This is a genomic window from Clostridium sp. Cult2 (genome assembly GCF_021655075.1).
Classification (GTDB): domain Bacteria; phylum Bacillota; class Clostridia; order Tissierellales; family Tepidimicrobiaceae; genus Schnuerera.
On the sequence record NZ_PPXX01000102.1, the window covers coordinates 1 to 54,181 of the forward strand.

Sequence of the window (54,181 nt, forward strand, 5' to 3'; positions counted from 1 at the left end):
TCATAACCTTTCAAAAGGCTTATTAAAGTTACTCTTTTTTAGTCCAACCGGTATATCAAATATTTTCAAGTTTCTTATTGACAATTCTTAGCTGGACTATTTAAAACCAAGTACCAAAGATTTGACTATTAAATTCCATCCATCAACTAAAACAAATAATAATATTTTAAAAGGTAAAGAAATAATTACTGGTGGTAACATCATCATTCCCATAGACATTAAAGTACTAGCTACAACCATATCTATTACTAAAAATGGAATAAATATTACAAACCCAATTTGAAAAGCGGTTTTTAATTCACTAATAATAAAAGCTGGCATCAATACATGATTAGGAATATCTTCAAGGGAGTTGACCTCGTCTAATTTTTTCATGTTTAAAAATAGTCCTAAATCCTTGTCCCTAGTCTGCCTAAACATAAACTCTCTTATAGGGTTTAGTGCCTTTTCCAAAGCTAAGTCTTGGTTTATTTCTTCTTTTAGATAGGGTTGGATGGCTTCTTCATTTATTTGTGCTCCTATTGGTGCCATAATAAAGAACGTTAAAAACAAAGCCAACCCAATAATAACTTGATTTGGAGGTGTTTGCTGAAGCCCTAATGCGTTTCTAATAAATGAGAGTACAATGATTAACCTTGTAAAACTTGTCATCATTATTAATATAGATGGAGCTAAAGTAAGTAGAGTTAATATAAATAAAATTTGTAATGAAAATACATGATTTTGTGGTTCATCACCTACAATCCTATCCATCAAAGACAAGTTTGGCTGAGCATAGGAAACTTCTGTTATTAAAATAGTCATTAAAATTACCAATAATAATACTTTAGTTGTCTTTTTCATTGTATTCGTCTTCCTTATCGATACCTTTATTTGGTTTCATCAATATTTCTTTAATATTCCATTGTATTTTATTTAGAAATTCATTATCCTTAAAATAGCTATTACTGTATTTATTCAAATGTTCTTGGAAGTTCAAGTTTTTATCGAAATCATCCTTTGATATCCTATCAATAACTTCTATATTGTTGTTAGTAACAGCTAATATATATATTTTATTATTAATCTCTATCATTAATATTTTGAAGTTAACACCTAAATTTAAACTATCTATAATTCGGATGTATTTGCTACTAATAAACCTTTTTGAACTCTTTGCAATAAACCTTGTACCATAAATAGCAATTATCAATACTATAAAAATTATTATTATATAAAAAACAAACTTTAATAGGGCTTTACCCAAACTATATTCTTCTAGGCCCACAGCATAACTGGTAGTATTAATTAGTAACAAAAAAACAAAAATGTAAATAAAAATATTTCTACAGGTTTTCATATCTAACTCAATGCCTTTTTTACAGCTTCGATTACCCTCTCATGCTGAAAGGGCTTAACGATAAAATCTTTAGCCCCAGCTTGTATAGCCTCTATAACCATGGCTTGTTGTCCCATGGCAGAACACATTATTATTTTTGAATTTGGGTCAATGCTTTTAATCTCTTTTACTGCTTGAATGCCATCCATTTCTGGCATGGTAATATCCATTATAACGAGTTCAGGACGAAGTTCTTTATATTTTTCAACAGCATTTATCCCATTTTCAGCTTCTCCTACCACTTCGAAACCATTTTTTGTTAGTATGTCTTTTATCATCATCCTCATAAACGAGGCATCGTCAACAATTAATATTCCCTTTGCCATGTTAATTCCTCCCTTATAATTTCAAAGTAAATCAATCCCCATAACTGTTGCTAACATCAGTTATTCTTATCCCAAAATTATCATCTATTACTACAACTTCACCTTTTGCTATGAATTTCCCATTTGCATAGATATCTAGTGGTTCACCAACTAATTTATCCAATTCTATAACAGTTCCTGGTCCATATTCTAGAATTTCACTAATCTTTTTAATAGTTCTTCCCAGTTCAGCAGTTAACTCCACAGGTATATCCCCAACTAAATCAATAGATTCATTATAGCTAACATCATCAACTGTGTCAAAAGTTTCAAATTCTGGTTTCTTGATGATTACATGCTCTTTTTCCTCTTTTTCGTAATGTTTTTCAGCTTTTGGAGTTTCTTTAACTGTCTTACTTTGAAGGTCTATATCTAATTCTCCCATGGTACTAGAATCAACCTCTGTTATCTCATCATCTGCATCAAAAATAGGGCTAGAATTACCTAATAGGCTCTCTACCATTTCTTGTCCAAAGTCCAAAGGGATTAATTGCATAATCTCGCTATCTATTAAATCCTCTACCACCATTTTAAAGGACACCTTTATTATAGGTGCAGAGGCCCTTAAAATATCTAGTTTTTCACTACCCTCACTGAAAGTTATCTCATAGGATTTTGGTGGTTCTATATCAATTCTTTTTAAAAATATTTCTGATAAGGAGGTGGCTGATGAACCCATCATTTGATTCATTACTTCTGAAATAGCACTTAAATCCATGTCGCTTAACTCTCTACCCTTATCTATTTCTTCATTCCCCATCATAATATCAGTAATTATTTTAACATCATCTGACTTAATCATTAAAACATTAGAACCTTCAAATCCTGACTTATACTTAACATCTACTGCAACAAAAGGAATTGGGTATTCATGGGATAATTCCCCTGCTGTAGTTACTTCCACCTTAGGAGTAGTTATTGTAACTTTCTTATTTAATAAAGTTGACAACGTAGTTGCTGCAGTTCCCATACTAATATTTCCTATTTCCCCTAGTGTGTCTTTTTCGATTTCATTAATTGCCTCATCCATTATATCCCTTTTTTCTAAATTTTCTGTTCCTTTTAGAAGAAGATCTATCTCTTCTTGAGAAAGCATATCATTATTCATATTAATCATCACCATCCTTTGCCACATTTATTATTTTAACTGCCATTTTTTTCTTAGTCTTGCCTACATTTCCATAATATTTTACGTTTGAACCAATTCTAACCTTTGCCTTTTCATCAATGCCTGTATCTAATCTTATAACATCACCTTCTTGTAAGGTTAGAATATCTTTTATTCTAACAACTGTTGAACCTAATTCTACCCTCACAGGTACTTTTGTATCTAGCATTCTATTTTTTATAGTCAATAATTCCTTTTCTGACAATTCTTTTTGTGTAGTTGAAAACCAGAATCTAGTGCTTAACTTATCCAATATTGGCTCTATGACTAAATAAGGTATACATATATTTAACATTCCTTCTTTTGAACCAATCTCTAAATTAAAAGTAATGAGGGCTATAGTTTCATTATGTGGCACAATTTGAGCAAACTGGGGATTCACTTCAATTTTATCCAGCTTAGGTTTTAAATCAATAACATTGCTCCAAGCTTCCTTAATTAATGACATTGCTTTATCCATCATTCCTTCTAACAAGGTTAGTTCTATTTCAGTAAAAACTCTTAGATCTTGATCTTTACTTCCATCTCCTCCCAAAAGTCTATCTATCATTGAATAGGCAACATTTGTCGATATATCTATAAGTATCTGGCCGTTTAGAGGCTTAAAATCAATAATGCTTATAAATGCAGGATTAGAAATAGCGTTACTAAATTCACTATATGCAAACTGATCCACTGTCAATATAGATATCTTTACAGGAGCTCTTAAATATCCTGATAGAAAGGTTTGAAATAATCTTCCTAAATTTTCATGAATAATCTCTAATGTCCTCAATTGATCCTTTGCAATCTTTTGTGGGTTTTTAAAATCATATTTCTTAACTTTTTTTGAACTTTCTACTTCCTTTATTTCCTGAAAATCAACCTCTCCAGAACTAAGTGCATGAAGTAGGGCGTCAATTTCATTTTGAGATAATACTTCTGCCAATTGCCTCTACCTCCCTCATTACTGAATAATTAGATCATTGAAGTAAACGTTTGTTATAGTACTATCGTTGAAAAGCTTCACTAAGCTTTCTTTTATTTCTTTTTGTAACGCAGTTTGTCCTTCTTCACCTTGTATTTTGTCTTCCGTTTTATTTCTTATAATCTTATTAATATCATCCCTAATTAAAAATTGTTTTTCACTCAATAATTCTAAAGTCTTTTTATCGCTGGTTTCAATGGTAATCTTCACCTTCATTATTTTTTTACTATCCTTTATATTGCAATACATATCGTCTAAAGTTAAATTGTATGTTTCTAATTGTTTTCTAGTAGAATTATTGGCATTATTGTTCCTGTAATAAGTAATGCCTAGAACAACTCCTAAAATTGCAAATATGATTACTAAAATTAAAATGATTATCAATACTATATTTCTATTATTCATAGTTTCACTCATTCCCTTCTACTTTGGTTCCATCACTTCATAGGAAGTCTTTAAAATCACTATATCTACCCTTCTATTCTTCTGTTTATTTTCATTAGTATCATTTGGAGCAATTGACCTATAGAAACTATAGCCTGATGAAGAAATCCTGCCCCCATCGATTCCCTTTTTTTCAACAAGATACCTTAAAACATTAGTTGCCCTCGCAGATGACAACTCCCAATTAGTAGGAAACTCGGCTGAGTTTCCAGTTGGGACCGTATCCGTATGACCTTCTACTTTTATTAATCTACTGCTAAATTCGTCCATATTCAATATTTCTGCAATAGAGCTTAATATCTCAATGGACTCCGGTCTTAAATCTGCTTTTCCAGAATCAAATAATACTTTATCCATAAATCTAATTACCAAACCTCTTTCTTCTATAGAAAGCACAATCTCAGGTCCAAGTCCAATACTCTCCGCATACTCTTCTAATAAATCTTTTAAACTCTCCAAATCACTCTCTAGTGTATCTTCCAAAGGCTCTAAATTTTCGTCTAATTCTAGGGTAGTACTCCCATTCAATACTCCTGCTCCACCTTGAAAACTACTCATTATACTTCTAAATTTTTGAGCATCAATCTCAGAAAAGGAAAATAAAAGTACAAAGAAAGCCAACAATAAGGTAACCATATCACTGTAAGTTGTAAGCCAACTATCCGTATTGTTTTGATTTGTCCTTCTTTCTCTCCGCATTATATACCCTCTCTCTCCAGTTGATCTCTGTAATTCTTCCTCATTTCTGGTGGAATAAAGGTTTTTAATTTTTCTTCAATTATTCTAGGATTCTCTCCTGCTTGAATTGATAACAATCCTTCAACAATGAGCTCTTTCACTAACACTTCAGATTTACTCCTTATCTTTAGCTTTCGTGCTAGAGGCAAAAATACCACATTAGCTAAAATCGAACCATAAAAGGTTGTAACTAATGCAATAGACATATTAGGGCCAATAGTCTTAGGGTCATCTAAGTGTTTCAACATATTTATTAACCCTATTAAAGTACCTATCATACCAAAAGCAGGAGCATATGCACCCATAGTTTCAAAGATACTCTGTCCATCAGTATGTCTTTCTTCTAAAAAGATTAATTCCGTTTCTAAAATATTTCTTACCAACTCCGGATCCGTACCATCAACTATTAGCATTATTCCCTTATGTAAAAATTCATCATGTAATTCTTCAGCATATTCCTCTAGAGCGAGAAGTCCTTCTTTTCTAGCTATATTTGCTAAGTTTATTATCTCTCCAATCACCTGATCAGGTGAAGTTTCCTTATGTAAAAAAGCCTTTTTAAAAACTTTTGAAGTGTTTAAAAAATTTTTTAGAGGAAAACTAGCTAAAGTAGAAGCGATAGTTCCACCCAATACAATAACTATAGAAGGAATATCAATATAGGAATCTAATTGTCCAGATTTATAAATACCTCCCATTATAAAAATAATCCCAAGAAGGAGACCCAGTACCGTTGATATATCCAATTGCTACACCTCTTTCTCTTCAGCTCTTCTTTGATACTCAATTAATTTTGCCTTATAAGAAATTACTTTATCAATTATTTGATCTACAGATTCAACTACCACCACTTTTTGACCAGTGGTTAATGTTATTACTGTATCTGGGGTTTCCTCAACAAATTGAATCAAATCACTATTTACTACAAATTCCTTTCCATTTAATCGCTTTACCTTGATCATATAATCCCACCTTTAATATAGGGTATAGGAGAGGGATATCCTCCCCTACTCCTATAACCTTAAAATATTATCTTTTCATGTTTACAAGTTCTTGTAGCATTTCATCTGATGTAGTTATTATCCTTGAATTCGCTTGAAAACCCCTTTGAGTAGTAATCATCTCAGTAAATTCCATAGATAAATCTACATTGGACATTTCCAAAGTTCCAGGCGCTATTGGCCCATAGCCACTAGTTCCAGCTGTACCATATTGAGGTTCCCCAGAGTTTCTAGTGTCAACAAAGAAATTACCTCCAGTTTTTTGCAAACCCATAGGATTGTCAAACTTAGCTAGCATCAGCTGGCCTAAAGCCTTTTTCTCGCCATTGGTGAAGATACCTACTACTACACCACCAGCATCTATTGCATAACCTTCCAATTTCCCTGAGGAGTTACCGTCTATTGCATAGGGTTTTGCGTCCATATCGTTGGCATATTGGGTTAGTTTAGAGAAATCTATTTTTAGCGAATTTTCTTCATGTTGTCCATCTTCACCTAAATATCCTCCAAATTTGACACCATCTTTTTCTATAGTTAAAGTTGCCACCTTTGTGGATTCGTCAGTTAATTTCCCATATTCATCAAATATTAGTTCAACATCATTCCAATCATTTGAATGCTCAATTGGTTCCTCGCTTGCTTGATTTGCAATTTTTTCCACAATTACAGCCCATCTTTTTTCCTCATTTTTTTCAAATCTAAAAGTGACTGTATAAGAATTTCCTAAGCTATCTTTAATAATGGTGTCAGTCTTGTGTACGCCTTTTTCTGAATCATCTTCAACTTTTGGTATTCTTGAATCTAAATTTCCTTTAAATTCAATTTCTTTTGTAGTGGTAGGAGCCACAGTCTCGGATCTATTCACCTGTATCCCACCCACTGTAGAAATAATCTCCCCATTTTCATCTGCCTGATACCCTAAAACCTTATATCCATCAGCTGTTACCAAATTCCCATCCCTATCCAAAGTAAAGTTTCCAGCTCTTGTATAAAATCTATTTTCAAAATTGGTATCATCAGATACTACAAAGAACCCTTCTCCATCTATCATCAAATCTTCAGGATTGTCTGTCCTTTGGGCGGGGCCTTTGGTATGGATAGTGTTTATAGCTCCAATATTTACCCCTAATCCTATTTGTTGAGGGTTTGTCCCCCCTCGTCCATCTTGAGGTGCACTAGCCCCTCTTATTACTTGACTAAATACCTCTTGAAAGCTCATAGTTCCTTTTTTATAGCCAACAGTATTTACATTGGCTATATTATTACCTATAACGTCCATTTTATTTTGATGTACTCTCAATCCTGATACACCTGAGTACATTGATCGCATCATACTTATTACCTCCCATTATTTGGGCAGATGTATATCCTCTGTCAGTCAGATATACATAACCTCCTATGAAGGTCCGGTTATACGATAACTGCCCCATCAATATTAGTAAATACATTATCTTTTAATTGTTCTTTATTCACCGATGTAATTATGGTTTTGTTTTTAATACTAGCTATAAAGGCTTTATCTCCTATAAGGATTAAAGCATCCTTTACACCTTTTGCTTCTGCTTTATTGAAACCAGACTTTAATCTTTCTAATTCTTCACTACTTAAGGTCATATCTCTAGTGTCCATTCTATTAATAGCATGTTTGGAGAATCTAATTTCATCATCTCTATTTTGAATTTGCTGTAGCACCGTGTCAAAATTTTTGTTAGATAAATTTTGATTTTTAGCACTTATTTTAGATGAGTTAATGAGTTGATTTTCCAACCTTTTTATTTGTATATTATTCATATTATCATCCTTATCCTTAGAAGATTTTAATCTCCTTCTGGTTCTATTCCCTTCAATCCTTCTATAGCTGCTATTAGTTCCTTATATGCATTTTCTATTTCTGCATTGGTTGCATTTTCATTTTCTGCTACTATTTTTGCAGTTGTAATGGTTGCTTGAAGTGTTGCCCAAGTATCTTTTGTATAATAATCTTCCTTTAGCCTTTCAACTAATTCTAGTTTTGCTTTTAATTCTACCTTATCCACTGGTTGTGGCTCTATACCTAAATAGCTTTCCATAGCTTTTCTAATATTTATTACTTCCTTAAGTATATGAACATTGGCTTGTATCTGATTTAAGTTCAAATTTTCCATTGAATCCAATACATCTTTCCCCGTGGTTTCTAGATTTTTATTTAAGTTCTGCATCTGCTCTAATGATGTAAACTGAGCTAGTTGAGCAATAAATTCTCTGTCTTCTATTGGATTTAATGGATCCTGGTTTGCTAATTGAGTGGTTAGAAGCCTTAAAAAAGCATTTTTATCCAAATCATTATTCCTTTTATCTACAACTTTTTCATCTTCTTTCTTATCATCAAATTTATAGATATATTCTAAATCATCATAATTATTTACCTTCACTAATCCACCTCCCTAAGCAAATAAGTCTAATTGGCCTTCATGGTAAACTTCCTGAATACTCCTTGTTGGAGCTTCATCATAGATATTAATATCCTTTATCCCATTGTTTTTAATCTTCAATTTTGAAGATCTTTTGTTTAAATAAAATTCTTGTCTATTATCCCTTTGAAAATCCTCATTAGTTCCAACAAACACCTCAAAGGTTTTAATCTCATAGCCATTTTCTTTCATATCCTCTTTAAACTGATATAGATTGGCCTCTAGTAATTCCTTAGTTCTGTAATTATCCACCAAAGCTTTTGCTACAAGGGCTCCCTTATGAACTTCCATTTTTAATATTAGTTCTCCTAATATTTCAGGCTTTAGTCTTATTCTTATCTCCTGTTTGTTATCCTCTAGTATTAATTTTGCTTTCTCTACTACCTGTTCAAATATTAATTTTTTGTCTATTTGTTGAAACTCTTTTTCTTGAATTTCTGGATTCAGTTTAAAACCAGTATCCCTTTCTATTTGAAATATTGGAGTATTATATTCCATTTGTTCTGTGTTAAATTCTTCTCCTGTTTCAACTATGTTTTCTATACTAGGTTCATCTTTAATAGGTAACTCTTTATTCATATAAATAGATTCTTCAATTTCAGTTTTATTTACATCTATTGAATTATTTATTTCTTCGAAATTATATTTGTTTTTATTTATATACTGCCATTCATGGTAAATTAATGGTTTCCTACTGTAAAACATTTCTTTCAATTCATCCAATTTATCATCAAACTCAAAATATCTTTCATCAATCCATCCTTTAACTACATCTAATTTATCTTGCATCAATTTATCTTCCATTGATGGCATTAATTGGTCAATCCTTTTAAATATTTCTAATATTTTTTCATAATCTTCATAGGTAAAAGATGGATTATCCTTGGCTATTAGTTCCCCTAAGATGTTAGATAGTTGTTCTATTTCAATGTTTAGAAACTCCATATTTCCTTCATCAAATTCTTCTACAAATAAATTTAAGCTTGATAGCAAATTATGGAGGAAGCTATAAATAGGAGCTATATCATCCGTTGGCTCATGGTATTCTTCGTCCAGAATATCTATTTCTTTTTCCTGTGTTTTTTGTTCCTTGCAAATTCTTTTACTATCATTATCATCTGTTATTATATTCCTTTGCCTTTCTCTTTCCCCTTTAAGTATTTGGGAAAAATCTTTCTCAGGATCTTTACTAGTAGTCTTGTTATTAGAAATTTTGTTATTTACTCCTTGAGGGCTCTTTGCTAGAATAATTAATCCAGACAATTTTTCACCTCCTCCTTTAAATAATAAAATAATTTATGGTCTAGCTAACAGTTGAGTTAGCTTAGAGGCATTTTCAGTACTAATATAGTCCATAATACTAGATAAAGTCTTATTTCTCATCTTAGAAAGCACATCCACTATAATAGATGCATCGGAAATTTCAAATACTGGTTCTGAATTTATTTCAAGAGCAGTTACTGTAGTATTATTCCCCATCATCTTTTCTACAATTTTAGCTACTTTATCTGGACTCATCTTATTGTAAATGTTTACCAAATCCTCAATCTTTCTGTTGTATTCAGTTATAAATTGAATGGATTTGCTAATTTCATTGGTAATGAAGGCTTCTTCACCAATTAATTCCTCTTCTCTCCTAATAGAGTTAAATAACTCCTCAATAAAAGTATCATCCTCTATATTTGACAATATTTCAGCAGATTTCAAAATCGATAGATTTTTATAGATTAATCCTAATTCTTCCATAGAATATTTATTTGTATTCCCTATCTCATCCAAAACCTCTTCAACAGGTTTTACTTGATATAGACCTGATAAATCGTATAGTTTAGTTTGTTGAATTTTTTTATCAGATAATTTGCTTTCTAATTTTGTTCTTTTAGCATCCGATAGTGAATATAGTATATCCTCTTTAATATCCTCAGCTATATAGTAAAGTATATCTGTAGCCCTATCTTCATTAATAAATGTAAAAACATCTGATAAATTTTGTTTAAATTGATTGTCCTCCTCAACTCTATTTTCTATCTCTTTTATAGTCACTAGAAGGTCTTGGCTTTCTAATCTGCTTATTTCATCTAAAAATTGATTTTTCTTCTCCTGTTGAATTTCATCATGAATTGAAAACAATAAATCTTTTCTAAGTTCAATATTTCTAACTAATTTAATAATTTCGCTTGCCTTTGATGTAGATGTGGAATTCATCAGTCTAATGATTTCACTATACAATTTTTCATCATCTTTTTTTATTATGTATAATTTATCTGCAGCTATTGCTGAATCTAACGATAGATAATGGTTTGCTAAATACTCCTTTTTGTCATCCCTCTCTGCTTCTGTGGGAGAGTATTTAAAATATTCTCCAGCAGCACCTGGTAATTTAGCTAATAATTTATTAACTTTCAACTTAAAAGTCATATTATTAATATAGATTAGGCTTAACACTACCATGGGAATAACAATGAAGGTTATTATTAAAAATAATTTTAACCTACTTGATTTGTTTTTTTTAGAAACTTCTACATTCTCCATTATTTTCCCCCCACTATTGGGTACTAATCTTATAGTTCACTACTGTATCAATTTGCTTTTCTTCCTGTTTTTTCATATCAAATAAATGTTTTTTATATTGATTTTCCTTCAGTTTTTCAAAAATCTTTTTCTCTTGCACCGCTACAATCATTTCTTTTTTACTTTCCTCTAGCTCCTTTTCCACTTTATTAACTACTTCTTCTTGTTTTTTAATCCTTGTATTTACATCATTAATGTAATTACTATACATCGCTAAATTTCCTGCATTAGTCTTTATTGATGATAAATTTTTTTCATTTAATAAATTCTTTTTATATATATTGAAATCATCTAGTTTACTTTCTTCCTTACTAAGCCTTTTCTGAACTATGCCATATTGATTTTTTTTCAAATCTTCAATAGACTTTTTGTAATTGAGGACCTTTTCCAACTTAAAATTAAAATTCATCACTACTTACCCCCATCACATCTCGTTGATTTTACTTTCTATCTCTTTCATAATTGAAATAGTTTTTTCAAAAGGATATATATCTAGAGTCTCTTGAGTTAGTAATTTATCTATAGAATCCTTTAACTCTATTGCTTTATCTATCTTTTTATTTGAACCCCTTTTATAGGCACCAATATTTATTAAATCTTCAGATTCCTTATAAGTTGCAATTATATTTTTTATAGAATTAGCCCACTCCAAATGTTCCTGTTCAACTATATTGGGCATAACCCTGCTTACACTTGCAAGAACATCTATAGCTGGATAATGGTTCTGATTGGCTAATTTCCGAGAAAGTATTATATGACCATCTAAGATGCTCCTTACGGCATCGGTAATTGGCTCACTTAAATCATCACCATCAACTAAAACCGTATATAATCCTGTAATGGTACCCTTTGAAGATGTTCCTGCTCTTTCTAGCACTTTAGGCATTATTGCGAAAACAGAAGGAGTGAAACCTCTAGTGACTGGGGGTTCTCCTATAGCCAACCCAATTTCTCTTTGGGCCATTGCAAATCTAGTTATTGAATCCATTAACAACATTACATTATTTCCTCTGTCCCTAAAATACTCTGCAATTGCAGTAGTTACTAATGCACCTTTAACCCTTATTAATGCAGGTTGGTCTGATGTGACTACTACTACCACAGATTTTTTTAACCCTTCTTCTTTTAAATCATTTTCTAAAAACTCTCTAACTTCCCTGCCTCTTTCTCCAATTAGACCTATTACATTAATATCTGCAGAGCTACTTCTAGAAACCATACCCATAAGAGTACTTTTCCCTACTCCACTTCCAGCAAAGACTCCAATTCTTTGACCTTTACCACATGTGAGAAATCCATCAATTGCTTTTATTCCTAAAGGCAGCGGTTCTTTTATTAACCTTCTATCCAGGGGGTTAGGGGGAGAATTTGATACGGCATAGGTCTTCTGAGTTTTAATTGGTCCTTTCCCGTCTATAGGATTACCTAAACCATCTAATATCCTGCCTATTAACTCTTCGCCTACATTTACCCTTAAAGTCTTTCCACTTGCTATTACCTTGCTACCAGAGGCGATGCCCTCCATGTTCCCTAAAGGCATTAATAGTATTTTATCATCTTTAAAACCAACTACTTCAGCTATTATAGGTTCATCTTTATGGTAAGGATATATGTAGCACAGTTCTCCAATTGTAGCTATAGGTCCATTGGATTCTATAGTTAAACCAGTAACTTTAGTTATCTTGCCTGTATATTTAATAAATCTTTTTTCATTTACCATTTTAATGTATTTCTTAACATTAACACTATCTACCATATCTATCACTCATTACTTAAAATTGATATTAATAAATCCTTTACTTCATCTAATTGATTATTCATACTAACATCTACACTTCCTTTAGAGGTTTCCAGTATGCAATCTCCTTTTACCATGCTACTATTTATTCTAATGTCTAATTCATCTATTAAACTAGCCTTTGCCAATATTATATCTTTAGATTTTTCTACCATGCCATAATCCTCTTTAGACACAATAATAGTTAGCTTTTCCGATATTTCCAAATTATCTATTCCATTCAAAACTAAAGAAACTATAAGTTCTTCATCTTCTTCTACTCTTTGGTACAATACTTTTTCATATATGGCTATAACCAGTTGGATAATGTCTTCTTCTAAATCTTTCAACATACTATTTCTTTTTTGTATATAGCCATCTTTAATATCTAGAGCTTCTTTTATCAGCCTTTCTGATTCTCTTTTCCCTTCTCCGTACCCTATTTCATAGCCTTTACTATATCCTACTTCTTCCCCTGATTTAAAACCCTTATCATAGCCTTCCTTTTCAGATTTATTAAATATCTCCTTTGCCCTTTCATAAGCTAAATTTAATTTCTCTTCATATGCTTCATGGGCAGAATCAATTATTTCCCTGGCTTCATATTCAGCTTTTAATATTATCTCTTCATATTCTTCTTTAGCTTCCTCTAGTAGTTCTTCTTTTATAGCTATATTTTCTACATCAACATCTTCACTAGAAACAATACTTCTTTCTATAACTCTAGATGATTTAATGATATTAGACAATAATTTCATCTCCTCCTCTAGGAGTGATAATTTCTCCATCCTCTTCAAGTTTTCTAATTATATTGACAATACCTTGTTGTGCTTCCTCTATATCCCTAATGCGAACTGGACCCATGAACTCAATATCCTCTTTTACCATCTCTACTAGTCTCTTACTCATATTAGTAAATATAACTTCTTTTACTTCTTCACTAGCACCCTTTAAGGCAACTGCCCATTGTGCATTGTCAATTTCTCTAATAACCCTTTGAATACTCCTATTATCTAAGGATACAATATCTTCAAAAACAAACATCCTCTTTCTGATTTCTTCGCTTAACTCTGCATCCATCATATCCAACTCTTCCATAATGAATTTCTCTGTACCCCTATCTGCTGAATTTAATATATCAACAACTGATTGAATACCTCCAGTAGATGTAAAATCTTGTGATAGCATCCCAGAAAATTTTGTTTCCAATACCTTTTCGATTTCCTTAATTACCTCTGGAGATGTTCTATCCATGGTTGCAATCCTCATTGTCACTTCACCTTGCTTTTCTGGTGTCAAACTAGCAAGTATCTGAGCAGATTGATGAGGCTGTAAGTACGATAGAATTAGAGCTATAGTCTGAGGATGTTCGTTTTGTATATAATTTAATAATTGATTAGGATCAGCTTTTCTAATAAATTCAAATGGTCTAACATGGAGTGAAGATGTCAATTTATTTATGATATCAACAGCTTTGTCAGAACCTAAAGCCCTTTCAAGAACTTCTTTCGCATAATTTATTCCACCTTCTGATATATATTCCTGAGCTAATGCGATTTGATAGAAATCATCCAAAACCTGTTGTTTCTCTTCAGAAGAAACCATACGCATATTGGCTATTTGTAAAGTTAACTCTTCGATTTCATCTTCATTTAAATGCTTAAAAATTTCAGCGGATTTTTCTGGTCCTAATGATATCAATAATATTGCTGCCTTTTCTTTTCCATTAAACTGTCTCTTAATCATATCAATTCGCTCCTATTCATTTAACCAAGTTCTTAATAGCTGAGCTACTGCATCAGGATTTCTATCCACAAATTTCTCTATCTGTGTTTTTATCTTTGATTTTTCAGTTTCAAAATCTAAATCCTCTACTTCATCTCTTATGGATTTTACATCTTCAATCTGGCTTTCTAATTCTTCTAGCTCTTCTAATTCTCTTGATTTTCTTCTTCTATATACAATATAACCTGCCACAGAAGAAGCAGCTATTAGGGCTAATATAATAGTTAACCAGTTAAAGGTCTTAACATCTTCTACACTATCAGCTAATTCATGGGTTCTAAAGCTTTCAGCCTTTACTGCAACTTGTCTAGTATCTAATCCTGTTGCTGCATATATTAAATCAGAAATTTCTCTTTCCTTTTCTTGTGAAAAATCCCCGTCTATTAAAACATCCTTATTTATTAGGACAGCTACAGTAATATCCTCAACTTGACCTGGAGCTTTTCTAATCTCTTTATTTATTTCGTCCAATTCATAATTAATAGTACTACTCCTTTTATCATATCTTTCACTTTCATCATCTTCCATTGTATAATCAGGTGGGTTTTCTTCTACTCCTGGAACTCCTCCTGTTCCTCCTCCTACCATATGTTCTTCTATTTCCTCCATACTCCTAATTAAGCCTTCTTCGTTTCCCTCTATAGGAGGGTTAAATTCTACTATGGTAGTCCTTTCACTGTCAAAGTTAATTTTCACGCTAGATCTTACGTCCACATTCTCAGCACCAAAAATATTTTCTAAAAAATTTCTTATACTATCATTTATTCTCAGTTCTAAATTATTCTTTATATTAAATTGGTCTGTCATTAAAATTTCTGACTCATCTTGTTCTCCCGTTAACAACCTTCCCTCACTATCTACGATTTGAACTTTTTCAGGATTCATATTTATTGAACCAGCTACAAGGTTTTGAATAGCAGTAACAGTCTCTCCTTTTAGAGGCCTATTATCACTTTTCTCAATAAATACTGAAGCGGTAGTCTCCTTTTTGTTTTCTTCTAAAACAAAACCAGAGTCTTCTTTTTCGTTTATGTACACAGTAGCACTTTCAATTCCATCAATATCAGAAATAGTTGAAGATAATTCACTTTGTAAAGCCAGTTTCCACCTTTCTTTTTTATCATAATCTGTCATTGTCCAGTTAGTATCGTTAAATGCATCCATGAAGCCATAACCTTCTTTAGGTAGACCATAGGCAGCAAGTTCAATTTTTATCTTATTCTTCATTTCTGATGGTACCAATATAGTTGTAGTATCATCACCGGGAGTTTTCCATTTTACACCCATCTCATCTAACTTTTTTGTTATCTGAGCAGTGTCCTTTAAAGATAAATCTTGATAAAGAACTTCATATTTAGTCCTAGTAAAAACTATTGAAAGTATTATTATTGATAATATTGCAATAATGCCAATTATGATTAGCTTTATCCTTTTATTCTTGTCCAGGTTTTGCCAGTACTCATTTAATTGATTTCTCATTTGGTGTATTGTTTCCCCCACCTTAACACCTCATTTCTTACAGCTTATTCTTCTATATCTGCATTCTCATTATTTCTCTATAGGCTTCAACTACTTTATTCCTTATACTTAATGTTAATTGTAACGAAACGTTGGCCTTTTCTTGGGCAATAGTCACATCATGAAGGTTGTCCACATCTCCAGTAATCAATAGCCTTTTATATTCGTCATTCTCAAGTTGCAAATCATTTACTCTATCTAATACTTTATTCAAAAATAGACTAAATTGATTATTAACATTAGATTTAATGTCTTCATTTAGTCCCTCTTTCTCAATTATTTTATTATTCCATCCAATAGTCCTTATTTCCATTTAATTACCTCCTACCTATTTCCAATGCTTTCATCAACATGGACTTTGTCCCATTTAAAGCAGTAATGTTTGCCTCATAAGCTCTTTGAGCATCTATCATATCTACCATCTCACTTACCATTTCCACATTTGGCAACATGACATAACCATTCTCATCTGCATCAGGATGTCCAGGTTCATATTTTAATTTGTAAGGAGTACTATCTTCTACAATTTCACTAATAGCTACACCATTACCAGTAAATTTATTTGTATATTTGTCCATATAAGCTGAAAATGGTGTTTTCTTGTTTTCCTCAAATACTACCATCTGTCTTCTATAGGGCATTCCTCCTGTTGCCCTAGTAGTATTAACATTTGCCATATTCTTGCTAATTATATCAATTCTAGTCTTCTCTGCTGTTAAGGCAGAAGCACTAATGTTAATTGAATCAAAAATACCCATACCTACTTGCTCCCTTCGTTAATTACATTTTTAATCTTATCAAACTCATCAATAACTTGATTTATTAGGGCATTATACATTATTGTATTCTTCGCTAAATCCGCCATTTCCGTATCAATATTTACATTGTTATTATCAAACCTGTAGGAATATTTTTTATCCACACTAATACTAGGTTCTATTTCATCTATCCTCTTTGTATATGGTAAATGATTGCTGTGGGTTCTATTTAGATTTGTCTTTTGATTTTTTAAGGCCTCTTTTAATTGGTCTTCAAAATTCACCGTAAGCCTTTTATAATTTGGAGTATTGGCATTTGATATGTTGTTATTAATGGCTTTGTCCCTTAGCCAGAAACCATCTAATGCTTTATTAAATATATTAATATTACTATATAAACGGTTAAACATTGTTATCACCTCATACTTTTAATATTAATACAAAATTCTTTAAATTTCAAGACAATAAGCCCACATTTTACCTTATTTGCCAATTGTCCATAGATTTATACAATAGAAAGGTAATATTCTTTACTATTTTATATAATACATCATAATTCTACATTTTTATAGTGATATTTCAAGTATTACTATAAATGCGTCTTTAGACCCAATTTTAATAAAAAAAGTAGTGGATTATCCACTACTTTTTTTATTAAATTTAATTTTTTAATCTTTAATTTTTTCCAATTCTTCCAATAGTTTGTCATTCAAAATTTTAATATGGGTTCCCTTCATCCCTAAGGATCTAGATTCAATAACCCCAGCTGATTCAAACTTTCGTAAGGCATTAACTATTACAGATCTGGTAATGCCTACCCTATCTGCAACCTTACTGGCTACTAGAAGCCCTTCTTCTCCATCTAATTCTTCAAAAATATGCTCCATTGCTTCTAACTCTGAATAGGATAGAGTACCTATGGCCATTTGCACCATAGCTCTTTTTCTTGATTCTTCCTCTACCTCTTCTGCTTTAGATCTAAGTATTTCCATTCCAACTATAGTTGCACTGTATTCGGATAATACTAAATCATCTTCTGTAAACAATCGACCAAATCTAGCTAATACCAAAGTTCCTAGCCTTTCTCCTCCACTATTGATAGGTATTATGGTAGTAATTTTATCTGGATAATCACAATTTGATACTTGGTCAAATACACATTCAGTTATTTCTTCTACATTTTCTTTGGTCTCTGAAACCTTTAACAGTTCATCATTATATTTTTTAGGAAATCTTTTTTCTTTTACAATTTCAGTTTGAATAATATCACAATCGAAACCAGTGGATAATTCATATCCTAAAACTCGTCCCTTTTTACTAGCAATATATACATTTGCATCTAATATTTCACTAAGTATTTTGCTAAGGTCCTGAAATGAAACAGGTTTTGACCCAGAGCTTTGTAATGTTTTATTTAGTCTTCTTGTTTTTTGTAATAGACTTTCAGTCATCTATATCCTCCTTCTATAATATATATTTTGATATATCCTTTTCATGTATATAAGCCATCAATTTTTTGTTCACATACGCTTCATCTATAATTATTTCATAGGTATCTAAATCAGGTGCTTCAAAAGAAATATCTTCAAGTAATTTTTCCATAACGGTTTGCAACCTTCTAGCACCAATATTTTCTGATTGCTCATTTGAAACAAATGCCATTTTGGCAATAGCACCTATAGCTTCTTCAGTGAACTCCAAATTTATGCCCTCAGTTTTAATTAAATATTCATATTGCTTAGTTATTGCATTTTTAGGCTTAGTCAAAATTTCTTTAAAATTCTCCTCTGTTAAATTTTCCAATTCAACTCTAATAGGAAATCTACCTTGTATCTCTGGTATTAAATCTCCTACCTTTGAAACATGGAATGCTCCCGCTGCAATAAACAATATATGGTCTGTTTTAACTGGTCCATACTTGGTAACAACAGTTGTTCCCTCAATTATAGGCAATATATCCCTTTGAACACCTTCTCTAGAAACATCTGGACCACCGCCATAATCCTTCCCTGCAATTTTGTCAATTTCATCAATAAAAATCATTCCATTTTGTTCAGCCTTTTTAATCGCCAAATCCATTACTTCATCCATATCAATTAACTTTTGTGCTTCTTGATTATTAATAATTTTTCTAGCTTCTCTGATTGTAACTCTTTTTTTCTTGGTTTTTTTAGGCAATAAATCTCCAAATATATCTCCCATATTTATATTGTATTCTTCCATACCTAGACCACTAAACAACTCTACAGTAGAATTATAACTGTCTTCTACATCAATTTCAATGGTTTTATCATCTAATTCACCTTTTATTAATTTTTCTTTCAATTCTTTACGCCTATTTATTATAATTTCCCTCTCACTGTCAATTGTATCATCTTCATTATTTTTTTCCTCAACAGTTCCAAATATCATCTCTAATGGATTGATACCTTTTTTCTTTGAAGGAAAAGGCATTAGAAGTTCAATTAGCTTATCATCTGCTAATTTCTTACTTTTTTCATATACTTCCTCTATCTTCTTTGTCTTTACCATTCTAATAGATTCTTCAACTAAATCTCTAACCATAGAATCTACATCTCTTCCTACATATCCTACCTCGGTAAATTTTGTAGCCTCTACTTTAATAAAAGGTAAATCCACTAATTTTGACAACCGTCTAGCGATTTCTGTTTTCCCAACCCCAGTAGGGCCAATCATAAGAATGTTCTTAGGCTTGACTTCATCCTTAAAACCTTCAGGAAGTAAACTCCTTCTATATCTATTTCGTAATGCAATAGCTACAGCTTTTTTTGCCTCCTTTTGACCTATTATATACTTATCCAATTCCTCAACTATTTGTTTAGGGGTCAATTCTTTCATCATATCATCCTCCTTAAATCACTTCAACGGTTATTTTATCATTAGTATAAACACAAATAGAAGAAGCTATTAATATGGACTCTTTTGCTATTTCTTCAGCAGTTAAATTAGAATACTTAAGTAGAGCTTTGCCAGAAGCTAAAGCGAAGTTTCCACCAGAACCAATAGCAATTACTCCCCCTTCTGGTTCTATTACTTCACCGTTTCCTGACACAAGGAGTACATTCTCTTTATCTGCTGCAATTAGTAAAGCCTCTAACCGCCTTAAAACCTTATCCCTTCTCCAATCTTTTGCTAGTTCAACAGCAGACCTCTTTAAATTTCCACTATATTGTTCTAATTTTTCTTCCAATATTTCTGCTAAAGTCAAAGCATCTGCTACAGAACCTGCAAAACCAATTATAACATTATCATCATATATTTTTCTAACCTTTTTTGCAGTATTTTTCATAATTGTTGCATTTCCAAAAGTTATTTGACCATCACCGGCAATTGCTATCTGATCATCCTTTTTAACAGCTACAATAGTTGTACCATTCATCATAATCAACACCCCACTAAAATTTCAGAACATATCAAACACTATTTTCAGAATATTTAATCATCTATATTATAGATTACTATATTATTAACAAAATGTACAGAAAAATTTATTCCTTATCAACTCTACTATAATTACAATTCTTATCCATACATTTTTTTAATATCCCTTTTTTTGTCTTTCTCTTTACCATAGGTCCACCACAATCAGGACATTTTTCTTTTATAGGTTCATCCCAAGAAACAAAAGTACAGTCCGGGAAATTACTACACCCATAAAACATTCTGCCTTTTTTAGACCTTCTTCTTACAATATTTCCACCACATTCAGGACATGGAACATCTAATTCATCTAATATAGGTTTTGTATTCTTACACTCTGGATATCCAGGACAAGCTAAGAATTTCCCATATCTACCATATTTTATTACCATGTTCCTGCCACATTTTTCACAAACTTCATCGGTAACTTCATCTTCAATTTTTATTTTATCTATTTCTTCCTCTGCTATTTTTAACACCTTAGCAAATTCCTTATAGAATTCTTCCACTACTAATTTCCAAGAATATTTGCCCTCAGCTATTTCATCCAATTTTTCTTCTAACTCAGCTGTAAATTTTTCATCTACAATATCTTTAAAATATTCTTCCAATAAATCATTTACTAATATACCTAATTCTGTTGGTAGAAAAGATTTATTATTTAGATTTACATATTCTCTGTTTAATATAGTTGAAATAGTTGGTGAATAGGTACTTGGTCTACCTATCCCTAATTCTTCTAAAGTTTTTATTAATGAAGCTTCAGTATATCTGGCAGGTGGCTGAGTAAAATGTTGATTAGGGTCAATTTTATTTACCTTTACTATTTCCCCTTCTTCCAAAATTGGCATCTCCTCAGAGTCCTCTTTATTTTCTTCAATCTTATATACCTTTAAAAATCCTTCAAACTTTAGCTTTGAACCTGAAGCTCTGAATATATTGTCATTAGAAAATATTTTAACAGAAATAGTATCATATCTAGCTGGAGTCATTTGTGAACTCACAAACCTATTCCATATCAATTGATATAAGATAAATTGATCTTTTGTTAAAGAGCTCTTTACATCTTCAGGCCTTCTTAGAACAGAGGTTGGTCTTATACCTTCATGAGCATCTTGAGCTTCTTTCTTACTCTTATTTATATAAGTTTTACCTCCATTACTATAGGCTTTTCCAAAATTATCAATAATATATGATTTAGTCAATTTTACTGCTTCCTCTGAAACCCTAGTTGAGTCAGTTCTCATATAGGTAATTAATCCAACTGTACCCTCTTTTTTAATATCAATTCCCTCATAAAGTTGCTGTGCCAACATCATGGTTTTTCTAGTAGAAAAACCCAATTTCTTAGAAGCATCTTGCTGTAAAGTACTAGTAATATAAGGTGCGTAGGGATTTCTCTTTTTAGTTCCTTTTTTAACTTCTTTTACAACAAAATTATCCTTATCGATAGTTTTTAATATCTCATCAACTTCTTCTTTATTAGAAAGTTCAATTTTCTTTTCTTTACCATCTTTAAATATTCCATAGAAATTAGCTTCAAAAGGAATATCATCTTTTTCCAATAAAGCTTTGATACTCCAATATTCTTTAGGTACAAAATTTTCAATTTCCTTTTCCCTATCACATATCAATTTAACAGTAACAGATTGAACTCTACCTGCACTTAATCCTTTTTTTATCTTTCTCCAAAGTAATGGACTTATTTTATAACCTACCAACCTATCTAATATTCTTCTTGCTTGTTGCGCATCTACTAAGTTTTTATCTATAGGTCTAGGTTTCTTCATAGCATTTAATATAGCATCCTTCGTAATTTCATTAAACTCAACTCTTACATATTCATCCTCTTTAATACCTAAAATATGGGCCAAATGCCATGATATAGCTTCACCTTCTCTATCTGGGTCTGTTGCCAAATAAATTTTATCAGATTTTTTTGCCTCGTTTTTCAACTCTTGTACCACGGGTCCTTTACCCCTTATGGTTATATATTTTGGTTGAAAATTTTTCTCTATATCAATACCCAAACTGCTTTTAGGCAAATCTCTTACATGGCCTACAGAAGCTTTTACATTGTAATTTTTACCTAAAAACTTTCTAATTGTTTTTGCTTTTGCAGGCGATTCAACTATAACTAAATTCTTTTGCAATGATTGCACCTCCGATTAACCATATAAATTAAGATAAGGTAAATATTCTACCCGTCATCTCATTAATAGTCCCTTTTAGTTCTAAAATAGTTAGAATGCTATTGACAGTGGATATATCTAATCCCGTATTCAATGCTATACTATCAGAATGTATAGGACCTTCTTTTATAACTTCTAAGACCTTTATCTCCAGAGGACTAAATTGAGAATAATCTATACCTTCTTCTTTCTTTATTTTTACTTTTGCTTGAAGCTCATATACTTCTTCGATTATATCATCAATATCCATTATTAATTTAGCCCCGTCTTTTATTAGCTTATTTGTTCCTCTACTAAAAATACTATTGATATTACCAGGTAGAGCAAACACTTCTTTCCCTTGTTCTAAGGCATGATGGGCAGTTATTAATGAACCGCTTTTTTCCTTAGCCTCTACAACAATTACCCCCAAAGATAAACCACTAATAATTCGATTCCTTTGAGGAAAATTATAGGCTAAAGGCGGTACTCCTAAAAAGTATTCAGAGATTAAAGCGCCTTTCTTAGAAATTACTTCATATATATCCTTATTCTTTTTGGGATAAACTATGTCCAATCCATTCCCTAGTACTCCAATAGTTCTGCCATTTTCCTCTAAAGCTTTTTTATGTGCTATGCTATCTATACCTAAAGCTAAGCCGCTAACTATAGTAACATCTAGCTTTACCAATTCTTCAACAAATTTTTCTGTAGCCCATTTCCCATAGGAAGTAGCTTTTCTAGAACCTACTATAGCAATAGAAAGATTATCTTCTTCAATAATATTTCCTTTTATATATAAGACCTTAGGATTATCGTATATATAGTGTAATCTCTTAGGATAATCTTTATCAAAAATAGTTATTACATCTATATTTTGTTTTTCAATAAGATTGAATAATCTATTTAAATAATCCTTACTACGGTTAGATATTATCTTTTCTTTAATTTCAGCTTTAATATTTCTCAATCCCTGTATATTATGAGAAGATGATTCCCATAAATCTACTAATTGAGGGACTTGCTCCATTATTTTTTCAATAGTTTTATTGCCAATATTTAAGCTATTTAACCATATTAAAACATCTCTATTGGAGATTTCTCTCATACTAAGTTACCCCCAGTACTTATTATCTAAACTTCTATATCTTACAGCTTCCAATATATGCTTTTCAAGTATAGAATCCTCTCCATCTAAATCAGCTATAGTTCTACTCACCTTTAACACTTTATTATATGTTCTTGCACTAAATCTATACTTTTTAAAAGCTTCCCTTAATATTTTTTCTGCTCCCTTATTTAGTTTACAGTATTTCTTTATATCTTTCGGACTTAACTGAGAATTACTATATATATTGCTCTTTTTATACCTTTCTAGTTGAAATTCTCTAGATTTATTGACTCTGGCTCTAATATCTTCTGATGTTTCTAATATTATTTCATCCTTTAAATCCTTATAATCCACTGGTAACACTTCAATATGGATATCTATCCTATCCAACAAAGGATTGCTCAATTTGGCTAGGTATCTATCTATATTGTTTTGAGAGCAAGTACACTCATGATAAGGGTCTCCATAATAACCACACGGGCATGGGTTCATTAGCAAAAAGCAAAACCTTAACTATAGAGTGTCCTATATATAATGTAGAAACTCTTCCAGAAAACACTCTGGGGGAGCGTGTCCATAAACTTAGAGTCTCAAACAATATAACTATAAAGGATTTAGCCAAATTATGCAACCTGTCTTCAGAAACGATTAGTAATATTGAAAAAAGTCGAACAACTCCTAATGTTACTACTCTGAACAAAATATGTCAAGCTTTAGAAACCACAAATGCATACTTGCTTGGTACTGACTCGTGGCCTGAAAGTAGTCCTGCAGAAATAATATATAAATATAGGATGAACTCTGGATTATCCCAAAGGCAGCTAGCTAAAAAGTGTGGACTCCATCAAAGCACCATCAAGGATTATGAAAGCAATAAAATTTCAAATCCTGATACATTAAAAATTATCTATAACAAAATAGGCTACGATAAAAAATAACTATATATAATAGGAAGAAACTTTTTTACAATTCTCCATACTTATTGAGTATGGGGATAATTTTTCTTTTAAAGTCACTCCTTCCACAATAGATATAATACCACTTTCTCAAAGAATATTCAAAATATTTATGCAATTATAAGTAAATTTGGTTATAGCCTATTAGCGGCCTGCTATCTGCTTTTATAAGTTTTATATACCTATTGCATTAATCAAGCTTTTAAAATCCCTTAAAAACGGTTTTAGAAGGTCGTTTTTTCTACTCAATCACGTAAAAACCAGGCTCCGTCGGATGGTCTATAAATCTTTCAGTATTTGGATACTTTAGCACTAAATAAGCCATATAATAATCACCGGCTCCAGATGAAACTACGAAAGATGATACTAAGCTCCAGTAAATGTTACTTGTAAAAAATATAATTGCAATTGTAATAATTGTTAGAATTATATTTGGTAATAGCATAGAACTTATATACCCGAATTTTGTATTTTCAAAATTGCTACAGTGGCAGTAAGGCATGAAATATTTTTTATGTAATCCAAATTTTATATTGACCTTTGGAGCCTTAGATAATAACATAAATCCTATCGCATGTAGTCCTTCATGTGCTGGTATAACTAAAATTATATATACTAATGCTATCCAGCTTGGTTTAAAATAATACTCAGTATGCAGTGATATTTGAAAAATAGCTAACAATGCAAATGAAGTGAAAAATAAAATTATACATATTATATTTACTTTTTTTATATTAATGATAACCTCTTTTTTCATATGCGCCTCCTAAATTTATTATCGCCTATAATTCTATACTATTTAGTGAAATAAAAAAAGACCAGGAACTTAATCCTGGCTTATGATGTGCTAAAACAATTGTCGGAATTTACTACTAATTTAACTATTATATATGGTATAATATCCCTATACCCATGGGGCACGTAGTCAGAAAGGAAAATGCCAATGACAAGTCATGAAGTAATTAGTGTCATATTCCTAGCATTGACATTTGCTATATACCTAGCAATGTTAGTGTTAAAAATAATAGAAGTAGCAGGGTAATATAAAGCCAAAGCACTAGTAGTTTAACCACAAAAGCAACAATATATACAATTTGAGAAATAATTGGTGCCATGTTACAAATAACCTGATCAAGTTATTCCAATATAAAGTCCTGCGTGCTTGTAACAGGTGGATAATTATTATTAGTTGGAGTGTTGTTCGCTTGCGTGGTTAAGCTATTGGTAAAATATTGTTCGCATTTCTTGACTTTAGCACGACTAAATGTTAATATTTAATTACTAGGAACGCACTATTATAAAGACTTGTCTAGTCAATGTTTCCTTTCTAAATCATAGGTAAGCTGATCACTTACTATAATTTAGAAAAAGGGGGAATTAAACTGTGGTAAAAAACAAATTCGTGAAAATTTCTAAGTATGATCGGAGAATATCATTGTAGCCGGTATTTAAACCCCAGGAAAAGAGCATCTATTTAAGATGCTCTTTTTTCTTTTTACAAAAAGGGTAGCTTTAACTCTGGTCTAAACGATAAAGCCACCCAAGTCACTCCAAAGCCTTCTGTGCTAAATTCAATTCTTTTACTGCAGCTTCAATCAATACATCTAATTCCTGTATAGTTATGTTTATTCCCTTAGATACTAGAAAATCTACTACATATTCTTTTTTAAGCTTTCCTTGTCCTTTTTCTTTATAAATCATTTCCGCTGCTGATACTGCTACTTTTACCCAGAAATAAATATTTTCTCTTTGCTGTTTTGTGGTTTTCTGCAAAACTAAAGGCACTATTAAATAAGTTAAAATAGCACCTAATAACGGAATAATAACCTTTATAAATATATCAATATTCATCATCTTCCTCCTTTATTTCTTTTTTCCTTATGCTAGATAGCATCCATAGTTCTCCAGTAGTAAAAGCAAACCATGCTGCTATTAATGTTGTTGGTTCGCTACCTACTCTAAGAAATACATATAAGGTTCCTACTGTAAATACTACATTTAAAATTATCACTAACAGGACTATCCACTTAGAAAATTTCATTATTTCACTTCCTTAAATTAATTAAGACTTCTTTTTTAGTGTTATCCCAATCCACTTTATATCCTAGAGCTTCTGCTACCTGTCTAATTGCTACATAGTTTGTATTATCTTGTTTAACCCCATCAAAATGATATAACTTACCTTTTATTCTTACTTTTACTTTATTTTTATCATATGCTATACCTAAATATTTCAATATTCCTTTAGATATAGATTCAGCTATTTTGTCCTGCTCTGTCTTTAGCATCTGTGCATCTATTTTGTTTATAATAAACCCTATTTCAATTAAACAAGCTGGTGCTTTAGTTTTTGCAATTACAGTAAAGTTTCTCTCCTTATCTAAATCTCCATCACTATAATCTGTCCTAAATGGCACATGAGGGAAGTCTTCCATTAGTTGTTTGCCTATCGCTGTTGCTATTATATCACCTTGCGTTTGACCTACAGTAGTCCATATTTCAAAACCTCTAGCATTTACGTTTGTGGCACTATTAATGTGGAAGGAAACAAATATATCTACATTGTTTCGATTGGATATATTAGCCCTTTCTGTCAAACTTAAATACTTATCATTACTCCTAGTTTCAACTACTTTTACCCCATGTTTTTCTACTATTGCTTTAACTTTCTTACCTATAGCCAATGTTAGATCCTTTTCTCTTAATCCATTGCCGACCGCTCCTGGATCTTTGCCACCATGGCCATAATCAAAACAAGCCTTACTCATCCTCTCACCTCCCAATATTTTGAATATACCAAATGAAAAATCCAGCAAATGTGCCTAAGATAGCAATTACAAGGGCTTTTATCCACCCCGTTAATTCATCAATTTTTGAACACAGATTTTTGATATGAACACGGAACTCAGCACCATCTTGCTCTATTTTGTCAAGCCTTTTCCCATGTTCTTTGAGAAGATCGTCGTGTTCTTTTACTTTTACTTTTATTACTTCATCATTCATTCCGCACCTCCATATATTGAAGGAGGGCATAAAAAATACACCCTCCTAGGTGTTAGTTAGTTGCACAATATATCCCTACTGCGTCTTAAACTCCTTCGGTATTCAATAATATATAATCCTCTATTGCTTGTCTATATTCTGTATTTGTTACATCATCTAGTTTATAGATTTCTCCAGTCTTAGGATTAATTCCTCCATTCATAATTCTTTCTGAAGCAATTTTCACTACTACTTGATTTACCATCATAAAATTCCTCCTCCTAACTTCTCATCTTCTAATAGAAGTATCTGATTTTCTAATTCTTGTATATATTCTTCTTGCGTTTTTTCTCTGATTACTTCCTCTAATATGGGTTGCCTTGTTTCTGTGTCAATAGCAATTATTCTATGCTTTGAATAATCAATTTGTTCATATTCCAAGTCTATATAATCTAACTTTGTAATTTCTTTTCTAGGCAGAACATTGCCTTCCATTTCACCAAGCTGGTAAATTATTTTCCCATCTTGGTCGAATATAATTCTATTCCCTATTTGCATATAAATACCTCCTTTTATTTATTCATAAGCTGTCCATATTACATCCATAGGGTCAATATTCCCATATTTCGAGAAAGGTATATAAAACACCCCAGAATCATAAATAGGATATGAAGTATTTTCACTTACTAAATTGTATACAAGTTTAGTATCGATAGCAATTACCTGAATCGCCTTGACAATCGTTGCATTATATTCAAGAAACCCATCCATCATATAAAATGTTATTTTATTATTGTCTATTGTTGTGCAAATTATTATAGTTGGGGCAAAACTCAAATCAGAAATTGCAACATATTCGTAAATAGTAATCCCGCCAGTTGATGAAACAAAACTACGTTTATCAGATGACACTGTGGAAGAACCACTTGCCCATTTCTTGCCTCGTACTAGCGTTCCAGTAACCCCTCCAATAATATTACCTTCTAAAATTAGCGAAGCCAATGTACTACTCAATTGCGCGGTAATAGCCCCTCCAGTTGTATATCCAGCAGGAATGTTTATTGTTGGCTTTTTACTTCCAGTTATAGTTAATGTTTCAGATTGGTCTCCATTGTCAGGCATATCCCCTAATAATTTTACACCTCTAGCATAAGCGGTCTTACCTACCCTAATATCATTTGCCACTGCTGTAGCGTCTCCTGTTTTATCTGTTTCGATAGATTTAATACCTGTGTCCAGCTCATTAAATGTTGCAACTTCACCAGCCTTAGAGACCGTTCCACCTTTGGACTTGATAGAGGTCTCTAAGAGGTTTTTCCCATCAAGCCCAGATTGAAAAAGCTCATCTAATGCTCCTTCTACATCTGTTGCTACAAAATTATTGTCTACATCTTCAACTCCTATATTTTTTGCTAAATGTGCTTGTTGCGTAGTTTCTGCCTGATGTACAGCTAAATCATTTATCCATCTTCCCACTCCAACAGTAGGCTGGACCACTGCTTTATCGTCTGGAGTTAATACGCTAGCACTATCAAACCTATAAAAACCTAAAGTTTTAACTATTATCGTTATATTATCAGGCATGTTTGTAGTATCTATAGCTTTGAGATCTGTTATGTCTGTTACAGCTCCATGTGCTATATTCTTTAGATTGCCTATTTCTGTATCAATTTTCAAATTATCATCAACAAAATCCTGCCTTTTAGGATATTCATTACCCTGCCACTGGTTTAACCCAATATTAGGTGTTTTAATTTCACTAGGCATTATATCACCTCTCTATATATTTCAAATTCATCCCAAGTAAGATTTAATAGGTCCCATTCATCCCAAGACTTGTTATATGTTTCGAATTCATCCCATGTTATCCAGGTATATTCAAATTCAAAAGCAAGATGAGCTGGTTTTATTTCATCTATAGTCAATTTTAGGTCTACCATATTCGCAGGTATACCTTTTACCCCTACAAACTTAATAATAAATTTGTAGTTAGCATTATCTTCTATAACCTCAACCTCTCCATTTGAGTATGAAGCTGCAACATCTTGTATCATTTGCTTTGTTACCGTACCTATTCCTCTTATTTTAGCTCTAATTCTTTCACGCCTAAATTCATCAGATTTACTTACATCAACTTTTATCCCATAGATTTCTTCATACCTACTTAGAATAGATGTAGCAGTATTCACAAAGCATTGATCTATTGTTTCATCAAATTTATTTGCTAGAGTATTTATATCTGTGTTTAAAATACTCTGGAGTTCTTCCATTGTTAAATTGCCTTTATAATAATCAGGTAGTAAAGTTATAAGGTCCAACTATACCACCTCACTTAATTCTACTGTTCCAACAATAGGCATTTCAGCATCCCCTATTACAATATTTGCATTACTACCATTTACAAGTAAGTTTGTGTAATCTGAAATTCCTGGAGTAGATAATAGAATACTTCCTATTCTTGCATAACTTACGCTATAAGTCTCAAATACGGTTTCTTTAAGGTAAGCAGTAAATGCGGTTGTAAAAGCGGACTGAATCTCTAATAATGTTTTAGAGCCATCTAAAAATATATTAGCACTTACATCTATAGCTTTTCCTATAGGACTATCAACTGTTACAGTAGCACCTATAGGTCTTACAGTTTCAATATAGTTATATACCTTTTGCTCCAAAGTCTCATCTATTTCCATATTACTATCTACTACGAGTACCTTTACAGTACCGTTGCCATTCCATAATGGAAATACTTTCGCATCCCCAACACCAGGTACTTCCAAGGCCCATTTAATATAATTATCAGCATTTCCACTTGTACTAGGGGCTTGTATCTGAGTATAGAATCTAGCTCTAAGATTATCATCTGTTTCTTCATCAGCTCCTGGAGTGATTATATCTGTCAATGTTGCAGTTACACCACTTACATTATCGATATTTTCAAGAGTACCGCTATATTGATTTCCTGCAGTCCCCAGTTGTTCACATTTAGCACTGTAGATATTAGTTGACAGCATCTCAGTGATAATATATGTTGTATCGTTCAATCCCCATCTAGTGCCTATATTCATAGGTCCTGTAGTTTCTACTTGCCTTATTGCATAGGTGGAAGGTTTTCTAGTAATCCCATAATCTGCAACCACTCTATCTAGGTATTCTCCTACTGCAGTATCTCCAGATACTAAATCAATAAAATGATTTAGCATAAAATAAGTTTCAGCTAATTTATATGCAGCTGGAGCTAGTGCATCATAGATTATAGATCCTTCTCTCTTATCTATGTCACTTGTTACTCTGCTTAACATATCAGATAGTATATTTTCATATGTCATATTTTCAAACACTATAAATTCACCTCCTGAGAGATGCTTAACTGTCCATAGATGCTAGTTACATCAAAAGTACATAGCATTTCATCCCCAGTAATATCAAAATTAAAATTATCTACACTTGTAATTCTTTCATCTTGTAGTAAGCATTCCTGGATTCTTCTTTTTAATTCAATTCTTACATAGATTGGGCCCTTGCCTACAAGACTCTCCAATTCAATCCCATAAGAAAAGCTATATATCGGGTACTCATACTTTTCAGTGTTTAGCACCTTATATATAGCTTGTTTTAATGCATCTAATTCATCTGTAAAACCTTGTATTTTGTTCTCTAATAGTTTGTATGTCTTGCTTGTTTCTATGTCCTCTGTAACCTCTAAATCAACATCTATTTCGCTATTAGGTATCATTTAATCACATCCTCTACTTTATAGGATCTAGTGACTCCATCTATAGACAATTTGATTGTACTTCCTTTAGCGACAAATTCTTTACCTATTATTTCAACAATATAATACTCTTGTCCACCATGATTTCTAATTAACCTTACTTTATCTCCAGTTGAGATATGTTTTTTCATATTTCCTTTTATTAACTCTAAAGGTACTGTCAATTTATCACTTATCTTTATTCCGTCAGCTACTACAGTCCCTAATATTAACCTTGTAAGTTTAATATTATTTAGATAGTTCCGAACTATTATTTTTATTTCATCTATCATATCATCACCTCTAAACTCATAGTATGAGTAGGTAGAAACTCATGAGTAACTGATTTAACAATAAGCCTTCTATCAAGTTCTATGTCTTCTATTTGGCCATAAAAACTGCTGCCAGCTCTTACCCTACTGTCGCCTAGACAATTAAGTGTTAGCGTTTCAACTTCTCTATTGTAAAGGCTTAATAACATATCAGTTTTATTCTTTATCTGTGATGGATTGCCATTCTTGTCTAGCACCTCAAAATACTGTAGTAATCCATATCTATTAATAGAACTGCTATCTTTAGCAATATATACATCTCTTTTTCCTGTAGTTTCATTGTCGCTTACAAGCTTTATTACATTGTAGAAGTTGTCATCAATTGATTTTTCATACTCATAGTCATAGCAGAGACTTTCATCACCTAGTACTAAATCAAGCTTTAAATCCTCTAAATCTCTAATGGCAATACTGCCGAATTCATCCCTTAAGCAGTACCATTTAGCCTTATTCATTAATGTGTCACTTATAGCATTATACATAATATCTAGCCAAGTTTTATCATCTTGCACGCTTGTAGGGAGCTTATATTGAGTATCAGTCAATTTCCCTTTTCTTAGATTGAAATAATTACACATTTTGTTTGCTAAAGTAGTTATTGTATCATTTTTTACTACTATCGTATCTTTTGCCTTACAATATCTAAGCTGATCATACGCAGTAACTGTTAACTCCTTTTTCTTGTTCTGACCATGTTTAAATACATAGCCATAGAATATCTCTTCATTATTGTATTTAAATCTTGAAACACTACCATTTCTTATTTTTACATCATCATCTATATAAGAGAATTCAAGCTTGCTACATGCATTATTCAGCTTATCAGTATATGATATGGACTTCACAAGCTCACTGATTTCACATATTTTATTATCAACTTCGACTAAAAATTCCATTATGGTATCACCAAATTTTGTCCTGGATAAATAAGGTTCGGATTCTTAATTTTATCTTTGTTTGCATTAAAGACTTTAGTATATAGTGATCCATTTCCATAATATTTTTTAGCAATGGCCCATAGGGTATCACCTTTTATTACTACATGATAACCAGTACTTTTAGGGTTTGTTTGCTGAGGTTCAACAGGTTTTGTTGTTGCAACCTTGGTGTTAGGAGTACTTGGTTTAGCTTCCTTAATTACTACAGACTTTTTACCATAAGGCCTATATTCTAATAATTTAAAACTAATGTACTTATCTCCCTCTTCCCCAGCCTTTTCAATTATGCTTAATTCCTCAATCAATATTAAGGTATTTATATCATCACCTATCCCATTACTAGCAATAAATCTAACTGGGACAAGCTTACTTCTCCACTCCTTGAATAAGTTTATATAAAAATCTGCTCCCTTAAATTGACTAGGAGTCTCAATATAATGAGTAGGGTAATGAGGAAATTCACATTCAAAACTATATTCTTTTAATTCCATATGAGTAGGGATTGCTATTTGCCCAAGCTTTAATATTTCATATTTTTCTATAGCCTGAACACTTGATTTTTCTAATTCCTCTGGATTAGTAGGGAGCTTATATGTCTTATTTTTATAATCAAAGAATATCGCGTATTTACTCATATTAATAGACCCCCTCTGCAGCAATTGCTATTTCTTCTTGGAGTATCTTCTTAATTCTGCCATGGACCTTGTCCACATCCGCTGTTTCATGAACATCCCCAAAAGTTATTTCAATGTTAGGCGCAAGAGTTGCTGTACTAAATTTATTAATATATTCTCTTTCAGCAATATCTCTTAGATACTGTAAATCTTCATTGGACATATCTACTTCTACTTTCCCACCAGATCCAATTCCTTGAATTGTTAGTGGATTAGTTTGAGTACCAAAATCTTTAAAAGGGTTAGTTAAGCTGCTAAGTTTATCTTTTCCACCATTATAAATATTCTTACCAATATTAGAACCTTTATTATACATATCTGAAAGATCTACATAATCAATCAATTCCTTATTTCCCCAGTAACTATTTAATTCACCAACAGTTCCTAAGTCTACCCCTGGAATTTTATTTAATGCTGCTATAATCTTATTAACACCTTTTAAAACAAGATTGATAGCCCCTAGAACTACCGTTTCGATTACTCCCATTATGGATATAAATGAATTCTGTATAGCTCTACCCGCATTTTCTAATGCACCTATTAACCACCCGATAGAGCCACCAATAAACCCAAATACTTGCTCTGTGGTAACACCAACTGCATTTAACGCAGCCATAACTAGCCCTATAGCCAATACCACTAAAAATATAGGGCTAGTTATCATACCCCAAAGCCCACCTTGTAGAACTAATGGAGTAATCATACCCCATAATTTAGCTATTATATTTGATAACATCCAACCACCTATAGCAGCTAGGACAGGTCCAACAAAATCCCAATATTCTGTAGTTATATCCAACATCCAGCCAATTCCAGTGGCTAATAAATTAATACCACCTAAAGTAGTATTAATAGACCGTTGCACACCTTCGGAGTTAATTAACTCATTTGACTTTTCTATAATTGGAGCAAAGGCTTTTAATGCCCCATTCTTTATTTTGTTCCATGTATCCCCAAAAGTCATTGGCATGCTTGCAAACATTTCATTGATTTCATCCCCCGCCATAAACATAGCATTCTTAATAATATCAGATGTAATTGCACCTTCGGAAGATAACTTCTTCAATTCGCCTTTAGATAGATCCATGTATTTTGCAATTGCATTATAAATCATTGGAGCATTCTCCATTATAGATACTAACTCATCACCTTGTAATCTACCACTTGCCATTGCTTGACTTAATTGCCTCATTGCCCCCATTTGCTCTGACGTGTCAGCCCCACCAACTTTAAAACTCTTTTGTACCAACTCAGTAAATGCTATCAATTCATCATTAGAAGTAAATGCGTCACTAGCCAATAACCCCATTTTGCCTACAGCACTTGCCATTTCAGAATATAGACCTCTTGACCTATCAGCTGCAGCAAAGATTCTATTCTGTAATTCTAATTGAGTTTGCAGCCCATCATTAATTAAATCTAATCTTGCTGCAGTGTTGATAAATTCATCAGCAATATTCATACCTTTAACTGCCCCGGCCAATAGAGCTGCAGCACTAATTAACTTACCTAAACCCCCACTTGCTTTATTAGCACTAGTTCCAGTTTGGTCTAATTCATTATTAAATTTATCAGTAGCTCCACTAGCTTTCAATATTTTATCGAAGGCTTCATCAGTCTTTTTATTAATTTTATCAATAGTCCTTGTGTAACCATCATAAAGTTTAAACATTGATTTTAAAGTAGTGATACATATCACCTCTTTCTATTTCTTCTCTTACGTGGAGTAAAATGTTTAATTCTAGATGTTTTTTTCTTTTCATTTTCTACTCTAGTTAAGATACTCCCATATATGAAAGCCCTTTCTTTATCATCTATTGGATCATTAATAGTGCATTCCCCTGATAGTACTTTTGGTCTTATTCTTAATTTTTGTAAGGCAAAGTGAGCCAAATTAAACTCTGGGTCACCTTGCCTTATTCGTTTTTTACTTCTTCAATATCATCATTTATATCTTCATCAAAACCACTTAGCTCCTGTATTGCTTCAACAAGCTCAGCGTATTCTCCCGCATATAACATCTTTTGTAATAAATTGGAAGCCCCTAGTACTCCATAAGCTTTTTGTAATTCGGCATTGGTTAAATCAGGAAACACAACAGCATCAGCTGTCAATTGTGCTATATACTCAGGCCTATCAAAAGATTGAACTCCTGTTTTTTTATCTTTTGTTGTAAATTTTTTTATTAACTTTTTATTCTCTTCTTGTGAAATAGGTTTAATTACAAAAGGCACTGGCTTGCCACCTTCAACAAATCTATTTGATATTACTACCTCCTTATTTTCTGCTTTTATTGGATTCAAAAATGCACTTAATGAACTCATACTTCATCTCTCCTTTTTTTACATAAAATTAAAGCACTTACTTTAGTAAGTGCTTTTAAGCCTATGCTTATTTTGTGTATTAATTACTTTGTAGAACTTTGATTAGAAATAATTTAAATTAAAGGTTACTTTTATTTCTTCTATTGAACTTTCTTCTTCATCGATGCCGATACACCAAATTTCTGCCACTTTGTCTGATACAGGGCTATATCTCAGAGCATATCCTGTATTTTCAGTTCTTTTTATTCTGTCATAATCTACTGGGATGTTTAACATATGGAAAATACTTTCTTCAGAAGAAAATTCAATTCCCTTTCCATCAAAATCGTAGTATTTTTCAGAATAAATATTCATTCTGACTACGGAGTCATCTGCAATGAAAAAGGCATAACCGTCATAGTTATAAATTTCAATTAGAAACTCTCCCCTATCTGTTAAATTATTCCAATCATCTTTTGAATTTGGTTCCCCCATTATCTCAATAAGCTCTTTAGAAGATATTCTTGAAAATTGATTAACATCGATATAAATCGAATCTTCATCAATATAATTTTTATCTTGACTTAGAACGTCTGCATCGGCACCATTATCTTGACTTTCGCACCCAATTAATAAAATGGAAAAAACTAATAATATAACTAATATAACCTTTTTCATCTTACCACCCCTCAATTAATGATTTTAATGTCATTATATCAAAGGGTGGTATCATTTACCATAATATTATAAACTATCTGGCAAGTTAAAGAAACTCAATCCCTCAATACCATCGAATGTAATATCTGTATCAAAAGTAATTGGGTCGTCTGAACTATCATCTAAATATGCAACAGGTATTGTAGTAGGAATCACATTAGTTAGCACTACCTCTTGTTTTCCAATAGTGGATGCTGGATCATCATTCATAACTTGTAATGTTAATCCTCTATATCTGCCAGTTTTTAAATAATTTAAGGTCTGCCTTAACATATCGGAATTAGCAAAGTGCATAGTCATAGAACCAGTACCCTCAGCCCCAACTACTTTGTGTTGTGTCATTCTTGTCCCCAACATCCTTTTAGCAATTGTAACTAAATTAATGCTAGCACTCAAAGCAGACAATTCAAACAGTTCTCTATTAGAACCATCTATTGTTGCATAAGCCTTTCCTTCATGGCTAGATAATGTGTCTTGTAATCTCATAGTATCCATCTACTATAACCTCCTTTCCTAGGATAAATTAACTGTAATATATATCTTTTCAACACTATCTACTGGTTGGATGTAACAATCAATGACAACTGCATCTGTATCAGTTCCAGGATTAACCGTAACATCTTCAGGTTCAAAGTTTTGTATAGCATTCATTCTCTGTAATTCATTGAAGTACTCAATTAGTGTAGCCCTGAGAAGGGATCTGCCATCTTCATTATTGTTTACTTTTCCAACATAATTAGACTCGAATATTACTGTAATGTCGTTGTTGATACCATCAATGGTCCTAATAACCCTATTCTTAGTAAACTGTTTGCCTTTATCTACTGTTACTGTAGTAAGTGAGTTGATGTCGTATACTGCTGTAACATTTTGAGCAGTATCAACCTTGAATATAAATTCTCCAGCAGTAATAGCATTTTCCATTTCAGTCTTAGTCATTCTAGGTACTACATCAATTGCGCCTACATATTTTCTTCCAGTGTTGGATTGATTTATATTTGCTCCTGCTGTAACTCCTGCTACCCATGCAGTAGCTTCAGCTGCAGTTAATTCAGTCCCATCTGCTAATTCAACTCCTTGGCTTACATTGATTATACTTTCGTCATCAGCTACGTAATTGGCTAATACACCTTGGATTTTAACACCTTCAGTTTCTCTCATAGCATTAATCCATGTAGCTATAGCAAGTTTATTTGATTCATATGCTACATCATCATAAGGATAACAAATAATATTGAATATCTCTGTTTTCAGTGCAGCTAATGCAGCAGTAATTTCTGCTTCTGTATGTGCAGCTCCTAAGTTATAGACTAATACTGTTTTTGCTCCTTTTAAAGCTTCGTTTACAAGTAGCTTATCAGCTTTTGTAACACCATCTGGATATTCATTTTCTGTTGCTGTAACTCTGTAAATATCGCCAGCTAAACCTACACTCATTTCCTGTAATAAAACAACAATGCCCCTATCACCCACTGTTATGGATAGTGGAGCATTGGTTAAGAAATTAATATAAGCGCCAGGTAATATTTTATTTTGACTAGTCCATGTTCCTGCCATATTCTCACTCCTTTAAATGTTTGTATTCGTTTGTTGTTGCTGCATTAGTATTCTTAAATCTTTTTTAATTTCTGAATAATTTATATCAAGTGTAAAATGCAGCACATTATCTGTTATTGTAGCCTGCTTATTTAGAACTCTGTAAGTTCCTATTAAATCAAATTCTCTAAATAAATTTAATTGAACACTTAAACAATCCTCTTTAATTTCTGTAGTTCTACTATTGCTGAAATAGGCTATATCAAAGGAAAGTAAACTTTTAAATTTAGTGTTAAGCCTTTTACTGTAATCTTGATCAATTAAGGTGATTAGAAAAGATGGTTTCTTGAAGTTTTGAGGAATATCTTCATCATAAATTGTATAATTTGGATATAACACAAGTAATTTGTTCACTATTTCTCGCTTTACACTATTTATCATGTTTTCTATTCACCCTTTCAACTTCTTTTTTAAACTCTTTTACCAATTCTTTATCTATCTTGCCTATAGCTTTTTCTAGCATAAATTGACCTTTTACCCAGCCTATAGTTTCACCTTTTTTGTTTACAATTCTATGGCCATAATTTACGTACGAGCTGTAGTCTGCAGAGTTAACCATTGATTTTTCGGCACCATTTTTAGTTTTCTTTGCTGGGTTAGCCCTCCAACTCCTTCTCATAAAACCAGATACAACGTTAGTATTCTCTTTAGCTACCTTTACACCTTTATTCACTGCCTTATTTAACACTTTTATATCTATATCTCTTATGTCATCAAACATTGCTTTAAGATCTTTCCTATATTGTTCAATAAAAGCCTTATTCCTTCGATAGTTACTACTTGTCATATAGTGTCAGTCCTTTTTACTCTAAACTCCATATGGTTTGTATATGGGAAACCTTCACCTACATCAAGTGTTACCTTTTTACCATTTCTTTGAGTTACTACAATCCTATCACCTTCTTGTAAATCTGTTTCTAGACTGCAAAATAAAGTGTATGAGTTAACTAAAGTAGGTACTCCATCTTCCCCAGCATCAGCTAATGAACCTTTGCTGTATTGGCATCTAATATTTTCATGAATTAATTTTTCTCTGTTTTTAGTGACTCCATTTTCTATTACTTCAAACCATCTATATATATCCATTCTATCTCTCCATAGCACTTCAAAAGGACTTTTCATTTTCTTGTCCTCCTAAACTGTTGTAATGTTTTCTTATCTCTGTCAGATAGACCATAGATGGTTTCCTTTGAGGTTTTATCATCTACATTGTAGGTAATAGATGTATCTCCTTCTTTAATGGATTTAATGTCAAATACAGATGTTGTCCCGTTTTCCGCTTCATAGTCAATGATTGATTTGACTTTTTTTCTAACATATGGCTCTAATTCAATTGGTAACTCTTTTAAATTACAATAGTTTAATGCGTCTTGAATTACATCCTTTATAGTCAAATCTTTAGTATCATCTACAATATTCAAGTTTGATTTTACTATACCAACTAATTCATCTGCAAGCACTGTATCAACTCCTTTAAAAAGGGAGCTGATATTATTCAGCCCCCTCTAATTTTTTATTTTTATTATCAGTTTTTACCGGATCATCATTTTCAAAATTTTCTATTTCCGTTAAAGCTTTGATTAACTCTTCTTTTTTCATATTACTATAACCTTCAATACCTTTTTCTTTAGCAATTTCTTTAAGCTGAGATACTTTTAGGTCCTCTAATTTATTTGATCCATCTAATTGGTCTTCTACTTTTTTTACATCTTCAATCTTTTTCTTCTCTTCAAGCTTCCTTTGTTTTGCTAGCTCTCTTCTCCTACGTTGAAATGCTGTAACCGACATATTATCCCTCCTTGAAAAGAGAGGCAGTAAAGCCCCTCTTATCCATTTGTCACCATTGCCACCATACGGATATCTTTATCTTCATATACCTTCTCCCAGTTAGCTGCTAAAGCTAATTCTGCATTAGTAGGTGCAACTTTTGCAACAGTATTATTAGTAAACTTAATTCCTCTAGGATGTAGTACAAAATGCTTCCTGTTGATTAAGATGTCTTCACCAGCCAATGTATCTCTATCTGTTTCAGTAGGAACTTCTGGAGAACCTTCCCCATATCCTATTGCACCATTGCCAAATAGGTAAGTAGTATATTTCTTACCAGAAGTAGTACCAGCTTCTACTGGAACGCCATCATCAATTATAATTCTCTTACCTAAGTAAGCCTTATAGAGCACTCTACCCGTTTCGTCTCTTACGTCTTCTACCAAGCCTTGTTTTACCATGTTGAAATACACTATACTATGCATAACAATACCTGTTAATACTTCATGAGCATCTCCAAGTTTAGACATCGTATCGACGATTGCAGCACCAGAGATTATATTTGTATCTGTTGCATTTGCTCCGTCTTCAGTAGCAATATTGTTAATATGAGTTTCTGCTATTGCTGTGAATGCTCCCTTTAATGTTGCAATTAAAGCTGCTTGCATTCTTCTATTCCAGTAACCAGCTACTAAATTTCCTATTGCTGCCATTGGATCGTCGCCTGACATTGTTTTAGATAAATCAGTAGTACTCCAGGCTTTACCTCTAAATAATTGTGTTGCCATGTCTTGCCCTGATGTTATTTTATCTGGCGTTAATGCCCAGCCTTCCGTATCTTCTAGGGATTCATCTTCTCCTGTAAGATCATTCCAGAAAGGCATATTGAAGTATCTATTACCTTCGTTTAATTTGCTTTCTAGTTCAGCCACTGGCTGAACTATTCCAGATTGATATAATGCTGATAATTCATTTGTACGCTTAACGGTATATGGGTTAAATACCTCTGGTACAATTACGTCCGCTATTCTTGTAGTCATAATTTAACAACTCCTTTTCTTTTATTAGTTTGTGCTTGCCATTAATTGCTTAGCAAGTTCTGGATCCTCTTTTAATATCTTGCCCTGCTCTGTTAGATTGAAATGTTCTTTGCTCCAAGGATTTTTTATTCCTGGAGGATTGCCACCTATATTATTAGGATCTCTGCCCTTTATAACTGGTACGAATAAATCTTTGTACTGTTCTTTTAGAACTGCTAATTGTTCATCAATACCTAATACAGTTCCATCTTCTGCTACTGATAACTTAGTTTTATCGAACTTAGTTTCTAATAACTCTGGATACTTAGTATCAGTTAATTTGCTTCGGATTGCAGATTGGATATTCATTTCACGAATTTTATCTTCATAATCCTTTTTCATTGTAGCAATTGTAGTTTCATGAGTTTTGATAGTCTTTTGAAGTTCTTCGTTATCCTTATTATTTTTCTTTAAATCTGCTATGGTGTTATCTGCAGTTTCAAGTTTTTCTTTTAAATCATCTCTTTCAATCTTCAATTTGTTATAACGAATATCTATATTTTCTTCATTGGTCGTATAGATTTTATTTTCTTTCATAGAACTCATAATTGCTGCAATTTGTTCATCTGCCAATCCTTGTGCTTTTAAAATTTCTTCTAAGGTCATTTTCATTCTCCTTCCAAATTTACGGTTTTTTACAAGGTTTCGCCCTTGTGTGGTCTTTCAGTTTAACGTCATAAATACTAAAAAGACGATTTTAAATATAAAAAATACACCTGTTAAGGTGCTATTCTTCTTTCTTCTCAGTAAATATCTCAGGGTTATCTTTTATAACTTGATATAAACCTTTTGAAATCTGATCTACTATTGTTTCTTCTTCATCGTTTTTTAAATCTAGCTCTCTGTCATATACTATTCCATGGATAATCTCATGTAAAAAAGTTTGAAACTGTCCTTGTTCATCTTGCAGGGTTTCGTCTATGTTTATTTCTTTTTTGTTATAATCAATTTCCCCGTATGCTCTTAAGTTGTTAAGAAATATAGGTTCATCTGATACAACTACTTTGTATTCAACCCCACTAATTGTTATTGCTTCTGGTATATTCAATTAACCCCCCACCTTTTCATAAGTCATTTCAAATATATCTGGTTTACATGGATAAAATTCTCCTTTAACACCTTTAATGATATAATCACTTAAGAATGCTACATGAGTTCCTTCTAAAGTTTCAATGTAAATACATTGACCAGCTGGATTATCTTCGTTTTTAGCATCTTCATGATGTCCAAAATAAGCTTTTCTATAACTTTCTTTCTCTATCCAGTTTAATATTTCATGAAAAGTGCCCCATGTTAATTGCTTTGCTTCAATTACAACTGGTTTCTTTCTATATTTGGCCATTTTAATCCTCCTTCACATATTTATTGTACTATTATTTCTAATATAAATTGCAATATACTTTTCCTGTCCCTTTGCAATTTACACATTTTTCTTTAAAATCTGGGCCTTCGAATATACCACTTCCATTACAATCATCACAATCAATTTTAATATATTGCTTTTCCAAATCTTCTATTTCAATAGTTTTTATTTTTCCAAAAGTTTGCTTATATGTCAATCTTCATATCCTCACCCACTTAGACCACATATTTTTCATACCATTCTTTATATTTCATATTTGCTGGAACTTTATAAGTTTTTCCTTCTATATTCCTTGCAGCCCTTGTATCCTCTGAATAATCCTCGTCATCATAATATGGGACTGTTGTTGTCCTGCAAAATGGATGATATGGGGGAGCATTAACCCCAGTATTATAATCATCAATATCATATATCTTTCCATCTTCACTTCTGCATATTTCTGATGTTTTGTTATCTAACGTTGCTAATATCTGATACTTTTCGATCCCATCCTCTTTATAGGCTGCTAAGGTACCTTGCTCTATTATAAAGGACCCTTCTGTATGCAATAACCTATAAGCCTCATATTCTTTAGTTCCGAATTTCTTAGCAAAATCTCTTGATAATGTATTAGGATTTTTGCCCTGCACTAGCATAGTTGTAATAGATTCACTAAGTTGTTGTAACATATGGTCCTTTTGTTTCCATAATCTACTTGAAAAATTAGCTCCATTAAAGGGATATTTTATTAATTCTTCTATGGCTTTTGGATTAATCTGTGCAAATTCTTGATGAAAACCTTTATAAACGTCAATGTTGTACCAGGTCCTATGATACGAATCTGAATATACTTCTTTTAGGAGTTTTTCACCTTTATGTTGGTATTCAATAGCATATAATTGCTGCAATATAGCATCTATTTGTTTTTCTAATGCCTGGTATCTTGTAATCCTTGCCTTAATCGACATATTGTTAAGTTCTAGATTATACTCTCCCATATGCTTATTTACTTTAGCAATAAAGGCTTTTAAATCTCCTATTTCAACTCTGCTCAATAATTTCTGCGCATCTGCATAAGAAACTTTATTTTCATCAACGTATTCCATATAAAAATCGTTTATAATTGATTTTATTTCTTTCTTAGCCTGTTCAAATGCTTTCTCTAATCCTTTGTAAAAAGAATTGATTTTCTTTTCTCCTGCTAAATACTTTTGCTCTTGCCTTTTTTCCCAATATGAATTATTAGGCATCATTCATCACCTACTATGTTATAATACTTATGTCCATCATACTCTTTTTCCTCAACTCTATCGATTTTAAAGTCTCCAATAAATTCGTATGAATCGTATTTAATTTCTCGGTCTTGGTCCAATGTTTCAAGAATTTTAATAAGCTCTTTTACTTTCATTATTCATCACCCTTAAACATTGGAAGTTCATCTGACTTATTCTCTTCTTCAATCTGCTCAATCTCTTCGTCAACATCTTCAACCCAAGGATGCATAGAGATTATTGTCTTATCTGAAATAGTGCCTTTACTATTCTGACAATCTGTAATCGCTTGTGATTCGTTTATTGCAATATCTCTATTAAATACAATTGTTATTTCTTTATCTGATACAGTTTCCTTGGTTAAGGTTAGATATATATTAATAAATCTTATTAATTCTTCAAATCCCCACTTAAACCATCCTTCTAGAGCATTACATTTTAAATCTAACCCACTGTAGATAAACTTTAAAGCTATACCAGATTGGTTATTCCCTATTTTATCTTGATTTTTATCTACACCTTGGCCAAAGTCAAATATATCTTTTCTAAGAGTGTTGTAATGCTCTCTTGCTGCTTCTATATTGATATTGTTTTCTATTTTATCAACATCTGAATCCTCATCTGCATCTATCTTTATGCCTTTATAGTACGCTAAATCCCTTACAAATTCTGCTAAACTCTCACCACCATAACCTTTTAAGATATAAACAACACTTTTTATTTCTTCAAGTAAATTAGCTACATCCGACCTGGTTAAGTCATAGTTATCAATTAAAGTTTTAACATATTGCAAATCTGGTAATTCAAAGTCGTTATTCTTGAAATATATAAATGGAACTCTTCCCCAGCTCGATGCAATATTGTTTATTTTGAAATGGCCATCATATGAATTACTGTCATCTAAATACATTTCTGCATCAAGAATGACCTTCCCGTCTTGTATTACATAATACTCTACATTTTCAGGAGTCCATAATTCTATTTTAGTTACATTCTTTTGTTCTTTTCCTTCATATGCTTCAACATCATAATATCTTATGACTGCTTGAAGCTCCTCACGGTTATTATCTACCCATATAGGTATAATTTGTTCAGATGGTATCCTTAACATTTTAAATTGTCCCTTTGGGTCAATATATACATGCAACCATGCAATCCCTTTATTACTTGCATCTATTCCTAATTGGAATAATCTTTTTTGAAATCTTTTGCCTAATACATATTGAACTTTTTCCAAATATTTCTTATCATCACATACTAAAGTATAAGGCTTTACAAGTAAATAATTAACCTTATCATCAACTAAAGTATGCATAAAACCATGCGCTAATCTATTATTAGCTTTAGTTTCATCTATTACAGGTTTCTCATTCTCATACCTTACCATCTGGCGATCAAGTATATCATTCTCTACTTTATAATAAGCTTCGCCTTTCATCATGAGCCTGCGCTCTCTAGAAACATTAAATTCATCTATATATATTTTTATTAATTCTTCTTTTGTTAGCATATTAATACTATTATTAAAAATCATATATTCACCTCAATTACTTTAGGAATGTGATACCTTTTCCTTTAAATAGAATAGTGTTAACAAAATATCTGTCACCATCCATATGGTGATCATTCTTTTCTATAGGCTTATCTTCTCCGCGTTCAGCTGCCTTCTCATCCCATACATAAGAATTGAATTCTTTAAAAGTCTCTTTACAACAATCATTGTATTTTATTAATCCTTCATTAAGTGCAGTTGCTACATTTCTTATGCCATCCACTACATCATTTTTAGCTTTCCTAACTATTAATCCTCGTTTCTTTAGTTCTGCTATGAAGCTTGCTGCTGAGGGATCCACTATAATAAATTTAATATTTAATTCTCCTATGAACTCTTCCAAATCATCAGCATATTCTGTATCTGTTTTCTGTTTATTCTTTTCTCTTCCTGAATAGTGATATTCTTTAACCTTGTACCATACTCCATTAAAAAGACCCCACAAACCAAACGTTGTAGGGTTTTGAGTACCATAGTCTATAGATACATGATACCTTGTGTAAGCTCTATCTTCCGTCTTAACACTATGCTTATCTTTATTAAACATATCGTAAATAATTCCTTCTGCCATTACCCACAAGCCTAAGATATACCTCTGGAAGAATACCCCGCTGTACATGGACCTATATCTTTCTTTTACTTTTTCAGATAAACTTAAATTATCATCCATTGTAAAGTGTAAGTGAATTAAATTCTTTTCTTTAACCTTATCTATCCAATTAACTTTAAACCAATGGTATGGCCCTTCTGGATTACAGTTAAACCAAAATTTAGAACCTTCTACTGAACATCTACCAGTAGCTTGATTAACAAATGACTCTGGCATTAAGGCAACCTCATCAAAGAATACTCCTGCTAATGTAATCCCCTGAATTAAATCTTGAGAGCTTTCATCCTTCCCCCCAAATATATATAAATAGTTAACAATATTACCTTTGCTAACAATTACTAAGTTATCAGCTCTACGGTCTCTGATTTTATATCCCCTGGACCGTAACATTAGCTTTAGCCAAAATAGTACGTTTCTCCTAAAGGATCCTATAGTTTTACCACACATACCAAAGTTTTGTTGGTCAAATGTCTCCATGGCCCACATAACAAATGATAATGACATAGAAAGAGTTTTCCCTGATCTAATTGCACCATCTGCTATTATTCCATCTTTATCTTTTACTGGAGATTCGGGTAACCACCAGGTTAATACCTTTAATTGTTTTTTTGAGAATGGTTTGAATTTGAACGCTGCTTTTTTAATCTTCTTCAGTATCTTCATCTTCCCAAACCTCACTTACTTGTGCCTTTAGTGCTTCTATAAACCCATCATCTTCATATTCTTCATCTTCTCCTTGAATCTTGATTTTTTCTAATTCTAATTTCTCTTTCTTAAGCTGCAGCTCTATATCAGTCTTATATTTCTGGAACTCAAACTTCTCTTTTTCTAATTCAATCTTCTCTGTATCTGTGGCCATTTTAGCCTTAGCTTCTATCAATCGTCTTAATTGATCCATGCAAGCATTAATACCTGCTATTCTTTCTTCTTCTGTTAGCTCTTTTTCTACTTTCTGGCCAAACATATTATAAAAAAAAGACTTCTCTCTATTAAGAAGTCTAGCTATCTTTAGCCTAAGTAGTTTTATCTCATCATCTATATTAATTGATGGCTGTATCATGTTGAATATTATTTTATCTTCTGTACTTAACATGTCAGCATATAATGATTGGTATGCTCCATGTTTTATTGCATTAAGATTCCCTTTAGGAGCTGCCCCTCCTGGATTACCTTCTGCATTCTTATTCCCTTTGGGTGCACCCTTTTTGTTTTTGTGTGCACCCTTTTTGTTTTTCTTTTTTCTTTCATCGGACCAATTATATCTTTTTACCCAGGACTTTAAGGTGTTCATTGAAATATTGTATTTATCACATATATCTTTATATTTCATACCCTGCATATAGTCCTGTTTTACCTTTTTTCTTATCTCATCCAATGATCACCACCTCATTGCTATTTGAGTTTGTTTTTTTATATTGGTTTTTGCATGAAAAAAGAGCCTTGTTAGGCTCCTGTAATTATTCATTCCCTAGTTTTATTATAGTAAAAATCAACTTTACATGTATTGCATTGAACTATTGCTCCAATACTCGAATCATATATATGCATTCTAATTAATTTACGATTATTATCCCAGCAATTAGTACAAAATGGTTTTTCAAAATTTTTATCGTCCTCTTTGTAATAACAATTATGTTTAAATATTAGAGTTTTATCAATATGACTATCATCTATTAATTTGTCTATTTGTTTTTTTAAACTATTATTTTCCTCTAATAAATCTGAACTTTGTTTTTGTACATCAAGCAATATTCTGTATAGTTCAATATTATCCGCTTTCTGAGCAATATTAACTGCATCTTTTATAGCATCATAGATTGACATCAGTTTCTCCTCCCCTCTTCATGTATTTATTCTATAAGATAGGAGAAAATCCTACTATAATCGTTTGACTTTATTCGACAATTTGCATTGTTATAATTCTTTTATCCTAGGATTCTTATCCTAAATTCTCCCTTATTCTCTTGGCTAGGTATTATTTTTAAGATTGCATTAGTATTTATATATTCATTGCCGAGTTTAATAATTTTAGCGTTGAATTGCCCAGTTCCTTTATTATAGTACTTCTTTAAGAATTCTTCAGCTGTATATTCTAATTCTATTTTAGTTCCATCTATTAGTATTACTTCGCTTTTAAGTTTCATCCTAAACACCTCCCATATCATAATACAGTTTTGTTTATATATTATCCATATTATAACATGGTTTGAATTTTCATGTTGTAAGAAGGTTTATCCCCACTTCACTTGCCTAATCCTTCTGCCCTGCCTTTTGTATGAATCATGCTGCATTAAATTCTCAGGCCTATCTCCAAGCTTAATCTCCTTTTTCTGCTGTCTCTTGCCTATCATTATCAATTTTCTATATGTATCTATATCATTCTTTCTAAGATAATCTCCTATAATCAATTCCCTCACCTCATTTTTACATAATAAAAAATCCCACCTGGGGAAAGGTGAGATCGCCGACTTTATAAATTTTTACATTTCTTTAGTATTATGAAACATGTTTGAGAAGATGTTCACATTTACTACATATTACCATTATAACATATCCATATTAAAATAAAGTTACCTCTTAGTTACTTTAGTGTTTTATTTGCTTCCATGCTTTTTTTCTTCATATAACTATACTCATATCCTAATTCGTCTGCTATTTCATTCAGTGTCTTCCCTTCTATAAACCTTTTATATGCTATTTTGTATTCTAACCCTTCAAGCTGCTCCAATTTCTCTAGCATTTGTCTTTGAGTCTCTTTCTTATCTTCTATGATTGATTGCAATATAGCTGCTTCATTATTTAGTTTGTGCTTTCTATCTACGTATATATCTAATTCTATCTTATTGTATTCAATTCTCCTAAGGGCATAATCTTCCCTATATAAATCATCTAATCTATTCTCGTATATTTCTATTTCTCTAAGTAAATCCTGGTAGGTAGATATTAATAGCATATGTCATCCCTCCTATTCTCCCCTTCTAGTAGCTTCTATCTGCCTTTCTACTATCCCTAATTCTATTTTTGTAGCCCTTAGCTTTTCTAATGTAGCATCATAATTAGTTTCCGCTACATCCCTATTAAATTTTAATTTCGCTATGCTTTCATTTCCTCTAGCCACATCATTTGTTAATGTTGCAGGCAAGCCCCTATCCCTTAAAATTAAAAGTTCTTTTGCTAATGCTACCCTATAGGTATACTCTGTCTTTGCTTTTTCATATCCTGCCTTTCTAAGTTCACCTACTGTATTATTTAATTCCTCCCTTAACCTCTCTATTTCAGTTATAAGTATCTGCATTACATCACTCCTATAAATAAAACCTTCCGCCCATTAGTCGTTTAATAACATCTTTTCTTTTTATCCCTCTATCTGGATGATAATCTAGCTTTCTAAATGCCCTTTTAGCTTGTCTTTTATCTAGGTCTAATATTTTTACAAGTTCTTCTGTGGTATAAAATTTCTTGTTTAATATTTTCTCTAGCTTCTCTTGGAGCTCTTTCTTATATTTTAGGTCCGTCTCTCTGCACTTGTGAGGCCCATTATTCCCTCTATGTGCTTCTGACTCCAAATATTTATAATTTAACTCGTAATCAAGGCCACCTTGGCTACGGTAAACTATATGGTGACGTTCTATCATTTATATCTTCCCTCCTCAATAAAAAAGGACACCTCGGTTATATTTCTATAACTTTGGTGTCCGCTGTCTAGGTACAGTAGGACTTTATTTACTTATTATGTTCATTAAACTTCTATTACAGTTGCGGGAAAACTGCCCTTACAAGGTTCTTTTCTATAATTAACCATCATACCCCCAGTTGGACTTGGTGATAGTTTTATATTAGTATGTCTTACACTGTGTATATTGCCTACATAGTCATAATCACCCATTACTGCATTTATAAATTCTTCCTTATTATGGTGCCCTTTGCTGTAATATGCCATTACGCTACACCCTTCAAATTCAGCTACCTCTTGTATTAATAATGGATATTTCTTCATGTTTTCATTCCCCTTCCTTCACATAAATAACATTATCCGTCTTATCCTTTCCAAATACCATACTCTACATAATAAGCAATATCCCTTAAATCCTCTTCTAAATTTTCATCTAATATACCTGAGTTTATAACTTTATATAAGACATCTACTGCATAATCATTTTTTAGATTTTTCTCTATTTCTTTCTTCAATTCATAGTTTTCCATCATTAGTGGAGATAGCATATTTACTGTATCTGTTAACGCTTCGTTCTGTTCTTGTAACTCGTCTAGTCTTGCTAACAAATATGGTATATCTTGTCTTGCCTTTGCTATAAATTCTAAATCTGCTCCAACTGGATTGCTCCAATCGTTTCTAGTTATAGTTTCATTTCTTACTACCACTGCTGCCCATTTAATAAATTCTTCATAAGGCTCATCATGGTAATATTTTTCTACCCTCCATTTTCCAGGAGTCGCTTTTTCAACTCTTTCTTTAATTTCTCTAATTCTTTTAATATCTTTTTTATCCACTAATACACCTTCTTCCTATTTTTCAATTTATACTCAACATTTAATTTCCCTTCATGATTACTAATCTCTATATTAAAATAGTCAAGGCTATTCATCTTTTCAGCTGTATCTACTATTTCATCTATGTATCGTTCAATCTCGTTTTTAAGGCTTGATTTTTTTGTTTTTTTGTAATATTTATCTATTTCCATAGCTGCCCCTCCTCAAATATACTTAATTGGGGATTATCTTGCATTTCCCTGTAATTCTTGCAATATCCAATCCCATCCCCGCCAAATTCCGTTTCACATTTATAGCAAATACATTCCTCTTTATTTATTCCGAACTCCTTTTCGCAATTTATACATATGCAACTTTTATAATCCATATATAAACCTCTTATACCACTTTTATATTGATATCATCCAACCAACCAGCCCTTACTGCTTTAATCGTTCCTGGGATCCGATTATCATGCTTTATATCTTTTTCTTTTATTATTTTCATTGCTGCTATAAATTGAATTTTTCTATATCCACTGGTATTCTTGATTGCTCCTTTAATTAAATCTTGATCATTGCTTAACCTATGCCATTTATTTATTATCGCTATTTCTGCCCTGCCTAATTTTTTTGCTATTATTTCAGGTCCTAATCTCTCGTAATTTTCAAGAATATAATTATCCTCTTCTTTTGTATATGGTTTATATCTTCTGCTTCCGTTCATCTAGCTCACCATCTCATATAATTCTCTTTTGACTCCTACTGGTATCATTTCCCCTATACTGCATATGCACTGTTCCTGCTCATATATCTCTATAGCTTTACTTTTGTATTTCTCGAATAATTCAAAATCTCCGTTCAAATGTCTAATAACCGCCCTAGCATAATATTCTATAGCTATCATTTCCCCTCTCCTTCCCCTGCATTCTCACACACATGGTCACATCTGTTTTGACAATATAAACAACATTTCTCACAATCACGAACTTCTGCATATTTCTTATACTTTATAGCATTTAGACACATTTTTGAGATTTCTTCAGAGCACTTCATGTTTATACCTCCTCTTATAGGAGAGGGTAGCTTGTACTACCCTCAGTTTTAGTTAAGAAATAATCTCATATTCATCTTCTAACTCATTCAAATTCTCAACTAAATATTCTTTAATCCTTTTCATTGCTTGATTTTTCCAAGCTCCACCATCTGCTTCATAAAGAGCTGCCTCTGGACCACTTCTCATGCGAAATATAAATTTACTTTCTGGTTGTATCACCTCCGGAAACGTTCTAAACGGTGCTAAAGTTACTGGATTAGGCACCTGTGCATCTCCTACACTTGCTACCCCTGTTTTTATTGTTACTGCTTGACTTATTCCATCGTCTCCTGTATCTTTTACCGCTTCATCTCGAATTAAACCCGTAAACTTAAGTAGTAGCTCTTTATCTTCATTATCAGTAAATCCTGATTGCAACATTATATTAAACCTTTCAGTATCTATAAACCTGTCATAGAAAACATTATTAGGCAATATAGCTACTGCTCTTAAAATTTCATCCCTAACATCATCATCATTTAATGGAGTCAATAACCTTACTTCCCTAGGGCTAACTACTTGTATTAATAATTTCTCCTTGTATCCATCTATGTTAGACTTCATATAATCTGTAATACTTGTAAGATTGCTCACCTCTAACGTTTCAACCCTTGGAAAATTCACTCTTGTAAGTGGTACTTTTGAAAACAATCCCTTATCTGTTTCAACTAAAATATCCTTCTCATACCCTAAACCTACTAAATATTCCAAAGCTTCTTTATTTGACATTTTTATTCCTCCTAAATTTTATTATTTTATTAATTTAATGCCTTTTGTATCTACTCCACCATCATCTTGAAGTATCTCCCCGGTGCTTTCATCTACTTTCATGTACTGCTGTCCTTTTATTTGGTTATTATATTCACTTGCTACTATCCCTCCATTTCCATCCCTGTCTATGATTATTTTTGTTGCCACCGACTTTGCTGGTGCTAATTTAGTCTTTGTTGATATATCCACCATACTTAATTCCCTATCTTCTTCTGTTACGAATGTTAGTTCTAACGTCAATTTCCTTTTGATTTTATGATCCGTATTTGGATCTGCGATGTTCTCTAGTACATCCTTCAATGCTAAATTAAATTTTTCTGTTAATGCTCCACCTGCAAACTTCTCTAAATTAATCATGTTATTCATTGATTATACCTCCTTAATCCTTACCTCCACCCTTGGATTATTCTTGTCTACCTCAAATGTATTGCTCCACCCTGCGTTCTCATTCCATCCATCATTCTTTATTACTCTAGCTTGTACTAGTCCATCCCATATAAATTTTACTGCTGCAGCTATATTATCTGGATCTCTTCTTTTATTTTTGCAGTACCAGGTTATATTAAGGAATACCTTTTTCTTTTTTGGCACCTTTTTAGCTACCCATGTTACTAGATCCGTGTTAGTTTGTTTCATGTCGTTATATTTAAGATAATGTAATTTTGCTGCATCTATAATTTCATTCATCCCTGGCAATTCACCTGGAATAACTATTGTTGTCTCTTTCATTCAATCATCCCCTCAAGATATTTAGGATTATATATTCTCTAAGAAATGTTCCTTTAATTAGTTTTCTCCACCTTCTCCACTTCTTCATATCTAATTACCTCCTAACAATCTTTCTATTTTTTTATCTAAGCTCCTAATCAATTGCATTAATTCATCTATCGTCTCTACGTTAGAGTTTCTTATTTGGAGTTCTTTATATCCCTGTAGGGCGTTATAAATCTTTCCGTAGTATCCAACGTTAACTTTATATTCTTTTATCTCCCCGTCCTTGTCCTTACCCTTCTTTTTTTCTTGTAAAATATATTGCATGCTATCACTTGTAATTTGATATTTATTGTCTATTTGAATTTTCATTTAAAATCATCTCCTTTGCTTTTTCTATAGCTTTTTTGTGTGTCCATTCTGGATTCTCAAATAATAGCCTTGCAGCCTCTTCTGCTACTGCTCTAATCCTCTTTTTATCCATTTGACATCCCCCTTATCTTTTTAATCTCCCACCAAACTTTATCCCCTTCAATTTCGATTACTTCTATCAAAACTTCACTAGTATTTGTTATTGCAACTACTTGAGTACCTAATTCAATTCTGTCTCTTTCATTAATAAGATTTATAACTTCCTCGTTTTTAATTGATTTATATTTTGAACCAGCTTTAATATAGTGTTTCATGCTTTTCTACTCTCCCACAGGCGATTCGCAATATAATCTTTATATTCAAAGTTATTGCTATATTTTTTCTTTCTAAACTTCTCCCGTTCCTTTTTAAATTCTTGGTATTTTTTACATTTACTATGACAGCCTAAATGTCTATCCTCGCAATTAATACATGTTTTTGACATCTTTTATTCCTCCTATAAAGCTTTATAAAGTCTATAATTAAGTTCTTCCCCTTGAAACTCCATAATATGCCCTTTACACATTTCGAATATTCTACTCCCGATGCCTTCATCAAATGAAAGTATGTCATCAACTGTGTATTCACTTGAAATTATCATAGGAGCTCCTTTAAAGTATCTATAATTAACTATTTCAAACATCGCTCTTTTATCTGCATCATTTAACCCTTCATAGCCAGCCCTAGTCTTATATGTTGCATTTTTATATAAATCATCTATCAGTAACACTGTTGCATTTTTATATTTGTTTATTTCCCTAGCATAGCTTTCTTCATCAGCTGCAACTTGCTTAATTCTTGTTATATCTTCTCTATATTGCATATACCTAACCCCGATATTTCGTTTCATTAGTTCATTGGCTATAGCTATACTTAAATGGGTTTTCCCTGCTCCTACTTGTCCAAGATAAGCTATTGAATTGTTTTTAGATTCTTTTATTTGGTCAAACTTTTTTACATAGTCCATAGCCATAGCTTTAGCATTGGCTGTAACTTGATTGTTAGGCTTGAAGTTTTCAAAGTTTCTTTGAAGGAATGCCTCAGTTATCCCAGATGATTCTATTATTCTTTTATAATGCTTTACTTCTCTGCATTTACAAGGCTTAGAGGAAGTTATTAACCCATCTTCGTCATATATATCAACCCATTCCTTGTCCTTGCATATTTCACATTCATACTCAATTTTCTCCTC

At 32.1% G+C, this 54,181-nt stretch carries 85 protein-coding genes and 1 pseudogene (2 of these 86 running past the window's edge); 1 reads left to right on the top strand and 85 read right to left on the bottom strand.

Annotated elements, in window-relative coordinates:
• Positions 1-96 precede the first annotated feature (96 nt).
• From fliP to C3E90_RS13635, 29 genes and pseudogenes are all read right to left on the bottom strand, one after another.
• Positions 97-843, bottom strand: a complete 747-nt coding sequence (gene fliP, locus C3E90_RS10540; protein WP_236915628.1) for a flagellar type III secretion system pore protein FliP — start codon at positions 841-843, stop codon at positions 97-99.
• On the bottom strand, positions 827-1,246 hold the full coding sequence (locus tag C3E90_RS10545) for a flagellar biosynthetic protein FliO (protein WP_236915629.1): 420 nt from the start codon (positions 1,244-1,246) through the stop codon (positions 827-829). Before C3E90_RS10545 ends, fliP begins: the two co-directional genes overlap by 17 nt.
• A 95-nt stretch (positions 1,247-1,341) precedes the next feature.
• Positions 1,342-1,704, bottom strand: coding sequence for a response regulator (locus tag C3E90_RS10550; protein ID WP_236915630.1), 363 nt, complete (start codon positions 1,702-1,704; stop codon positions 1,342-1,344).
• Positions 1,705-1,735: 31 nt separating this feature from the next.
• A complete protein-coding gene (fliY, locus tag C3E90_RS10555; protein WP_236915631.1) occupies positions 1,736-2,851 on the bottom strand; it encodes a flagellar motor switch phosphatase FliY in 1,116 nt (371 codons plus the stop codon).
• Position 2,852: 1 nt separating this feature from the next.
• The gene (fliM, locus tag C3E90_RS10560) at positions 2,853-3,839 is read right to left on the bottom strand and encodes a flagellar motor switch protein FliM (protein WP_236915632.1); all 987 of its coding nucleotides are present in this window, start codon (positions 3,837-3,839) and stop codon (positions 2,853-2,855) included.
• 18 nt (positions 3,840-3,857) lie between these two features.
• On the bottom strand, positions 3,858-4,283 hold the full coding sequence (locus C3E90_RS10565) for a flagellar basal body-associated FliL family protein (RefSeq protein WP_236915633.1): 426 nt from the start codon (positions 4,281-4,283) through the stop codon (positions 3,858-3,860).
• Between the two features lie 18 nt (positions 4,284-4,301).
• Positions 4,302-5,021 (bottom strand): OmpA/MotB family protein, encoded by a 720-nt coding sequence (locus C3E90_RS10570; RefSeq protein ID WP_236915634.1) that lies wholly within the window; start codon positions 5,019-5,021, stop codon positions 4,302-4,304.
• Entirely contained in the window at positions 5,021-5,806 is a 786-nt protein-coding gene (locus C3E90_RS10575) for a flagellar motor protein (protein WP_236915635.1), read from the bottom strand. Before C3E90_RS10575 ends, C3E90_RS10570 begins: the two co-directional genes overlap by 1 nt.
• 3 nt (positions 5,807-5,809) lie before the next feature.
• On the bottom strand, positions 5,810-6,022 hold the full coding sequence (locus C3E90_RS10580) for a flagellar FlbD family protein (protein ID WP_236915636.1): 213 nt from the start codon (positions 6,020-6,022) through the stop codon (positions 5,810-5,812).
• A gap of 67 nt (positions 6,023-6,089) precedes the next feature.
• Positions 6,090-7,394 (bottom strand): flagellar hook protein FlgE, encoded by a 1,305-nt coding sequence (locus tag C3E90_RS10585; RefSeq protein WP_236915637.1) that lies wholly within the window; start codon positions 7,392-7,394, stop codon positions 6,090-6,092.
• Positions 7,395-7,471: 77 nt separating this feature from the next.
• Positions 7,472-7,852 carry a TIGR02530 family flagellar biosynthesis protein gene (locus C3E90_RS10590; protein ID WP_236915638.1) on the bottom strand — a complete coding sequence of 127 codons (381 nt, stop codon included), beginning with the start codon at positions 7,850-7,852 and terminating at the stop codon, positions 7,472-7,474.
• 26 nt (positions 7,853-7,878) lie between these two features.
• Positions 7,879-8,472: a flagellar hook assembly protein FlgD gene (locus C3E90_RS10595; RefSeq protein WP_236915639.1), complete on the bottom strand. Its 594-nt coding sequence runs from the start codon at positions 8,470-8,472 to the stop codon at positions 7,879-7,881.
• A gap of 12 nt (positions 8,473-8,484) precedes the next feature.
• Positions 8,485-9,774, bottom strand: a complete 1,290-nt coding sequence (locus C3E90_RS10600; protein ID WP_236915640.1) for a flagellar hook-length control protein FliK — start codon at positions 9,772-9,774, stop codon at positions 8,485-8,487.
• Between the two features lie 33 nt (positions 9,775-9,807).
• Positions 9,808-11,043: a hypothetical protein gene (locus tag C3E90_RS10605; RefSeq protein ID WP_236915641.1), complete on the bottom strand. Its 1,236-nt coding sequence runs from the start codon at positions 11,041-11,043 to the stop codon at positions 9,808-9,810.
• Positions 11,044-11,056: 13 nt separating this feature from the next.
• Positions 11,057-11,491, bottom strand: coding sequence for a flagellar export protein FliJ (gene fliJ / locus C3E90_RS10610; RefSeq protein WP_236915642.1), 435 nt, complete (start codon positions 11,489-11,491; stop codon positions 11,057-11,059).
• A gap of 15 nt (positions 11,492-11,506) precedes the next feature.
• Entirely contained in the window at positions 11,507-12,838 is a 1,332-nt protein-coding gene (fliI, locus tag C3E90_RS10615; RefSeq protein WP_236915643.1) for a flagellar protein export ATPase FliI, read from the bottom strand.
• Positions 12,839-12,843: 5 nt separating this feature from the next.
• Positions 12,844-13,608, bottom strand: a complete 765-nt coding sequence (locus tag C3E90_RS10620; RefSeq protein WP_236915644.1) for a FliH/SctL family protein — start codon at positions 13,606-13,608, stop codon at positions 12,844-12,846.
• Positions 13,601-14,605: a flagellar motor switch protein FliG gene (gene fliG, locus C3E90_RS10625; RefSeq protein ID WP_236915645.1), complete on the bottom strand. Its 1,005-nt coding sequence runs from the start codon at positions 14,603-14,605 to the stop codon at positions 13,601-13,603. The genes C3E90_RS10620 and fliG overlap by 8 nt, the downstream gene beginning before the upstream one ends.
• Positions 14,606-14,617: 12 nt before the next feature.
• A complete protein-coding gene (fliF, locus tag C3E90_RS10630; protein WP_336513032.1) occupies positions 14,618-16,144 on the bottom strand; it encodes a flagellar basal-body MS-ring/collar protein FliF in 1,527 nt (508 codons plus the stop codon).
• Positions 16,145-16,175: 31 nt separating this feature from the next.
• Positions 16,176-16,475, bottom strand: a complete 300-nt coding sequence (gene fliE, locus C3E90_RS10635; protein ID WP_236915647.1) for a flagellar hook-basal body complex protein FliE — start codon at positions 16,473-16,475, stop codon at positions 16,176-16,178.
• A gap of 4 nt (positions 16,476-16,479) precedes the next feature.
• Positions 16,480-16,920, bottom strand: a complete 441-nt coding sequence (flgC, locus tag C3E90_RS10640; protein WP_236915648.1) for a flagellar basal body rod protein FlgC — start codon at positions 16,918-16,920, stop codon at positions 16,480-16,482.
• Positions 16,921-16,922: 2 nt separating this feature from the next.
• Positions 16,923-17,330: a flagellar basal body rod protein FlgB gene (gene flgB, locus C3E90_RS10645; protein ID WP_236915649.1), complete on the bottom strand. Its 408-nt coding sequence runs from the start codon at positions 17,328-17,330 to the stop codon at positions 16,923-16,925.
• 258 nt (positions 17,331-17,588) lie between these two features.
• Positions 17,589-18,371, bottom strand: a complete 783-nt coding sequence (codY, locus tag C3E90_RS10650) for a GTP-sensing pleiotropic transcriptional regulator CodY (protein ID WP_236915650.1) — start codon at positions 18,369-18,371, stop codon at positions 17,589-17,591.
• Between the two features lie 13 nt (positions 18,372-18,384).
• Complete coding sequence (gene hslU, locus C3E90_RS10655) at positions 18,385-19,779, bottom strand: ATP-dependent protease ATPase subunit HslU (RefSeq protein WP_236915651.1); 1,395 nt, start codon at positions 19,777-19,779, stop codon at positions 18,385-18,387.
• Positions 19,780-19,792: 13 nt separating this feature from the next.
• Positions 19,793-20,323: an ATP-dependent protease subunit HslV gene (gene hslV / locus C3E90_RS10660; RefSeq protein WP_272879131.1), complete on the bottom strand. Its 531-nt coding sequence runs from the start codon at positions 20,321-20,323 to the stop codon at positions 19,793-19,795.
• Positions 20,324-20,429: 106 nt separating this feature from the next.
• A complete protein-coding gene (gene topA / locus C3E90_RS10665; protein WP_236915653.1) occupies positions 20,430-22,514 on the bottom strand; it encodes a type I DNA topoisomerase in 2,085 nt (694 codons plus the stop codon).
• 28 nt (positions 22,515-22,542) lie between these two features.
• The gene (gene dprA / locus C3E90_RS10670; protein ID WP_236915654.1) at positions 22,543-23,640 is read right to left on the bottom strand and encodes a DNA-processing protein DprA; all 1,098 of its coding nucleotides are present in this window, start codon (positions 23,638-23,640) and stop codon (positions 22,543-22,545) included.
• Positions 23,641-23,646: 6 nt separating this feature from the next.
• Complete coding sequence (locus C3E90_RS10675) at positions 23,647-24,033, bottom strand: hypothetical protein (RefSeq protein ID WP_236915790.1); 387 nt, start codon at positions 24,031-24,033, stop codon at positions 23,647-23,649.
• A gap of 12 nt (positions 24,034-24,045) precedes the next feature.
• Positions 24,046-24,135 (bottom strand): annotated as a pseudogene (locus C3E90_RS13635) (ATP-binding protein); the annotation flags it as partial.
• Here C3E90_RS13635 and C3E90_RS10685 point away from each other — a divergent pair.
• On the top strand, positions 24,126-24,581 hold the full coding sequence (locus C3E90_RS10685; protein WP_236915655.1) for a helix-turn-helix domain-containing protein: 456 nt from the start codon (positions 24,126-24,128) through the stop codon (positions 24,579-24,581). The pseudogene C3E90_RS13635 and the gene C3E90_RS10685 overlap by 10 nt on opposite strands.
• Before the next feature lie 259 nt (positions 24,582-24,840).
• Here the strand turns inward: C3E90_RS10685 and C3E90_RS10690 are convergent, their stop codons facing one another.
• Positions 24,841-25,356 carry a DUF3267 domain-containing protein gene (locus C3E90_RS10690; RefSeq protein WP_236915656.1) on the bottom strand — a complete coding sequence of 172 codons (516 nt, stop codon included), beginning with the start codon at positions 25,354-25,356 and terminating at the stop codon, positions 24,841-24,843.
• A gap of 788 nt (positions 25,357-26,144) precedes the next feature.
• A complete protein-coding gene (locus C3E90_RS10695) occupies positions 26,145-26,450 on the bottom strand; it encodes a phage holin, LLH family (RefSeq protein ID WP_236915657.1) in 306 nt (101 codons plus the stop codon).
• Positions 26,440-26,640: a hypothetical protein gene (locus tag C3E90_RS10700; RefSeq protein ID WP_236915658.1), complete on the bottom strand. Its 201-nt coding sequence runs from the start codon at positions 26,638-26,640 to the stop codon at positions 26,440-26,442. The genes C3E90_RS10695 and C3E90_RS10700 overlap by 11 nt, the downstream gene beginning before the upstream one ends.
• A gap of 4 nt (positions 26,641-26,644) precedes the next feature.
• Positions 26,645-27,367, bottom strand: a complete 723-nt coding sequence (locus C3E90_RS10705) for an N-acetylmuramoyl-L-alanine amidase (RefSeq protein ID WP_236915659.1) — start codon at positions 27,365-27,367, stop codon at positions 26,645-26,647.
• Positions 27,368-27,371: 4 nt separating this feature from the next.
• A complete protein-coding gene (locus tag C3E90_RS10710; RefSeq protein ID WP_236915660.1) occupies positions 27,372-27,602 on the bottom strand; it encodes a hemolysin XhlA family protein in 231 nt (76 codons plus the stop codon).
• Between the two features lie 85 nt (positions 27,603-27,687).
• Positions 27,688-27,849 (bottom strand): hypothetical protein, encoded by a 162-nt coding sequence (locus tag C3E90_RS10715; RefSeq protein ID WP_236915661.1) that lies wholly within the window; start codon positions 27,847-27,849, stop codon positions 27,688-27,690.
• On the bottom strand, positions 27,846-28,139 hold the full coding sequence (locus C3E90_RS10720) for a hypothetical protein (protein ID WP_236915662.1): 294 nt from the start codon (positions 28,137-28,139) through the stop codon (positions 27,846-27,848). Before C3E90_RS10720 ends, C3E90_RS10715 begins: the two co-directional genes overlap by 4 nt.
• An 18-nt stretch (positions 28,140-28,157) precedes the next feature.
• On the bottom strand, positions 28,158-29,348 hold the full coding sequence (locus C3E90_RS10725; RefSeq protein WP_236915663.1) for a hypothetical protein: 1,191 nt from the start codon (positions 29,346-29,348) through the stop codon (positions 28,158-28,160).
• Positions 29,348-29,899 (bottom strand): putative phage tail protein, encoded by a 552-nt coding sequence (locus tag C3E90_RS10730; protein WP_236915664.1) that lies wholly within the window; start codon positions 29,897-29,899, stop codon positions 29,348-29,350. The genes C3E90_RS10725 and C3E90_RS10730 overlap by 1 nt, the downstream gene beginning before the upstream one ends.
• Positions 29,900-30,919 (bottom strand): baseplate J/gp47 family protein, encoded by a 1,020-nt coding sequence (locus C3E90_RS10735; RefSeq protein WP_236915665.1) that lies wholly within the window; start codon positions 30,917-30,919, stop codon positions 29,900-29,902.
• Positions 30,919-31,314 (bottom strand): DUF2634 domain-containing protein, encoded by a 396-nt coding sequence (locus C3E90_RS10740; RefSeq protein ID WP_236915666.1) that lies wholly within the window; start codon positions 31,312-31,314, stop codon positions 30,919-30,921. Before C3E90_RS10740 ends, C3E90_RS10735 begins: the two co-directional genes overlap by 1 nt.
• A complete protein-coding gene (locus C3E90_RS10745) occupies positions 31,311-31,625 on the bottom strand; it encodes a DNA helicase (RefSeq protein WP_236915667.1) in 315 nt (104 codons plus the stop codon). The genes C3E90_RS10740 and C3E90_RS10745 overlap by 4 nt, the downstream gene beginning before the upstream one ends.
• Positions 31,622-32,560, bottom strand: coding sequence for an XkdQ/YqbQ family protein (locus C3E90_RS10750; protein ID WP_236915668.1), 939 nt, complete (start codon positions 32,558-32,560; stop codon positions 31,622-31,624). Before C3E90_RS10750 ends, C3E90_RS10745 begins: the two co-directional genes overlap by 4 nt.
• On the bottom strand, positions 32,560-33,237 hold the full coding sequence (locus C3E90_RS10755; RefSeq protein WP_236915669.1) for a LysM peptidoglycan-binding domain-containing protein: 678 nt from the start codon (positions 33,235-33,237) through the stop codon (positions 32,560-32,562). The genes C3E90_RS10750 and C3E90_RS10755 overlap by 1 nt, the downstream gene beginning before the upstream one ends.
• 1 nt (position 33,238) lies before the next feature.
• A complete protein-coding gene (locus tag C3E90_RS10760) occupies positions 33,239-34,975 on the bottom strand; it encodes a tape measure protein (protein WP_236915670.1) in 1,737 nt (578 codons plus the stop codon).
• Positions 34,972-35,169: a hypothetical protein gene (locus tag C3E90_RS10765; protein ID WP_236915671.1), complete on the bottom strand. Its 198-nt coding sequence runs from the start codon at positions 35,167-35,169 to the stop codon at positions 34,972-34,974. The genes C3E90_RS10760 and C3E90_RS10765 overlap by 4 nt, the downstream gene beginning before the upstream one ends.
• A gap of 23 nt (positions 35,170-35,192) precedes the next feature.
• Positions 35,193-35,600, bottom strand: a complete 408-nt coding sequence (locus C3E90_RS10770; protein WP_236915672.1) for a phage tail assembly chaperone — start codon at positions 35,598-35,600, stop codon at positions 35,193-35,195.
• 102 nt (positions 35,601-35,702) lie between these two features.
• Positions 35,703-36,257, bottom strand: a complete 555-nt coding sequence (locus C3E90_RS10775) for a hypothetical protein (protein ID WP_236915673.1) — start codon at positions 36,255-36,257, stop codon at positions 35,703-35,705.
• Between the two features lie 66 nt (positions 36,258-36,323).
• On the bottom strand, positions 36,324-36,791 hold the full coding sequence (locus tag C3E90_RS10780) for a phage tail tube protein (RefSeq protein ID WP_236915674.1): 468 nt from the start codon (positions 36,789-36,791) through the stop codon (positions 36,324-36,326).
• Positions 36,792-36,809: 18 nt separating this feature from the next.
• Positions 36,810-37,853, bottom strand: coding sequence for a phage tail sheath C-terminal domain-containing protein (locus tag C3E90_RS10785; protein ID WP_236915675.1), 1,044 nt, complete (start codon positions 37,851-37,853; stop codon positions 36,810-36,812).
• A gap of 12 nt (positions 37,854-37,865) precedes the next feature.
• Positions 37,866-38,273: a phage tail terminator family protein gene (locus C3E90_RS10790; RefSeq protein WP_236915676.1), complete on the bottom strand. Its 408-nt coding sequence runs from the start codon at positions 38,271-38,273 to the stop codon at positions 37,866-37,868.
• Positions 38,263-38,679 carry an HK97 gp10 family phage protein gene (locus C3E90_RS10795; protein WP_236915677.1) on the bottom strand — a complete coding sequence of 139 codons (417 nt, stop codon included), beginning with the start codon at positions 38,677-38,679 and terminating at the stop codon, positions 38,263-38,265. Before C3E90_RS10795 ends, C3E90_RS10790 begins: the two co-directional genes overlap by 11 nt.
• A complete protein-coding gene (locus C3E90_RS10800) occupies positions 38,676-39,014 on the bottom strand; it encodes a hypothetical protein (RefSeq protein WP_236915678.1) in 339 nt (112 codons plus the stop codon). The genes C3E90_RS10795 and C3E90_RS10800 overlap by 4 nt, the downstream gene beginning before the upstream one ends.
• Entirely contained in the window at positions 39,011-39,352 is a 342-nt protein-coding gene (locus C3E90_RS10805) for a DNA-packaging protein (RefSeq protein WP_236915679.1), read from the bottom strand. Before C3E90_RS10805 ends, C3E90_RS10800 begins: the two co-directional genes overlap by 4 nt.
• 31 nt (positions 39,353-39,383) lie before the next feature.
• Positions 39,384-39,680 carry a Rho termination factor N-terminal domain-containing protein gene (locus C3E90_RS10810; RefSeq protein ID WP_236915680.1) on the bottom strand — a complete coding sequence of 99 codons (297 nt, stop codon included), beginning with the start codon at positions 39,678-39,680 and terminating at the stop codon, positions 39,384-39,386.
• A gap of 38 nt (positions 39,681-39,718) precedes the next feature.
• Positions 39,719-40,699 (bottom strand): major capsid protein, encoded by a 981-nt coding sequence (locus C3E90_RS10815; RefSeq protein ID WP_236915681.1) that lies wholly within the window; start codon positions 40,697-40,699, stop codon positions 39,719-39,721.
• 24 nt (positions 40,700-40,723) lie between these two features.
• Positions 40,724-41,344 carry a phage scaffolding protein gene (locus C3E90_RS10820; protein WP_236915682.1) on the bottom strand — a complete coding sequence of 207 codons (621 nt, stop codon included), beginning with the start codon at positions 41,342-41,344 and terminating at the stop codon, positions 40,724-40,726.
• 121 nt (positions 41,345-41,465) lie between these two features.
• Entirely contained in the window at positions 41,466-41,786 is a 321-nt protein-coding gene (locus C3E90_RS10825; RefSeq protein ID WP_236915683.1) for a hypothetical protein, read from the bottom strand.
• On the bottom strand, positions 41,787-42,080 hold the full coding sequence (locus C3E90_RS10830) for a hypothetical protein (protein WP_236915684.1): 294 nt from the start codon (positions 42,078-42,080) through the stop codon (positions 41,787-41,789).
• A gap of 37 nt (positions 42,081-42,117) precedes the next feature.
• Complete coding sequence (locus C3E90_RS10835) at positions 42,118-42,297, bottom strand: hypothetical protein (RefSeq protein WP_236915685.1); 180 nt, start codon at positions 42,295-42,297, stop codon at positions 42,118-42,120.
• A 19-nt stretch (positions 42,298-42,316) separates the two neighbouring features.
• Positions 42,317-43,330, bottom strand: a complete 1,014-nt coding sequence (locus C3E90_RS10840; RefSeq protein ID WP_236915686.1) for a minor capsid protein — start codon at positions 43,328-43,330, stop codon at positions 42,317-42,319.
• The gene (locus C3E90_RS10845; RefSeq protein WP_236915687.1) at positions 43,330-43,488 is read right to left on the bottom strand and encodes a hypothetical protein; all 159 of its coding nucleotides are present in this window, start codon (positions 43,486-43,488) and stop codon (positions 43,330-43,332) included. Before C3E90_RS10845 ends, C3E90_RS10840 begins: the two co-directional genes overlap by 1 nt.
• Positions 43,488-44,885 carry a phage portal protein gene (locus C3E90_RS10850; RefSeq protein ID WP_236915688.1) on the bottom strand — a complete coding sequence of 466 codons (1,398 nt, stop codon included), beginning with the start codon at positions 44,883-44,885 and terminating at the stop codon, positions 43,488-43,490. Before C3E90_RS10850 ends, C3E90_RS10845 begins: the two co-directional genes overlap by 1 nt.
• Before the next feature lie 13 nt (positions 44,886-44,898).
• Complete coding sequence (locus C3E90_RS10855) at positions 44,899-46,176, bottom strand: PBSX family phage terminase large subunit (RefSeq protein WP_236915689.1); 1,278 nt, start codon at positions 46,174-46,176, stop codon at positions 44,899-44,901.
• Positions 46,154-46,888 (bottom strand): helix-turn-helix domain-containing protein, encoded by a 735-nt coding sequence (locus C3E90_RS10860; protein WP_236915690.1) that lies wholly within the window; start codon positions 46,886-46,888, stop codon positions 46,154-46,156. Before C3E90_RS10860 ends, C3E90_RS10855 begins: the two co-directional genes overlap by 23 nt.
• Before the next feature lie 86 nt (positions 46,889-46,974).
• Positions 46,975-47,337, bottom strand: coding sequence for a hypothetical protein (locus tag C3E90_RS10865; protein ID WP_236915691.1), 363 nt, complete (start codon positions 47,335-47,337; stop codon positions 46,975-46,977).
• Positions 47,338-47,438: 101 nt separating this feature from the next.
• Positions 47,439-47,657, bottom strand: coding sequence for a hypothetical protein (locus C3E90_RS10870; protein ID WP_236915692.1), 219 nt, complete (start codon positions 47,655-47,657; stop codon positions 47,439-47,441).
• A gap of 87 nt (positions 47,658-47,744) precedes the next feature.
• Positions 47,745-47,921, bottom strand: a complete 177-nt coding sequence (locus C3E90_RS10875; protein WP_236915693.1) for a hypothetical protein — start codon at positions 47,919-47,921, stop codon at positions 47,745-47,747.
• Positions 47,922-48,094: 173 nt separating this feature from the next.
• Positions 48,095-48,466 carry a hypothetical protein gene (locus C3E90_RS10880; RefSeq protein ID WP_236915694.1) on the bottom strand — a complete coding sequence of 124 codons (372 nt, stop codon included), beginning with the start codon at positions 48,464-48,466 and terminating at the stop codon, positions 48,095-48,097.
• Positions 48,467-48,478: 12 nt separating this feature from the next.
• Positions 48,479-48,808, bottom strand: coding sequence for a hypothetical protein (locus C3E90_RS10885; RefSeq protein WP_236915695.1), 330 nt, complete (start codon positions 48,806-48,808; stop codon positions 48,479-48,481).
• 10 nt (positions 48,809-48,818) lie between these two features.
• Entirely contained in the window at positions 48,819-49,148 is a 330-nt protein-coding gene (locus C3E90_RS10890) for an HNH endonuclease (protein WP_236915696.1), read from the bottom strand.
• A gap of 104 nt (positions 49,149-49,252) precedes the next feature.
• Positions 49,253-49,510 carry a hypothetical protein gene (locus C3E90_RS10895; protein ID WP_236915697.1) on the bottom strand — a complete coding sequence of 86 codons (258 nt, stop codon included), beginning with the start codon at positions 49,508-49,510 and terminating at the stop codon, positions 49,253-49,255.
• A gap of 41 nt (positions 49,511-49,551) precedes the next feature.
• Entirely contained in the window at positions 49,552-50,022 is a 471-nt protein-coding gene (locus C3E90_RS10900; RefSeq protein ID WP_236915698.1) for a hypothetical protein, read from the bottom strand.
• Positions 50,022-50,213 carry a hypothetical protein gene (locus C3E90_RS10905; RefSeq protein ID WP_236915699.1) on the bottom strand — a complete coding sequence of 64 codons (192 nt, stop codon included), beginning with the start codon at positions 50,211-50,213 and terminating at the stop codon, positions 50,022-50,024. The genes C3E90_RS10900 and C3E90_RS10905 overlap by 1 nt, the downstream gene beginning before the upstream one ends.
• Entirely contained in the window at positions 50,204-50,389 is a 186-nt protein-coding gene (locus tag C3E90_RS10910; RefSeq protein WP_236915700.1) for a hypothetical protein, read from the bottom strand. The genes C3E90_RS10905 and C3E90_RS10910 overlap by 10 nt, the downstream gene beginning before the upstream one ends.
• An 11-nt stretch (positions 50,390-50,400) precedes the next feature.
• Positions 50,401-50,727 carry a hypothetical protein gene (locus C3E90_RS10915; protein WP_236915701.1) on the bottom strand — a complete coding sequence of 109 codons (327 nt, stop codon included), beginning with the start codon at positions 50,725-50,727 and terminating at the stop codon, positions 50,401-50,403.
• Positions 50,728-50,907 carry a hypothetical protein gene (locus C3E90_RS10920; protein WP_236915702.1) on the bottom strand — a complete coding sequence of 60 codons (180 nt, stop codon included), beginning with the start codon at positions 50,905-50,907 and terminating at the stop codon, positions 50,728-50,730.
• A gap of 201 nt (positions 50,908-51,108) precedes the next feature.
• The gene (locus C3E90_RS10925) at positions 51,109-51,825 is read right to left on the bottom strand and encodes a hypothetical protein (protein ID WP_236915703.1); all 717 of its coding nucleotides are present in this window, start codon (positions 51,823-51,825) and stop codon (positions 51,109-51,111) included.
• Positions 51,826-51,846: 21 nt separating this feature from the next.
• The gene (locus tag C3E90_RS10930; RefSeq protein ID WP_236915704.1) at positions 51,847-52,233 is read right to left on the bottom strand and encodes a replication terminator protein; all 387 of its coding nucleotides are present in this window, start codon (positions 52,231-52,233) and stop codon (positions 51,847-51,849) included.
• Between the two features lie 3 nt (positions 52,234-52,236).
• Positions 52,237-52,596: a RusA family crossover junction endodeoxyribonuclease gene (locus C3E90_RS10935; RefSeq protein ID WP_236915705.1), complete on the bottom strand. Its 360-nt coding sequence runs from the start codon at positions 52,594-52,596 to the stop codon at positions 52,237-52,239.
• A 90-nt stretch (positions 52,597-52,686) separates the two neighbouring features.
• Entirely contained in the window at positions 52,687-52,950 is a 264-nt protein-coding gene (locus C3E90_RS10940; protein WP_236915706.1) for a DUF5405 family protein, read from the bottom strand.
• The gene (locus C3E90_RS13365; RefSeq protein WP_272879132.1) at positions 52,928-53,062 is read right to left on the bottom strand and encodes a hypothetical protein; all 135 of its coding nucleotides are present in this window, start codon (positions 53,060-53,062) and stop codon (positions 52,928-52,930) included. The genes C3E90_RS10940 and C3E90_RS13365 overlap by 23 nt, the downstream gene beginning before the upstream one ends.
• Complete coding sequence (locus C3E90_RS10945; RefSeq protein ID WP_236915707.1) at positions 53,055-53,264, bottom strand: hypothetical protein; 210 nt, start codon at positions 53,262-53,264, stop codon at positions 53,055-53,057. Before C3E90_RS10945 ends, C3E90_RS13365 begins: the two co-directional genes overlap by 8 nt.
• Entirely contained in the window at positions 53,261-53,434 is a 174-nt protein-coding gene (locus C3E90_RS10950) for a hypothetical protein (protein WP_236915708.1), read from the bottom strand. Before C3E90_RS10950 ends, C3E90_RS10945 begins: the two co-directional genes overlap by 4 nt.
• A 12-nt stretch (positions 53,435-53,446) precedes the next feature.
• On the bottom strand, positions 53,447-54,181 hold the 3' portion of the coding sequence (locus tag C3E90_RS10955) for an ATP-binding protein (RefSeq protein WP_236915709.1). The gene runs 66 nt beyond the window's last position; 735 of the gene's 801 nt are visible here — the last part of the coding sequence; the start codon falls outside the window, past its right edge; its stop codon occupies positions 53,447-53,449.
• Positions 54,168-54,181, bottom strand: partial view of a hypothetical protein gene (locus C3E90_RS10960; RefSeq protein ID WP_236915794.1) — the final stretch only. 904 nt of this gene lie beyond the right edge of the window; 14 of the gene's 918 nt are visible here — the last part of the coding sequence; the start codon falls outside the window, past its right edge; its stop codon occupies positions 54,168-54,170. Before C3E90_RS10960 ends, C3E90_RS10955 begins: the two co-directional genes overlap by 80 nt.

What these genes read in the sequence shown, in the direction of transcription:
- fliP (WP_236915628.1), bottom strand. Translation starts at nt 843, where the DNA reads ATGAAAAAGACAACTAAAGTATTATTATTGGTAATTTTAATGACTATT.
- C3E90_RS10550 (WP_236915630.1), bottom strand. Translation starts at nt 1,704, where the DNA reads ATGGCAAAGGGAATATTAATTGTTGACGATGCCTCGTTTATGAGGATG.
- fliY (WP_236915631.1), bottom strand. Translation starts at nt 2,851, where the DNA reads ATGAATAATGATATGCTTTCTCAAGAAGAGATAGATCTTCTTCTAAAA.
- C3E90_RS10565 (WP_236915633.1), bottom strand. Translation starts at nt 4,283, where the DNA reads ATGAATAATAGAAATATAGTATTGATAATCATTTTAATTTTAGTAATC.
- C3E90_RS10570 (WP_236915634.1), bottom strand. Translation starts at nt 5,021, where the DNA reads ATGCGGAGAGAAAGAAGGACAAATCAAAACAATACGGATAGTTGGCTT.
- C3E90_RS10580 (WP_236915636.1), bottom strand. Translation starts at nt 6,022, where the DNA reads ATGATCAAGGTAAAGCGATTAAATGGAAAGGAATTTGTAGTAAATAGT.
- C3E90_RS10585 (WP_236915637.1), bottom strand. Translation starts at nt 7,394, where the DNA reads ATGATGCGATCAATGTACTCAGGTGTATCAGGATTGAGAGTACATCAA.
- C3E90_RS10590 (WP_236915638.1), bottom strand. Translation starts at nt 7,852, where the DNA reads ATGAATAATATACAAATAAAAAGGTTGGAAAATCAACTCATTAACTCA.
- C3E90_RS10605 (WP_236915641.1), bottom strand. Translation starts at nt 11,043, where the DNA reads ATGGAGAATGTAGAAGTTTCTAAAAAAAACAAATCAAGTAGGTTAAAA.
- fliJ (WP_236915642.1), bottom strand. Translation starts at nt 11,491, where the DNA reads ATGAATTTTAATTTTAAGTTGGAAAAGGTCCTCAATTACAAAAAGTCT.
- fliI (WP_236915643.1), bottom strand. Translation starts at nt 12,838, where the DNA reads ATGGTAGATAGTGTTAATGTTAAGAAATACATTAAAATGGTAAATGAA.
- fliG (WP_236915645.1), bottom strand. Translation starts at nt 14,605, where the DNA reads ATGATTAAGAGACAGTTTAATGGAAAAGAAAAGGCAGCAATATTATTG.
- fliE (WP_236915647.1), bottom strand. Translation starts at nt 16,475, where the DNA reads ATGGAAATAAGGACTATTGGATGGAATAATAAAATAATTGAGAAAGAG.
- flgC (WP_236915648.1), bottom strand. Translation starts at nt 16,920, where the DNA reads ATGGGTATTTTTGATTCAATTAACATTAGTGCTTCTGCCTTAACAGCA.
- flgB (WP_236915649.1), bottom strand. Translation starts at nt 17,330, where the DNA reads ATGTTTAACCGTTTATATAGTAATATTAATATATTTAATAAAGCATTA.
- codY (WP_236915650.1), bottom strand. Translation starts at nt 18,371, where the DNA reads ATGACTGAAAGTCTATTACAAAAAACAAGAAGACTAAATAAAACATTA.
- hslU (WP_236915651.1), bottom strand. Translation starts at nt 19,779, where the DNA reads ATGAAAGAATTGACCCCTAAACAAATAGTTGAGGAATTGGATAAGTAT.
- hslV (WP_272879131.1), bottom strand. Translation starts at nt 20,323, where the DNA reads ATGATGAATGGTACAACTATTGTAGCTGTTAAAAAGGATGATCAGATA.
- dprA (WP_236915654.1), bottom strand. Translation starts at nt 23,640, where the DNA reads ATGAGAGAAATCTCCAATAGAGATGTTTTAATATGGTTAAATAGCTTA.
- C3E90_RS10685 (WP_236915655.1), top strand. Translation starts at nt 24,126, where the DNA reads ATGGGTTCATTAGCAAAAAGCAAAACCTTAACTATAGAGTGTCCTATA.
- C3E90_RS10690 (WP_236915656.1), bottom strand. Translation starts at nt 25,356, where the DNA reads ATGAAAAAAGAGGTTATCATTAATATAAAAAAAGTAAATATAATATGT.
- C3E90_RS10695 (WP_236915657.1), bottom strand. Translation starts at nt 26,450, where the DNA reads ATGAATATTGATATATTTATAAAGGTTATTATTCCGTTATTAGGTGCT.
- C3E90_RS10700 (WP_236915658.1), bottom strand. Translation starts at nt 26,640, where the DNA reads ATGAAATTTTCTAAGTGGATAGTCCTGTTAGTGATAATTTTAAATGTA.
- C3E90_RS10705 (WP_236915659.1), bottom strand. Translation starts at nt 27,367, where the DNA reads ATGAGTAAGGCTTGTTTTGATTATGGCCATGGTGGCAAAGATCCAGGA.
- C3E90_RS10710 (WP_236915660.1), bottom strand. Translation starts at nt 27,602, where the DNA reads ATGAATGATGAAGTAATAAAAGTAAAAGTAAAAGAACACGACGATCTT.
- C3E90_RS10715 (WP_236915661.1), bottom strand. Translation starts at nt 27,849, where the DNA reads ATGATGGTAAATCAAGTAGTAGTGAAAATTGCTTCAGAAAGAATTATG.
- C3E90_RS10720 (WP_236915662.1), bottom strand. Translation starts at nt 28,139, where the DNA reads ATGCAAATAGGGAATAGAATTATATTCGACCAAGATGGGAAAATAATT.
- C3E90_RS10725 (WP_236915663.1), bottom strand. Translation starts at nt 29,348, where the DNA reads ATGCCTAGTGAAATTAAAACACCTAATATTGGGTTAAACCAGTGGCAG.
- C3E90_RS10740 (WP_236915666.1), bottom strand. Translation starts at nt 31,314, where the DNA reads ATGATACCTAATAGCGAAATAGATGTTGATTTAGAGGTTACAGAGGAC.
- C3E90_RS10745 (WP_236915667.1), bottom strand. Translation starts at nt 31,625, where the DNA reads ATGATAGATGAAATAAAAATAATAGTTCGGAACTATCTAAATAATATT.
- C3E90_RS10750 (WP_236915668.1), bottom strand. Translation starts at nt 32,560, where the DNA reads ATGGAATTTTTAGTCGAAGTTGATAATAAAATATGTGAAATCAGTGAG.
- C3E90_RS10755 (WP_236915669.1), bottom strand. Translation starts at nt 33,237, where the DNA reads ATGAGTAAATACGCGATATTCTTTGATTATAAAAATAAGACATATAAG.
- C3E90_RS10770 (WP_236915672.1), bottom strand. Translation starts at nt 35,600, where the DNA reads ATGAGTTCATTAAGTGCATTTTTGAATCCAATAAAAGCAGAAAATAAG.
- C3E90_RS10775 (WP_236915673.1), bottom strand. Translation starts at nt 36,257, where the DNA reads ATGAAAAAGGTTATATTAGTTATATTATTAGTTTTTTCCATTTTATTA.
- C3E90_RS10780 (WP_236915674.1), bottom strand. Translation starts at nt 36,791, where the DNA reads ATGGATACTATGAGATTACAAGACACATTATCTAGCCATGAAGGAAAG.
- C3E90_RS10785 (WP_236915675.1), bottom strand. Translation starts at nt 37,853, where the DNA reads ATGGCAGGAACATGGACTAGTCAAAATAAAATATTACCTGGCGCTTAT.
- C3E90_RS10790 (WP_236915676.1), bottom strand. Translation starts at nt 38,273, where the DNA reads ATGATAAATAGTGTAAAGCGAGAAATAGTGAACAAATTACTTGTGTTA.
- C3E90_RS10795 (WP_236915677.1), bottom strand. Translation starts at nt 38,679, where the DNA reads ATGACAAGTAGTAACTATCGAAGGAATAAGGCTTTTATTGAACAATAT.
- C3E90_RS10800 (WP_236915678.1), bottom strand. Translation starts at nt 39,014, where the DNA reads ATGAAAAGTCCTTTTGAAGTGCTATGGAGAGATAGAATGGATATATAT.
- C3E90_RS10810 (WP_236915680.1), bottom strand. Translation starts at nt 39,680, where the DNA reads ATGTCGGTTACAGCATTTCAACGTAGGAGAAGAGAGCTAGCAAAACAA.
- C3E90_RS10815 (WP_236915681.1), bottom strand. Translation starts at nt 40,699, where the DNA reads ATGACTACAAGAATAGCGGACGTAATTGTACCAGAGGTATTTAACCCA.
- C3E90_RS10820 (WP_236915682.1), bottom strand. Translation starts at nt 41,344, where the DNA reads ATGACCTTAGAAGAAATTTTAAAAGCACAAGGATTGGCAGATGAACAA.
- C3E90_RS10830 (WP_236915684.1), bottom strand. Translation starts at nt 42,080, where the DNA reads ATGGCCAAATATAGAAAGAAACCAGTTGTAATTGAAGCAAAGCAATTA.
- C3E90_RS10840 (WP_236915686.1), bottom strand. Translation starts at nt 43,330, where the DNA reads ATGCCTAATAATTCATATTGGGAAAAAAGGCAAGAGCAAAAGTATTTA.
- C3E90_RS10845 (WP_236915687.1), bottom strand. Translation starts at nt 43,488, where the DNA reads ATGAAAGTAAAAGAGCTTATTAAAATTCTTGAAACATTGGACCAAGAC.
- C3E90_RS10850 (WP_236915688.1), bottom strand. Translation starts at nt 44,885, where the DNA reads ATGATTTTTAATAATAGTATTAATATGCTAACAAAAGAAGAATTAATA.
- C3E90_RS10855 (WP_236915689.1), bottom strand. Translation starts at nt 46,176, where the DNA reads ATGAAGATACTGAAGAAGATTAAAAAAGCAGCGTTCAAATTCAAACCA.
- C3E90_RS10865 (WP_236915691.1), bottom strand. Translation starts at nt 47,337, where the DNA reads ATGTCAATCTATGATGCTATAAAAGATGCAGTTAATATTGCTCAGAAA.
- C3E90_RS10870 (WP_236915692.1), bottom strand. Translation starts at nt 47,657, where the DNA reads ATGAAACTTAAAAGCGAAGTAATACTAATAGATGGAACTAAAATAGAA.
- C3E90_RS10880 (WP_236915694.1), bottom strand. Translation starts at nt 48,466, where the DNA reads ATGCTATTAATATCTACCTACCAGGATTTACTTAGAGAAATAGAAATA.
- C3E90_RS10885 (WP_236915695.1), bottom strand. Translation starts at nt 48,808, where the DNA reads ATGCAGATACTTATAACTGAAATAGAGAGGTTAAGGGAGGAATTAAAT.
- C3E90_RS10890 (WP_236915696.1), bottom strand. Translation starts at nt 49,148, where the DNA reads ATGATAGAACGTCACCATATAGTTTACCGTAGCCAAGGTGGCCTTGAT.
- C3E90_RS10895 (WP_236915697.1), bottom strand. Translation starts at nt 49,510, where the DNA reads ATGAAGAAATATCCATTATTAATACAAGAGGTAGCTGAATTTGAAGGG.
- C3E90_RS10905 (WP_236915699.1), bottom strand. Translation starts at nt 50,213, where the DNA reads ATGGAAATAGATAAATATTACAAAAAAACAAAAAAATCAAGCCTTAAA.
- C3E90_RS10910 (WP_236915700.1), bottom strand. Translation starts at nt 50,389, where the DNA reads ATGGATTATAAAAGTTGCATATGTATAAATTGCGAAAAGGAGTTCGGA.
- C3E90_RS10915 (WP_236915701.1), bottom strand. Translation starts at nt 50,727, where the DNA reads ATGAACGGAAGCAGAAGATATAAACCATATACAAAAGAAGAGGATAAT.
- C3E90_RS10920 (WP_236915702.1), bottom strand. Translation starts at nt 50,907, where the DNA reads ATGATAGCTATAGAATATTATGCTAGGGCGGTTATTAGACATTTGAAC.
- C3E90_RS10925 (WP_236915703.1), bottom strand. Translation starts at nt 51,825, where the DNA reads ATGTCAAATAAAGAAGCTTTGGAATATTTAGTAGGTTTAGGGTATGAG.
- C3E90_RS10930 (WP_236915704.1), bottom strand. Translation starts at nt 52,233, where the DNA reads ATGAATAACATGATTAATTTAGAGAAGTTTGCAGGTGGAGCATTAACA.
- C3E90_RS10935 (WP_236915705.1), bottom strand. Translation starts at nt 52,596, where the DNA reads ATGAAAGAGACAACAATAGTTATTCCAGGTGAATTGCCAGGGATGAAT.
- C3E90_RS10940 (WP_236915706.1), bottom strand. Translation starts at nt 52,950, where the DNA reads ATGAAAATTCAAATAGACAATAAATATCAAATTACAAGTGATAGCATG.
- C3E90_RS13365 (WP_272879132.1), bottom strand. Translation starts at nt 53,062, where the DNA reads ATGGATAAAAAGAGGATTAGAGCAGTAGCAGAAGAGGCTGCAAGGCTA.
- C3E90_RS10945 (WP_236915707.1), bottom strand. Translation starts at nt 53,264, where the DNA reads ATGAAACACTATATTAAAGCTGGTTCAAAATATAAATCAATTAAAAAC.
- C3E90_RS10950 (WP_236915708.1), bottom strand. Translation starts at nt 53,434, where the DNA reads ATGTCAAAAACATGTATTAATTGCGAGGATAGACATTTAGGCTGTCAT.